The organism is Paenibacillus sp. 2TAF8 (genome assembly GCF_052114825.1).
Taxonomy (GTDB): domain Bacteria; phylum Bacillota; class Bacilli; order Paenibacillales; family Paenibacillaceae; genus Paenibacillus.
Genome location: NZ_JBFRFN010000011.1, coordinates 115,343 through 173,013, shown reverse-complemented (window position 1 = coordinate 173,013; position 57,671 = coordinate 115,343). Strand labels below are relative to the sequence as shown.

At 46.0% G+C, this 57,671-nt stretch carries 53 protein-coding genes, 3 tRNA genes and 1 other annotated feature (2 of these 57 running past the window's edge); of the genes, 51 read left to right on the top strand and 5 right to left on the bottom strand.

All coding sequences use genetic code 11. The annotated features are described in order from the left end of the window. The 18 genes from murG to AB4Z30_RS17890 form a co-directional block, all read left to right on the top strand. Nucleotides 1-1,072, top strand: partial view of an undecaprenyldiphospho-muramoylpentapeptide beta-N-acetylglucosaminyltransferase gene (murG, locus tag AB4Z30_RS17975; RefSeq protein WP_441928775.1) — the 3' portion only. It extends 38 nt beyond the left edge of the window; the window shows 1,072 of its 1,110 coding nt (coding positions 39-1,110); its start codon lies off the left edge, out of view; its stop codon occupies nt 1,070-1,072. A gap of 165 nt (nt 1,073-1,237) precedes the next feature. Beyond that, complete coding sequence (locus tag AB4Z30_RS17970; RefSeq protein ID WP_441928773.1) at nt 1,238-1,423, top strand: hypothetical protein; 186 nt, start codon at nt 1,238-1,240, stop codon at nt 1,421-1,423. A 62-nt stretch (nt 1,424-1,485) separates the two neighbouring features. Further along, on the top strand, nt 1,486-2,769 hold the full coding sequence (gene murA / locus AB4Z30_RS17965; protein ID WP_441928771.1) for a UDP-N-acetylglucosamine 1-carboxyvinyltransferase: 1,284 nt from the start codon (nt 1,486-1,488) through the stop codon (nt 2,767-2,769). A 59-nt stretch (nt 2,770-2,828) separates the two neighbouring features. Beyond that, the gene (locus tag AB4Z30_RS17960; protein WP_441928769.1) at nt 2,829-3,596 is read left to right on the top strand and encodes a cell division protein FtsQ/DivIB; all 768 of its coding nucleotides are present in this window, start codon (nt 2,829-2,831) and stop codon (nt 3,594-3,596) included. A gap of 295 nt (nt 3,597-3,891) precedes the next feature. After that, nucleotides 3,892-5,163 (top strand): cell division protein FtsA, encoded by a 1,272-nt coding sequence (gene ftsA, locus AB4Z30_RS17955; protein WP_441928767.1) that lies wholly within the window; start codon nt 3,892-3,894, stop codon nt 5,161-5,163. A 150-nt stretch (nt 5,164-5,313) separates the two neighbouring features. After that, nucleotides 5,314-6,423, top strand: a complete 1,110-nt coding sequence (ftsZ, locus tag AB4Z30_RS17950) for a cell division protein FtsZ (RefSeq protein WP_434750146.1) — start codon at nt 5,314-5,316, stop codon at nt 6,421-6,423. Nucleotides 6,424-6,797: 374 nt separating this feature from the next. Next, complete coding sequence (spoIIGA, locus tag AB4Z30_RS17945) at nt 6,798-7,778, top strand: sigma-E processing peptidase SpoIIGA (protein WP_441928851.1); 981 nt, start codon at nt 6,798-6,800, stop codon at nt 7,776-7,778. An 11-nt stretch (nt 7,779-7,789) separates the two neighbouring features. Next, entirely contained in the window at nt 7,790-8,512 is a 723-nt protein-coding gene (sigE, locus tag AB4Z30_RS17940) for an RNA polymerase sporulation sigma factor SigE (RefSeq protein WP_090923750.1), read from the top strand. Nucleotides 8,513-8,623: 111 nt separating this feature from the next. After that, nucleotides 8,624-9,406, top strand: coding sequence for an RNA polymerase sporulation sigma factor SigG (sigG, locus tag AB4Z30_RS17935; RefSeq protein WP_110898501.1), 783 nt, complete (start codon nt 8,624-8,626; stop codon nt 9,404-9,406). 218 nt (nt 9,407-9,624) lie between these two features. Beyond that, nucleotides 9,625-10,017: a YlmC/YmxH family sporulation protein gene (locus tag AB4Z30_RS17930; protein WP_441928764.1), complete on the top strand. Its 393-nt coding sequence runs from the start codon at nt 9,625-9,627 to the stop codon at nt 10,015-10,017. A gap of 54 nt (nt 10,018-10,071) precedes the next feature. After that, nucleotides 10,072-10,971 carry a peptidoglycan editing factor PgeF gene (gene pgeF, locus AB4Z30_RS17925; protein WP_441928762.1) on the top strand — a complete coding sequence of 300 codons (900 nt, stop codon included), beginning with the start codon at nt 10,072-10,074 and terminating at the stop codon, nt 10,969-10,971. Nucleotides 10,972-10,977: 6 nt separating this feature from the next. Continuing rightward, nucleotides 10,978-11,679, top strand: coding sequence for a YggS family pyridoxal phosphate-dependent enzyme (locus tag AB4Z30_RS17920; RefSeq protein WP_441928760.1), 702 nt, complete (start codon nt 10,978-10,980; stop codon nt 11,677-11,679). After that, nucleotides 11,670-12,137, top strand: coding sequence for a cell division protein SepF (locus tag AB4Z30_RS17915; protein ID WP_441928758.1), 468 nt, complete (start codon nt 11,670-11,672; stop codon nt 12,135-12,137). Before AB4Z30_RS17920 ends, AB4Z30_RS17915 begins: the two co-directional genes overlap by 10 nt. Before the next feature lie 16 nt (nt 12,138-12,153). Next, a complete protein-coding gene (locus AB4Z30_RS17910; protein WP_090923796.1) occupies nt 12,154-12,417 on the top strand; it encodes a YggT family protein in 264 nt (87 codons plus the stop codon). Between the two features lie 15 nt (nt 12,418-12,432). After that, nucleotides 12,433-13,215: an RNA-binding protein gene (locus tag AB4Z30_RS17905; protein ID WP_441928756.1), complete on the top strand. Its 783-nt coding sequence runs from the start codon at nt 12,433-12,435 to the stop codon at nt 13,213-13,215. A 246-nt stretch (nt 13,216-13,461) separates the two neighbouring features. Beyond that, nucleotides 13,462-13,992, top strand: coding sequence for a DivIVA domain-containing protein (locus AB4Z30_RS17900; protein WP_441928754.1), 531 nt, complete (start codon nt 13,462-13,464; stop codon nt 13,990-13,992). 57 nt (nt 13,993-14,049) lie between these two features. Continuing rightward, nucleotides 14,050-14,340 (top strand) — a binding site (T-box leader). Between the two features lie 104 nt (nt 14,341-14,444). After that, on the top strand, nt 14,445-17,543 hold the full coding sequence (gene ileS, locus AB4Z30_RS17895; RefSeq protein WP_441928752.1) for an isoleucine--tRNA ligase: 3,099 nt from the start codon (nt 14,445-14,447) through the stop codon (nt 17,541-17,543). Nucleotides 17,544-17,761: 218 nt separating this feature from the next. Beyond that, nucleotides 17,762-18,124, top strand: coding sequence for a DUF5665 domain-containing protein (locus AB4Z30_RS17890; RefSeq protein ID WP_441928750.1), 363 nt, complete (start codon nt 17,762-17,764; stop codon nt 18,122-18,124). A 40-nt stretch (nt 18,125-18,164) separates the two neighbouring features. On the opposite strand, the gene AB4Z30_RS17885 is transcribed toward AB4Z30_RS17890, so the two are convergent. After that, a complete protein-coding gene (locus tag AB4Z30_RS17885; RefSeq protein WP_441928747.1) occupies nt 18,165-18,902 on the bottom strand; it encodes a TraR/DksA C4-type zinc finger protein in 738 nt (245 codons plus the stop codon). Between the two features lie 235 nt (nt 18,903-19,137). Here AB4Z30_RS17885 and lspA point away from each other — a divergent pair, with 235 nt between their 5' ends. From lspA to AB4Z30_RS17845, 8 genes are all read left to right on the top strand, one after another. Beyond that, nucleotides 19,138-19,635 carry a signal peptidase II gene (gene lspA / locus AB4Z30_RS17880; protein ID WP_441928745.1) on the top strand — a complete coding sequence of 166 codons (498 nt, stop codon included), beginning with the start codon at nt 19,138-19,140 and terminating at the stop codon, nt 19,633-19,635. Further along, nucleotides 19,628-20,590 (top strand): RluA family pseudouridine synthase, encoded by a 963-nt coding sequence (locus tag AB4Z30_RS17875; RefSeq protein WP_441928743.1) that lies wholly within the window; start codon nt 19,628-19,630, stop codon nt 20,588-20,590. The genes lspA and AB4Z30_RS17875 overlap by 8 nt, the downstream gene beginning before the upstream one ends. 109 nt (nt 20,591-20,699) lie before the next feature. Next, on the top strand, nt 20,700-21,953 hold the full coding sequence (locus AB4Z30_RS17870; protein ID WP_441928741.1) for an LL-diaminopimelate aminotransferase: 1,254 nt from the start codon (nt 20,700-20,702) through the stop codon (nt 21,951-21,953). Between the two features lie 181 nt (nt 21,954-22,134). Continuing rightward, on the top strand, nt 22,135-23,046 hold the full coding sequence (locus tag AB4Z30_RS17865) for a decaprenyl-phosphate phosphoribosyltransferase (protein ID WP_441928739.1): 912 nt from the start codon (nt 22,135-22,137) through the stop codon (nt 23,044-23,046). A gap of 39 nt (nt 23,047-23,085) precedes the next feature. Continuing rightward, entirely contained in the window at nt 23,086-23,718 is a 633-nt protein-coding gene (locus AB4Z30_RS17860) for an HAD family hydrolase (protein WP_441928737.1), read from the top strand. 29 nt (nt 23,719-23,747) lie between these two features. After that, nucleotides 23,748-24,038 carry an EamA family transporter gene (locus AB4Z30_RS17855; RefSeq protein WP_441928848.1) on the top strand — a complete coding sequence of 97 codons (291 nt, stop codon included), beginning with the start codon at nt 23,748-23,750 and terminating at the stop codon, nt 24,036-24,038. After that, a complete protein-coding gene (locus tag AB4Z30_RS17850) occupies nt 24,025-24,345 on the top strand; it encodes a permease (protein WP_441928735.1) in 321 nt (106 codons plus the stop codon). The genes AB4Z30_RS17855 and AB4Z30_RS17850 overlap by 14 nt, the downstream gene beginning before the upstream one ends. Nucleotides 24,346-24,381: 36 nt before the next feature. Further along, entirely contained in the window at nt 24,382-25,686 is a 1,305-nt protein-coding gene (locus AB4Z30_RS17845) for a DUF6080 domain-containing protein (RefSeq protein WP_441928733.1), read from the top strand. Between the two features lie 146 nt (nt 25,687-25,832). On the opposite strand, the gene AB4Z30_RS17840 is transcribed toward AB4Z30_RS17845, so the two are convergent. Then, complete coding sequence (locus AB4Z30_RS17840; protein WP_441928731.1) at nt 25,833-28,508, bottom strand: YhgE/Pip family protein; 2,676 nt, start codon at nt 28,506-28,508, stop codon at nt 25,833-25,835. 681 nt (nt 28,509-29,189) lie between these two features. Between AB4Z30_RS17840 and pyrR the strand changes: the two genes are divergently transcribed. From pyrR to AB4Z30_RS17740, 20 genes are all read left to right on the top strand, one after another. Then, nucleotides 29,190-29,753, top strand: a complete 564-nt coding sequence (gene pyrR, locus AB4Z30_RS17835) for a bifunctional pyr operon transcriptional regulator/uracil phosphoribosyltransferase PyrR (protein ID WP_441928729.1) — start codon at nt 29,190-29,192, stop codon at nt 29,751-29,753. After that, nucleotides 29,750-30,664 carry an aspartate carbamoyltransferase catalytic subunit gene (locus tag AB4Z30_RS17830; protein WP_441928727.1) on the top strand — a complete coding sequence of 305 codons (915 nt, stop codon included), beginning with the start codon at nt 29,750-29,752 and terminating at the stop codon, nt 30,662-30,664. Before pyrR ends, AB4Z30_RS17830 begins: the two co-directional genes overlap by 4 nt. A gap of 125 nt (nt 30,665-30,789) precedes the next feature. Continuing rightward, complete coding sequence (locus AB4Z30_RS17825) at nt 30,790-32,094, top strand: dihydroorotase (protein WP_441928725.1); 1,305 nt, start codon at nt 30,790-30,792, stop codon at nt 32,092-32,094. A gap of 393 nt (nt 32,095-32,487) precedes the next feature. Then, nucleotides 32,488-33,630: a glutamine-hydrolyzing carbamoyl-phosphate synthase small subunit gene (gene carA, locus AB4Z30_RS17820; RefSeq protein ID WP_342552028.1), complete on the top strand. Its 1,143-nt coding sequence runs from the start codon at nt 32,488-32,490 to the stop codon at nt 33,628-33,630. Nucleotide 33,631: 1 nt separating this feature from the next. Then, the gene (gene carB / locus AB4Z30_RS17815; RefSeq protein ID WP_441928722.1) at nt 33,632-36,847 is read left to right on the top strand and encodes a carbamoyl-phosphate synthase large subunit; all 3,216 of its coding nucleotides are present in this window, start codon (nt 33,632-33,634) and stop codon (nt 36,845-36,847) included. Nucleotides 36,848-36,953: 106 nt separating this feature from the next. After that, nucleotides 36,954-37,694 carry an orotidine-5'-phosphate decarboxylase gene (gene pyrF / locus AB4Z30_RS17810; protein WP_441928720.1) on the top strand — a complete coding sequence of 247 codons (741 nt, stop codon included), beginning with the start codon at nt 36,954-36,956 and terminating at the stop codon, nt 37,692-37,694. Next, nucleotides 37,691-38,332 carry an orotate phosphoribosyltransferase gene (gene pyrE / locus AB4Z30_RS17805; protein WP_441928718.1) on the top strand — a complete coding sequence of 214 codons (642 nt, stop codon included), beginning with the start codon at nt 37,691-37,693 and terminating at the stop codon, nt 38,330-38,332. The genes pyrF and pyrE overlap by 4 nt, the downstream gene beginning before the upstream one ends. 291 nt (nt 38,333-38,623) lie before the next feature. Beyond that, nucleotides 38,624-39,553, top strand: coding sequence for an ABC transporter ATP-binding protein (locus tag AB4Z30_RS17800; RefSeq protein WP_441928716.1), 930 nt, complete (start codon nt 38,624-38,626; stop codon nt 39,551-39,553). Further along, entirely contained in the window at nt 39,516-40,631 is a 1,116-nt protein-coding gene (locus AB4Z30_RS17795; RefSeq protein ID WP_441928714.1) for an efflux RND transporter periplasmic adaptor subunit, read from the top strand. Before AB4Z30_RS17800 ends, AB4Z30_RS17795 begins: the two co-directional genes overlap by 38 nt. Next, the gene (locus tag AB4Z30_RS17790) at nt 40,631-43,543 is read left to right on the top strand and encodes an ABC transporter permease (RefSeq protein WP_441928712.1); all 2,913 of its coding nucleotides are present in this window, start codon (nt 40,631-40,633) and stop codon (nt 43,541-43,543) included. The genes AB4Z30_RS17795 and AB4Z30_RS17790 overlap by 1 nt, the downstream gene beginning before the upstream one ends. A 2-nt stretch (nt 43,544-43,545) precedes the next feature. Then, entirely contained in the window at nt 43,546-44,409 is an 864-nt protein-coding gene (locus tag AB4Z30_RS17785) for an ABC transporter ATP-binding protein (RefSeq protein ID WP_441928710.1), read from the top strand. A 21-nt stretch (nt 44,410-44,430) separates the two neighbouring features. Beyond that, nucleotides 44,431-45,882, top strand: a complete 1,452-nt coding sequence (locus tag AB4Z30_RS17780; RefSeq protein ID WP_441928708.1) for an ABC transporter substrate-binding protein — start codon at nt 44,431-44,433, stop codon at nt 45,880-45,882. 186 nt (nt 45,883-46,068) lie between these two features. Next, on the top strand, nt 46,069-46,233 hold the full coding sequence (locus tag AB4Z30_RS17775; protein ID WP_441928706.1) for a hypothetical protein: 165 nt from the start codon (nt 46,069-46,071) through the stop codon (nt 46,231-46,233). A 69-nt stretch (nt 46,234-46,302) separates the two neighbouring features. Then, nucleotides 46,303-46,376, top strand: a tRNA-Met gene (locus AB4Z30_RS17770). Nucleotides 46,377-46,434: 58 nt separating this feature from the next. Continuing rightward, a tRNA-Ile gene (locus AB4Z30_RS17765) sits at nt 46,435-46,508 on the top strand. Nucleotides 46,509-46,775: 267 nt separating this feature from the next. Beyond that, entirely contained in the window at nt 46,776-47,201 is a 426-nt protein-coding gene (locus tag AB4Z30_RS17760; RefSeq protein WP_441928704.1) for a hypothetical protein, read from the top strand. Between the two features lie 276 nt (nt 47,202-47,477). Then, on the top strand, nt 47,478-49,028 hold the full coding sequence (locus AB4Z30_RS17755) for a tetratricopeptide repeat protein (protein WP_441928846.1): 1,551 nt from the start codon (nt 47,478-47,480) through the stop codon (nt 49,026-49,028). Nucleotides 49,029-49,154: 126 nt separating this feature from the next. After that, nucleotides 49,155-49,334, top strand: coding sequence for a hypothetical protein (locus AB4Z30_RS17750; RefSeq protein WP_441928702.1), 180 nt, complete (start codon nt 49,155-49,157; stop codon nt 49,332-49,334). 221 nt (nt 49,335-49,555) lie between these two features. Next, nucleotides 49,556-49,678, top strand: a complete 123-nt coding sequence (locus tag AB4Z30_RS17745; RefSeq protein WP_090923721.1) for a sporulation protein YjcZ — start codon at nt 49,556-49,558, stop codon at nt 49,676-49,678. 158 nt (nt 49,679-49,836) lie between these two features. Continuing rightward, on the top strand, nt 49,837-50,166 hold the full coding sequence (locus AB4Z30_RS17740; RefSeq protein ID WP_441928700.1) for a DUF1904 family protein: 330 nt from the start codon (nt 49,837-49,839) through the stop codon (nt 50,164-50,166). A gap of 167 nt (nt 50,167-50,333) precedes the next feature. Here the strand turns inward: AB4Z30_RS17740 and AB4Z30_RS17735 are convergent, their stop codons facing one another. Together AB4Z30_RS17735 and AB4Z30_RS17730 are read right to left on the bottom strand one after the other, a co-directional pair. Then, nucleotides 50,334-50,948 (bottom strand): hypothetical protein, encoded by a 615-nt coding sequence (locus tag AB4Z30_RS17735; protein ID WP_441928698.1) that lies wholly within the window; start codon nt 50,946-50,948, stop codon nt 50,334-50,336. A 157-nt stretch (nt 50,949-51,105) separates the two neighbouring features. After that, a complete protein-coding gene (locus AB4Z30_RS17730; protein WP_441928696.1) occupies nt 51,106-51,294 on the bottom strand; it encodes a DUF6199 family natural product biosynthesis protein in 189 nt (62 codons plus the stop codon). A 278-nt stretch (nt 51,295-51,572) separates the two neighbouring features. Here AB4Z30_RS17730 and AB4Z30_RS17725 point away from each other — a divergent pair, with 278 nt between their 5' ends. Continuing rightward, nucleotides 51,573-52,721 (top strand): ATP-binding protein, encoded by a 1,149-nt coding sequence (locus tag AB4Z30_RS17725; RefSeq protein WP_441928694.1) that lies wholly within the window; start codon nt 51,573-51,575, stop codon nt 52,719-52,721. Nucleotides 52,722-52,843: 122 nt separating this feature from the next. Then, nucleotides 52,844-53,326: a NucA/NucB deoxyribonuclease domain-containing protein gene (locus tag AB4Z30_RS17720; protein ID WP_441928692.1), complete on the top strand. Its 483-nt coding sequence runs from the start codon at nt 52,844-52,846 to the stop codon at nt 53,324-53,326. Nucleotides 53,327-53,566: 240 nt separating this feature from the next. On the opposite strand, the gene AB4Z30_RS17715 is transcribed toward AB4Z30_RS17720, so the two are convergent. Then, a complete protein-coding gene (locus AB4Z30_RS17715; RefSeq protein WP_441928690.1) occupies nt 53,567-53,791 on the bottom strand; it encodes a hypothetical protein in 225 nt (74 codons plus the stop codon). 214 nt (nt 53,792-54,005) lie between these two features. Between AB4Z30_RS17715 and AB4Z30_RS17710 the strand changes: the two genes are divergently transcribed. The 3 genes from AB4Z30_RS17710 to AB4Z30_RS17700 form a co-directional block, all read left to right on the top strand. Then, nucleotides 54,006-54,461, top strand: a complete 456-nt coding sequence (locus tag AB4Z30_RS17710; protein WP_441928688.1) for a hypothetical protein — start codon at nt 54,006-54,008, stop codon at nt 54,459-54,461. Between the two features lie 221 nt (nt 54,462-54,682). Next, a tRNA-Leu gene (locus AB4Z30_RS17705) sits at nt 54,683-54,768 on the top strand. Nucleotides 54,769-55,123: 355 nt separating this feature from the next. After that, nucleotides 55,124-57,671 carry the 5' portion of an insulinase family protein gene (locus tag AB4Z30_RS17700; RefSeq protein ID WP_441928686.1) on the top strand. It continues 374 nt past the right edge of the window, so the window shows 2,548 of its 2,922 coding nt (coding positions 1-2,548); it begins with the start codon at nt 55,124-55,126; its stop codon lies off the right edge, out of view.

Sequence of the window (57,671 nt, the reverse complement as noted above, 5' to 3'; positions counted from 1 at the left end):
TATTTATCCGGCCGTTGCCATAGCAAGACAATGCGAGGCGGAGAATCCCGACTCGACGTTTTTATACATTGGTGGAACCCGAGGACTGGAAAGTAAACTCGTTCCTCAGGAAGATATCCCTTTTAAATCGATTGACATTACAGGTTTCAGGCGTAAGTTGTCTTTTGAAAATGTAAAGACCATCATGCGCTTCGTTCAGGGCGTACGCAAGTCCAAAAAAATGCTGAAGGAATTCAAGCCTGATGTTGTCATCGGTACAGGAGGTTATGTCTGCGGACCTGTGGTATATGCAGCAGCGAAGCTGGGAATTCCAAGTGTGATTCACGAACAGAATGCGATCCCAGGTCTGACGAACAAGTTTCTCATGCGTTACGTAGATACGGTTGCTGTAAGTTTCGAAGGCTCTGAAAAATCATTTTCTGGTGCTAAAAAGGTCATTTATACTGGCAACCCGCGAGCAACAACGGTAGCTCAAGCTAGTCGGAATCGTGGATTTGCCACATTAGGTGTTCCGATGGATAGCCGTGTGGTGCTTGTCGTTGGCGGAAGCCGGGGAGCCAAAGCAATCAATCAGGCGATGATCGAGATGGCTCCGATGTTGGAGCAACTGGATGATGTACATGTGGTTTACGTTACTGGTGAGACCTATTTCGATGAAACCCGTGAATCGATCCGCAGTTCTTTAGGAACGATGCCCAATCATCTACATGTACTTCCTTATGTACATAACATGCCTGAAGTGCTCGCTTGCACCTCTCTGATTGTCAATCGCGCCGGAGCTTCGTTCCTGGCGGAGATTACATCGCTGGGGATTCCGTCGATTCTGATTCCGTCACCAAACGTAACCAACAATCATCAGGAAGCCAACGCGCGTACCCTTGAAAAGGGAGGAGCTTCACTCACAGTGCTGGAGAGAAATCTTACAGGCAAAGGTCTGTATGAAGCGATTGCGGGCATTATGAATGACGAATCGGGACGTAAACGGATGGCAGAGGCTTCTCGGCGATTAGGGAAACCGGATGCAGCAGAAGTGCTCGTAAACGAAATCAAGCGTCTTGTTGCGGGACGTTAGTTAGAGTTAAGTCATGTTTATGGGCGATTGTCACACACCAGACGGGACTGACATAAGATACCGTATAAATCGTGACAATCGTTCCATGATACCGCAGCACAGCATCATATCGGAGTAGATTCACCAGGGGTAAGATCGGAAGCCTGCCTGGCGGCCTCTCTAGTCATGAGCGGTAAAACCGAGGGATGGATTGCAGGTTCTCATGGATCGGATGTGTCACGGATATTTCAATTCGCTGAGATTGTACTGGGACAGTGGATGTACTACTTTTCATTGTTCACACAGGCCAAGCGACAGCAGAGGACGTCTTCACCCTTACACAGTCTAATCGTAGCATATGTCATCTCATGACGGTATTAACCTGATACCGTATGTCTTCGCAGTGGGTGAGCGTAAACCCCGGAGGTGATACATTGGACAAATTGGTGATTGAAGGTGGGCGACCCCTATCAGGATCCATACGCATCCATGGAGCAAAAAATGCCGCTTTACCGATCATGGCCGCAAGTTTGCTCGCAGACGGAGAAATTACGCTGCACAACGTTCCACACTTGCTGGACATCGAAGTAATGCTGTATATCCTGGAACGGCTTGGATGCACGTGTAGGCATGAGCAGGGAACAGTGACGATCAATACGTCTTTGGTCCGGTCACATGATGTGCCAGAAGACCTAATGAAGCAAATGCGCTCTTCCATTTTTCTGATGGGGCCGTTGCTCGCAAGGTTTGGGAAAGTATCCGTATATCAGCCAGGAGGCTGTGCAATCGGAGAACGCAAGATCGATCTTCATCTCCGGGGGCTCGAAGCACTTGGGGCAGTGATTGAAGAGCAGGATCAGCAAATTATATGCCATGGAGCCAATCTGACTGGAGCTGATATTCATCTGGACTTTCCTAGTGTCGGAGCAACCGAAAACATTATGATGGCTGCTGTGCTGGCAGAGGGCACAACTACAATCTTCAATGCAGCGAGGGAGCCGGAGATTCAGGATTTGCAGCATTTTCTGAATGCGATGGGGGCACGAATTATGGGGGCTGGCACCAATACAATCACGATAAATGGTGTTGAGAAGTTGCAACCCTGCACCTATGAAATCATACCGGATCGGATTGTCGCTGGAACCGTCATGATTGCTGCTGCTGCAACCCGAGGCAATGTTACGCTTACACACTGCAATCCGGCACATCTTACTTCGCTTATACATGTGTTAAAGCGCACTGGTGTTCAAATCACAGTCTGCAATGATATAATGACTGTGAGTTGTATGACCCGCCCCAAATCAGTAGACCGTATCGTGACTTCTCCGTATCCTTCGTTTCCAACGGATCTGCAATCACAATTCATGGTGCTGCTCAGTTTGGCAGATGGATTCAGTGTGATGAAAGAGACTGTTTTTGAAGGCCGGTTTAAACATGTGGATGAACTGAATGTTATGGGAGCAGATATTTCTGTTGATCTGAACGCAGCTTTTATCCGTGGTGTTCCAAGATTATATGGTGCTACTGTGGAGGCGACAGATCTTCGTGCAGGTGCAGCTTTGGTTATTGCAGGTCTGGCGGCTCAAGGTAAAACTGTTGTGGAGCAAGTGCACCACATTGACAGGGGATATGATCAGATCGAAAAGTTATTCCAGAGTCTTGGAGCCTCGGTGGAGAGACAGTCGACTGTTTCGAAACAGTTGGATTTTGCCAATTAACGTCCTTGGCGTCCCCTTCTTGGTAGAGGAGGGGACCTGAGGCTTTGTGGAGCGTTATTATGCCTAAAAGTCAAATTCCGGTTCTCAAGGAGAATCGCCCAAAAGGAAACACAAGCCGTAAAATTGTAATTATCCTATTATTATTATTTATTGTATTGCTGGCTGTATTATTCTTTCGATCTTCTGTAAGCCGTATATCGGAGATCGAAATTACGGGTAATGTGTACACAGCGACTGCGGAGTTGCTGGAAAAGAGTGGCCTGAAGGAAGGCGACCAGTTTTTTGGAACAAGTGCATCCGAAATTATAGAACGTCTTACAATGATTAAAGCTGTCTCAACCGTTACGGTGGACAAGCAATTTCCGGGTACGATCCATATCAAGGTGCATGAGTTCCCGACAGTCGCTTATGAGTTGGATGCAACCGGGGCACTTAAAGCCATATTATCCAACGGGACGAGCCTTAATGTTCCGCCAACGATTGGGGTTGCTGTTGAGAAGCCGATTCTGACGCAATGGAAGCCGAATGATCCGCTCAAAGCTAAACTGAGCGAGGCATTGGCTCAAATTCCGAATGAATTAACGACCGACATTTCCGAAATCATACCCAATCCAACACCTTCTTTTCCGGATCAGATCCGTATGTATACCAAATCACAGTTTGAAGTGATTACAACGATATCGCTGTTAACGGATAAAGTGGAGTATTTAAATCAGGTGATCGAGACGGAACGGCCTGGCAAAATTACAATGCTTGAGGCAGATACGTATGTGCCGTTTATACCGGATAATCCAGAGGATAATGCTGAGCCGGGGGTAGGGCAATGATGCATGCCGCTGATTGGCGGCACATTGCGCAAAAGTGTAGGCAGGGTCGGGTTTTAGCACCGGTTGATGTATGAAACTTGTTCTTTCTGAGATGAAGAAAAAATGGTACACTTAAACTTACGGCACATGAGTTGCCTCCTTCTTTTTTCTTCAAGGTTTTATGTTACACATCCAGAACTTGGCACCCAAAAAAATTGTAGAAAAAAGAGGGAAAGCCTAAGCTGTGTTGAATATGTTTTAATGAGTGTTTGAACCCGAACGTATTTTACTATTGGAGTCAGGAGGTGCCACAGACTTGAGCAACAATGACATCATTGTTAGTTTGGACATCGGTACATCCAAAATTCGCGCTATTATTGGGGAAATTAATAATGGAACCTTTAATATTATTGGAGTTGGATCTGCCGACTCGGAAGGAATTCGCAAAGGTGTAATCGTAGATATCGATCAGACGGTGCAGTCGATTCGCAATGCAGTCGATCATGCAGAACGTATGGTAGGTATTCAAATATCCGAAGTATATGTTGGAATCTCGGGCAATCACATTGGACTTATGAGCAGTCACGGTGTGGTGGCAGTATCGAACGAGGATCGTGAGATCGGAGAAGAAGACATGGAGCGGGTGTTGAAAGCAGCCGAAGTTATTGCGGTTCCGCCCGAACGGGAAATTATTGATGTTGTCGCCAAGCAATATGTTGTAGATGGCTTGGAAGGCATACAAGACCCGCGTGGTATGATTGGTGTTCGTTTGGAAGTTGAAGCAACCATCATTACGGGGGCTAAAACCGCGATACATAATCTGTTGCGCTGCGTGGAAAAAGCGGGATTAAAAGTGAGTGACCTAGTCCTCATGTCATTGGGAGCAGGTCAACTCGCCCTGTCCAAGGATGAGAAAACAATGGGCTCTGTGCTCGTGGATATCGGGGCAGGAGCTACAACGATCGCCATCTTTGAAGAGGATAGTTTGGTTGCCACTTCAACACTGCCAATCGGTGGGGAATTTGTAACCAATGATATTGCTTATGGTTTGCGTACTTTGACGGATCAGGCAGAGAAAGTTAAGCTGAAGTATGGTTGTGCCTGGCTTGATGACGCTGCCTCAGATGTGATGTTCAAAGTTACGCGCATTGGCAGCAACGTGGACAAGGAGTTTTCCCAAGAGGATCTTGCAGCCATTATTGAACCTAGGGTTCAGGAAATATTTCAGATGATCGGGCAAGAAGTCAAACGCCTTGGTTACAACGAGCTTCCTGGAGGTTATATACTAACGGGAGGTACGGTCTCTATGCCTGGTGTTCTGCAAGTCGCACAGCATGAGCTTGCTGCTTCGGTGCGTGTTGCCGTTCCAGATTACATTGGTGTTCGGGATCCTGGATATACCAGTGGCGTTGGTATTTTACACAATGTTATTCGCAGTTTGCGCATCAGGCCCTCGAGCAGCAATGGCGGTAACAACAATAATAGCAAGAAACCGAYGAACCGTCCGAAGCCAAATACGGCACAGGAATCGGAGCAAAAACCCGGTCTGTTCGAACGACTGAAGAATATGTTCAGTGAATTTATATAACAGGTTGGATCCATTTCATACATTCTTGAAGCCGTCTGAATGCGCTGGTACTAAAATAAACGCTTTCGTTCGTCGATATATGAAATTGATTCGGTTCAAATCAAAAATTGGACGGGCCATCCATGCACATTGAGGGGGAGATGGAATTATATGTTGGAATTTGATTTTGAGATGGAGAGCTTGGCTCAGATTAAAGTCATCGGTGTAGGCGGCGGAGGTAGCAACGCAGTTAACCGAATGATTGAAAATGGTGTACAAGGTGTTGAGTTCATTACAGTGAACACGGATGCTCAGGCGTTACACCTGGCAAAATCCGAGCATAAACTGCAAATCGGTGATAAATTAACTCGTGGTCTTGGTGCGGGCGCTAACCCGGATGTAGGTAAAAAAGCAGCCGAAGAGTCCCGTGACTTGATCATGAACACATTGAAAGGTGCGGACATGGTATTTGTTACAGCCGGTATGGGCGGTGGTACAGGTACTGGTGCAGCTCCAGTGATCGCTGAAATCGCCAAAGAGTGTGGTGCACTCACTGTAGGTGTGGTAACACGCCCTTTCACTTTTGAAGGCCGTAAGCGTTCCAGCCATGCAGAACAAGGTATTGAGGCGCTTAAGGAAAAAGTAGATACACTGATCGTTATTCCGAATGACCGTTTGCTTGAGATCGTAGATAAAAAGACGCCGATGCTGGAGGCATTCCGCCAAGCAGATAACGTATTGCGTCAAGCGGTACAGGGTATTTCCGATTTGATCGCAGTACCGGGCTTGATCAACCTTGACTTTGCAGATGTCAAAACGATCATGCACGAGCGTGGATCTGCATTGATGGGTATCGGTGAAGCAACGGGTGAGAACCGCGCTGCAGAAGCTGCACGCAAAGCGATCATGAGCCCTTTGCTTGAAACCTCCATTGAAGGCGCACGTGGCGTAATTATGAATATTACAGGTGGCGTTAATCTGTCCCTGTATGAAGTGAATGAAGCAGCAGAGATCGTTACTTCGGCTTCCGATCCGGAAGTGAATATGATCTTTGGTGCGATCATTGATGAAGATCTGAAAGAGGAGATCAAGGTTACGGTAATCGCGACTGGGTTTGAAGATAAGCCTTCTGCTCCGCCAGTGCGCAAACCTGCTGCAGCAACAGAGACAGCAGAGACGCGTTCACCGAATCTTCGTCCATTTGGAAACCAGCCAAGCAATGATCAGCTGGACATTCCGACATTTTTACGCAATCGTTCCCGCAACAACAATAACGAATAATACGCTAATTCTACCTCTTGTAAACCCGGCGCTGCTTCTGCAGCAGCCGGGTTTTTGCTGTTTTTTATACAGTCTAACATACAGGAATGAACAAATTCTGAACAACTCGCCTGCGTATTCCGACAAAAAAAGTTGGAAACAAGCTCCCACATTTAGACAGACTTTGAACAGGAGGCTCCGTATACTTGGGAATATGCTCATGAATATCGAAATGATGAGGCAATTGAGTCGATTCAGTCCGAGGCAATTGAGTCGATCCAATCCGAAGCGATTGAGACAATTCAATCTGGGGCATTTGGGTGGATTCGATCCGAAGCATGCGAGATCGCTACAGTCATTTATTTCGATAGGTTGGATGCAGGCAGGTGAAGAGCGTGGTTGTTTATGTCGATCTCATCTTTTTGACAAATCTTTGTATTGATGGAGCGCTCATTGGATTGACGGCTTGGATGCGCCAAACGAAGCTGGCCTGGTGGAGATGGCTATTATCGGCCATCGTTGGCGCGTTATATGTTGTGATGATGTTTGTACCGGAATTTGATTTTCTGTTCACGTTTTTAATCAAGTTTGGCTTCTCACTTGTTATGTTGAGTATCGCTTTTGGATATAAGGGATTGCAGTCTTTTCTGAGGACGCTGGGTACATTTTATATTATTAATTTTGTGGCAGCTGGAGGCATCCTGGGTGTGCACTATATGCTTCAGAGTTCGGGAGATCTGTTCAATGGCATCTGGTTTACAGCATCTGGTGGTATGTCATTTGATCTCAAGGTTGCGTTCTGGTTCACATTTATTGTATTCTTCGCGGTTCTCTTATTATTCAAAATTGTGCAAGGTGCCAAACGTAAAGCAGATCGAATGACCACGTACCTTGGTCAAGTAGAGGTCAGCATTGATGAAGTTGTTGTGTCTTGTACAGGCCTTCTGGATACAGGCAATCAGCTTACAGATCCACTGTCACGTATGCCAGTGATGGTCATGGAAGTTTCATTGTGGCAGAATATGCTGCCTAATTCATGGAAGAGCAGACTGAAGCATGAAGCGCCGGACAACCTCATTATGGAGCTGGATCATCAACATTTTCAGTGGCAGGATCGACTGCGATTGGTTCCCTATCGAGGGATTAACAAAGGAACGGCGTTTATGCTGGCGATCAAGCCAGATCAGGTCAAAGTGACGATGGAGGGAACGGAATATGTGACGACAAAGGTTCTGATTGGACTGGATGGTGGCGTGTTGTCGTCAGACGGGAAATATCAGGCCGTAATTCATCCTGAGTTGGTGCAAGGAGATGCTTCTGCGCAGTCTAAGACTCCATCCGCGGAAGTAACAGAAAAGCCGCTGAATGTGGTATAGGAGGAACCTACATGCTTGTGAAATGGAAACTGGTTGCCCAGCTGCAATATTATCGTTTGTTGTTCCTGTTTGGGCTGAAAAGTGAAGAGATTTATTACATCGGGGGAAGTGAGGCACTTCCACCTCCATTGACACGGGAAGAAGAGGAGTACTTGCTACAGAAGTTATCGTCAGGAGATTCTGCTATACGTGCCATGTTAATTGAGCGTAATCTGCGTCTGGTCGTGTATATTGCTCGCAAGTTCGAGAACACAGGCATCAATATCGAAGATCTGGTATCCATTGGTGCGATCGGGTTGATTAAGGCCGTAAATACCTTCGATCCGGAAAAGAAAATCAAGCTCGCTACTTACGCTTCGCGGTGTATCGAAAATGAAATATTGATGTATTTGCGGCGTAACAGTAAAATCCGTACTGAGGTTTCTTTTGACGAACCGCTTAATATTGATTGGGATGGAAACGAACTTTTATTATCTGATGTGTTAGGCACCGAGAACGATACAATCTATCGAAATATTGAAGAACAGGTAGATCGTAAGCTGTTGCACAAAGCACTGGAGAAACTGACGGATCGCGAGCGGATGATTATGGAGCTTCGTTTTGGCTTGACGGATGGCGAAGAAAAGACGCAAAAAGATGTGGCGGATCTGCTTGGAATCTCCCAATCCTATATCTCCAGGCTTGAAAAAAGAATAATTAAGAGGCTTCGAAAAGAGTTCAACAAAATGGTCTGATCCAGTGAAAATAGAAGAATGGGTATTACTGGCAAGGGTGCCAACGACGAATAAAAAAGCCTGCCCCGGAGATAATGTACATTAATGTTTCTCCTTGGGAGGTAAATCACGATGACCCGAAACAAAGTCGAGATTTGTGGCGTGGACACCGCAAAGTTGCCTGTTCTCACCAATATTGAAATGCGGGAATTATTCCATTCCCTTCAGCAGCACCATGATCGCTCAGCAAGAGAGAAATTAGTGAATGGCAACCTGCGTCTGGTACTCAGTGTCATTCAGCGTTTTAACAATCGGGGGGAGTTTGTCGATGATCTGTTCCAGGTTGGATGTATCGGCCTGATGAAAGCCATTGATAATTTTGATTTATCCCAGAATGTCAAATTTTCAACTTATGCGGTGCCGATGATTATCGGTGAAATTCGCAGATATCTGCGTGACAATAACCCGATTCGAGTATCCCGGTCACTACGGGATATCGCCTACAAGGCACTTCAGGTTCGTGACAGCCTGACGAATAAAAATTCACGCGAGCCGACGATATTTGAGATTTCAGAGGCACTTAATGTGCCGAAGGAAGATGTTGTTTTTGCATTAGATGCCATTCAAGACCCGGTATCTCTGTTTGAACCGATTTATCATGATGGGGGAGACCCGATATATGTGATGGATCAGATCAGTGATGACAAAAACAAGGATGTGTCCTGGATTGAGGAAATTGCATTGCGGGAAGCCATGCATCGTCTCGGTCAACGGGAAAAGATGATTTTGTCGATGCGCTTTTTTGAAGGGAAAACCCAGATGGAAGTAGCGGACGAAATCGGGATATCACAAGCTCAGGTTTCACGTCTCGAAAAATCGGCTATTCAGCAGATGCAGAAACATGTGAAGTCGTAGAATCACATAAAACAAAAGGGACGATCGGTCGGATAACCATTCGATTGATCGTCTTTTTTGTGCATAGGAGGAGGGAGGAGGATTATGGAAGAACGCTTTTAATCGGGTGCACTTTTGGAATGTGCGATTGAAAAAAAGGACATTTTTCGCCTACAGGACATATATTGGTATAGAAGGATGCAGAACGGGCAGATGAGCGTTAACGGGGGGCGGAAGGGATGAGACTGAATACAAGTGACTCAACATCACGCGGTATTAAAATTTCCGATTTTCAAACGAAGGATGTCATTAATATTACGGATGGCAAACGTCTTGGCCAGATCAGTGATCTGGAACTGGATCTCAAACAAGGGCGAATTGAAGCCATCGTTGTGCCAGGATATAGCCGTTTTATGGGGTTGTTTGGCGGAGGAACGGATCTGATCATTCCTTGGAGAAATATTGTGAAGATTGGCTCAGATGTCATTCTGGTCAAAATGGATGAGGTGAAGGAACAGGTTTATGACGAACGTGAACGTGAAGCACGTTTGTATGATGAGCAGCAGCAGGGCCGCTCAGAACGCACAGAGCGACAGGAACGATTGGATCGGAGTCAGCGAAGAACGATATAAAGGAGACAGAATGCATCTGCATTTGGTAAACTGGAAGTTGTGAGGTGATCAGGAATGGAACCATTTGTATTGGATAAAGATATCGTTAAGGATATAAAAGGGCAAACGTATCATAGTGAACAAGATCCGCTGTTATTATATATTGAACCTTGGAAACATTCGTTTGAACGGTTAACGGTTGGTTTTACAACCAGACACGGGGGTGCTGGTCAGGAACCTTATGCTACCCTTAATTGCGCGTATCACGTTGGGGATGAAGCGGAAGCAGTGCTTGGTAATCGCCGCCTTGTCACGGAGAAGCTTGCTTTTTCGCTGGATGCATGGACTTGTGGCGAACAGGTGCATGGTAAAGAGGTAGCTGTCATTACAGCTAAAGACCGGGGCAGAGGCCTGCTGGATCGTCAATCGGCATTGCAGAATACGGATGGTCTGGTGACTAACATACCTGGTATTCTGCTGACTTCATTTTACGCTGACTGCGTTCCGCTGTATTTCTATGATCCGGTGAAACAGGCTGTAGGGCTCGCTCATGCCGGATGGAAAGGCACAGTTGCAGGTATTGCTGTCTCTATGGTGGAAACGATGGAACGAGAGTATGGAAGCCGGAGAGAGGATATAAGAGCGGCTATTGGGCCATCCATCGGGGATTGTTGTTATGAAGTGGATGAGGCTGTCATGAAGCATGTGCGGGTTTGGCTTGATGAACCTCAGGGTAATGATGAATACAATGATTCTGCTTCAAAACGCATTTATACACCTGCTGCGAACGGAAAAACGATGTTAAACTTGAAAGAATGCAATCGACACATTATGATGAAAGCAGGAATATTGCCGGATCATATCGAATGTACAACATGGTGTACAAGTTGTCATCCCGAACTTTTTTTTTCCTATCGTAAGGAAAATGGGGTAACGGGAAGAATGGCAAGCTGGATTGGGCTGGAAGAGAGGTGACCCTCTGTGTCATTGGAGGAGCGTATACAACAAGTTAATCAGAAGATTGAAGATGCGTGTAAGCGCAGCAACCGCACTTTTGAGGATGTGAATGTGATTGCGGTCACGAAATATGTTTCACTGCAAACGACGGGTGCTGTGCTTGAGCATGGTCTTGAGAATATTGGAGAAAATCGCTGGCAGGATGCACAGGCAAAATGGGAAGCCTTTGGCCAGAAGGGGACATGGCACTTTATCGGTCATTTGCAGACAAACAAGGTGAAAGACGTCATTGGTAAGTTTGCATACATACATTCACTGGATCGTTTGTCACTTGCAAAAGAACTGGATAAAAAAGCCGGCTCACTGGGAATTAAGGTGAACACATTTATGCAGGTGAACATTTCAGGCGAAGAGAGCAAATATGGTTTGCAGCCTGAACAAACAAGTTCTTTTCTGAAGGATATTCAATCGTTCAAAAACCTTAAGGTCATCGGTCTGATGACGATGGCGCCTCATGAGGAAGATCCAGAGTTGACGCGCCCTGTATTTCGAGGGTTACGTGAACTGAGAGAGGATTTGAATGGACAAGCATTGACAACTGAACCGATTACCGAGTTGTCCATGGGCATGTCCAACGATTTCGAAGTGGCCATTGAAGAAGGGGCAACTTGGGTGCGACTTGGATCAATTCTCGTAGGAAAAGAGGAGGGAACACGATGGGCGTAATGAACAAATTTATGAATTTCCTGGGACTTCAGGAAGAGGAAGAGATTGTAGAGCGGGAGCGTCTTGCTGCACAGGAAGAACAAGATTCTGAACATCAGGAAAATGAAACCTCTGCACTCGATAAACGTAGAAACCAAAGGGGTAATAATGTGGTTAGCATTCATTCCCAGAAAAATGTAAAGGTTGTCCTTTATGAGCCTCGTTCTTATGACGAAGCGCAGGAGATTGCCGACCATCTACGGTCGCATCGTACCGTTGTTGTGAATCTGCAGCGAATCCGTCAGGATCAGGCTTTACGTGTGATTGATTTTCTGAGCGGCACGGTATATGCATTAGGCGGCGGTATATCTAAAATTGGCGGCAACATTTTTCTCTGTACGCCAGATACGGTTGAAATTCAGGGAACCATTACGGAGATACTGGCTGACAGCGAGCAAGATTATAACAGAATGAGGTGAGCCTTTTTTGTATCAGATGATTGAAGGAATATTGGGAACGCTATACCAGATTTATTTTTACATGGTTATTGTCTACATATTGATGTCATGGCTTCCCAACGCACGGGAAAGCTTCATCGGTGAATTGTTAGGCAAATTTGTTGAACCCTACTTAAGTCCTTTCCGCCGGTTTATCCCGCCTTTGTTCGGTGTGCTGGATATTTCCCCGATTGTGGCGCTGCTTGTCCTTCGACTGGCGCTTGTTGGGTTACTCTCTATCGTTCAGTATTTGACATTTTAGGTTAGGGTGACATAGATGAGTGGTGATATTTACGAACATTTTAGCCATGATGAGCGTGACTTTGTAGATAAAGCTTCCGATTGGGTTGAACGGGCGAGCAAGGTTCATGATGTGAAGCTCACCGATTTCCTTGATCCAAGACAGGTGTTTATTCTTCAAACTCTGGTCAACCGTACCGATGACGTTCAGATTCGTCTGGACGGCGGTTACGAAGCGGCTGAACGCAAACGTGCATTGATTGCACCCGATTATCGATATCTGGATGATGAAGATATGGGGATGCAGGTGCTTAGCATTACGTCTGACGATCAGAAAATCTCTGAACTCGAGCATGGGGACTATATGGGTTCCCTGCTCGGACTCGGGATGAAACGAGGCAAGATTGGAGATATTCAAGTGCTGGAGGATGGTTGCCATACTGTAGTGGCAGCGGAGACCGGCGCTTTTTTATCGCTTCAATTGAATCAGGTGCACAGGCTACATGTATTTACAGAGCTACTGCCATTGAATCAGATGAAATGGTCTGAGACGAAATTGGACACCATAGATATTACCGTCGCATCATTACGACTGGATGGCATCTGTGCAGATGTGTATCGACTGAGCAGAAGCAAAGTATTGGTTCCGATCAAGGCAGGGCGCTGTAAAGTGAACTGGAAAGTGGTGGAAGACCCTTCGAAGCCGCTAAAGGCGGGGGATGTGGTATCCATTCAAGGATTTGGCCGTTTCAAGGTGTTGGAACAGGATGGAATGACCAAAAAGGGACGTTGCCGAGTGAAAATCGGGAAATTTGCTTGAGGTTGTTGCAGGATAATCCGAATTCTTGTCGAAATATTAAACGTAAAGGTAAAAAAATATTCGGCGATTCCGATATACATTAAAGTGCAAGATATTTGGATATCTGATCATGTCATGTCAGGACAGAACTTGTATTCCGTACAAGTTGCCAGATTCGGTATCTTGTATAGGGCCCCCTTGGGTGGAACCCATGTGCTGCAAACCTTCTCTAATCGTGAGAAGGAATTTTTACAGGAGGTGGACAGCATGCCATTAACGCCGCTGGACATACATAACAAGGAATTCTCCCGACGCTTGCGTGGGTATGACGAGGATGAAGTCAATGAATTTCTGGATCAAGTCATCAAAGATTACGAAGGCGTCATCCGCGAGAACAAAGAGCTGAGCAATCAGCTGCTGTCCGTTCAGGAGAAGCTGGATCATTTTGCTACCATCGAGGAGACTCTTAGCAAAACGATCATCATTGCACAGGAAGCTGCTGACGATGTGAAGAGTAACGCGAAGAAGGAAGCTCAGTTAATCGTGAAGGAAGCAGAGAAAAATGCAGACCGAATCGTTAACGAAGCCCTTGGTAAATCACGTAAGATTGCTTTGGAAGTGGAAGAGCTGAAGAAGCAGGCATCCATCTATCGTGCGCGTTTCCGCACGCTTGTTGAAGCTCAGCTGGAACTGCTGACACAGGATGGCTGGGAAGCACTGGAGAGCCGTGAGCAGGCACTGGAGAGCCGTGAGCAGGAAGTGCGTGATCGTGAGCGGGAGATGAAAGAAATTTATTAGTCTGCCGCCCGGTTGACTTTTGCGGGTAAAGAAGCTATAACTATATTCATATTGAATAGTGATTCCATGACGGGCTCAGTACGTTATGATCTCATCCCTCAGAGAGTTGGTGTCTGGTGCAAACCAACGGATGAGTTATAGCCGAATATCTCCCCGGAGAAGTGACGCTGAAGCGGTAATGCAATGCCGTGTGTAAGCTGAACCGTAAACCGTACGTTATAACGGTACCCTGCATCAGTTTAGCGGGGCTTAAGCGCTGTTGATGACAGAGCATACTCAGGGTAACCTGAATGTGGTTTGTGATGAACAGAATTAGGGTGGTAACGCGAGCAGAGCCTCGTCCCTTTCCAGGGACGAGGTTTTTTTGTGTCCCAAAACGGTGAGCGGAATGAGCAGCACTAGTGGTTTTTTACAATCGATTCATCTTAACAACAGAAAGGAAGTTGATCAACATGCAACGAGTGGATGTCAAAGAGAAAGCACGCGCACGAGAATTACGCGTGTTAGATAAATGGAAAACGGAGAATACGTTTAAACGCTCTATTGAGAATCGAGAGGGTAAGCCAAACTTTGTATTTTATGAAGGTCCCCCTACAGCGAACGGTAAACCACATATCGGTCACGTTCTCGGCCGTGTAATCAAAGACTTTGTGGGTCGGTACAACACGATGAAGGGTTACCGCGTTGTACGTAAAGCGGGATGGGATACACATGGTTTACCTGTAGAGCTTGGTGTACAGAAGAAGTTGGGCATCTCCCACAAGTGGGAAATCGAAGATTATGGCGTAGAGAAATTTATCAACGAGTGTAAAGCGAGCGTATTTGAATACGAGCAGCAGTGGCGCGACTTGACGGAAGGCATCGGATACTGGACGGATATGAATAATCCGTACATCACACTCGACAACAACTACATCGAGAGTGTGTGGAACATCCTTGCGACGATCCATGAGAAAGGTTTGTTGTACCGCGGTCACCGCGTAAGTCCATACTGCCCTTCTTGCCAGACAACACTGARTTCGCATGAAGTTGCACAAGGGTACAAGGACGTTAAAGATCTGAGTGCAACAGCGAAATTCAAGCTGCAAAACAGCGGCGAATTCGTATTGGCTTGGACGACGACACCATGGACACTTCCTTCTCATGTTGCTCTTGCTGTTAACCCGGAAATGGATTACTCCCGTGTACGTCAAAACGATGAAGTGTACATCATGGCGACGAATCTGGTGGAAAAAGTAATGAAAGACAGCAAAGGCGAGTATGAGATCATCGGTTCACTGAAAGGTGCAGACCTGGTCGGTAAAACGTACAGCCCGCCATTTAACTACGTACAGGCTGAGAAAACGAATATCGTGCTTGGTGCAGGATTTGTAACAGATGCAAGTGGTACAGGTATCGTTCATTTGGCTCCTGCACATGGTGAAGATGACTACCGTGTATGTCGCGAGAATGGCATCAGTTTTGTAAACATGGTTGATCTGGAAGGTAAGTTTGTGGCAGAAGTGACTGAGTTCGCAGGTCGTTTTGTCAAAGATTGCGACATTGACATCGTAAGATACTTGTCCGAGAATGGCCGTCTGTTCAGCAAAGAGAAATACGAGCATAGCTACCCGTTCTGCTGGCGTTGTGATACTCCACTTCTGTACTACGCAATGGACAGCTGGTTTATCCAGACAACAGCGATCAAAGACCAGTTGATTGCCAACAACAGTGAAGTGGAATGGTATCCGGGTCATGTGCGTGAAGGCCGTTTTGGGAAGTTCCTCGAAGATCTCGTGGACTGGAACATCAGCCGTGACCGTTACTGGGGAACACCGCTAAACATCTGGGTGTGTGAAGAGACAGGCGAACAGTTTGCTCCTCATAGCATCGCTGAGTTACGTGCGCGTGCCGTGGGGGATGTGCCTGAAAATCTGGAGTTGCATAAACCGTATGTGGATGAAGTAAAAGTGCTCAGCTCTTGTGGCAAATACGAAATGAAGCGTACGCCTGAAGTGATTGATGTCTGGTTCGACAGCGGCTCCATGCCGTTTGCACAGCAGCATTATCCTTTTGAAAATAAAGAAGTGTTTGAACAGCAATATCCTGCGGATATGATCTGTGAAGGGATTGACCAGACGCGCGGCTGGTTCTACAGCTTGCTTGCGGTATCTACACTTTTGACAGGCAAAGCGCCTTATAAAGCCGTTATGGCAACAGGACATGTACTGGACGAAAATGGCCAAAAAATGTCTAAATCTAAAGGCAATGTTATCGATCCATGGGAAGTCATCGAGGAGTACGGTACGGATGCATTCCGCTGGGCGTTGTTGTCTGATAGTGCACCGTGGAACAGCAAACGTTTCTCCAAGGGTATCGTAGGGGAAGCAAAATCCAAAATGGTGGATACGCTGGTGAATACTCATGCATTCTTGACTCTGTATGCGACCATCGATGGATTCGATCCACAGGAACATCCATTCCAAGTGTCTGCTCACAAACTGGATCGCTGGATTCTGTCCAGATTGAACAGCTTGATTCTTGTGGTAGAGAAAGCATTGTCTGTGAACGACTATCTGAACTCTTCCAAAGCGATCGAAGCCTTTGTAGATGAGCTCAGTAACTGGTATATCCGCCGTTCCCGTGATCGCTTCTGGGGAAGTGGTTTGACAGAGGATAAACTGGATGCGTATCGTACCCTTACCGAAGTGCTCGTGACTACAGCGAAGCTGGTTGCGCCATTCACTCCAATGCTTGCTGAGGACATCTACCTCAACCTGACAACTGGCGAAAGTGTGCATATGGATGACTATCCTGTAGCGAATGAAACATTAATCGATGCGGATCTGGAGCAAGATATGGAAACAGCTCGCCGCGTCGTTGAGCTTGCGCGTAACGTTCGTAACGAGACAGGTATCAAAACCCGTCAGCCACTGTCCGAGTTGATCGTTTCTCTCGATAAAGGTTTCGATCTAGCAAGCTATGAAGAGATCATCAAGGAAGAGATCAACGTGAAAGGAATCCGTACAGAGCATAACGATGCGAAGTTTGTTGACTTTACACTGAAGCTGAATCTCAAAGTTGCAGGCAAAAAATACGGTAAAAACGTAGGGTTCTTGCAAAACCTATTTAAAGGCATGACGGCTGATGAGACTCGTAAAGTGGTATCAGAAGGTGCGTTTAACGTGGTTTCTCCGGAAGGCGAGGAACTGCAGGTGACAGATGAGGAACTGCTTGTTGAGAAACAGGCCAAATCCGGGTTTGCTTCGGCATCCGGTTACGGATTGACTGTTGCGCTGAATACGGAGATTACAACGGCGCTCGAGCAGGAAGGCTGGGTTCGTGAAGTGGTTCGAGCGGTACAGGATACACGCAAACGACTGGATCTGCCAATTGAAAAAAGAGTGCGTCTGACGTTGGATGTAGATGCAGATCTTCAAGCAGCAATTGAAGCTTTCGACGATGTCTTGCGCGAAAATGTACTCGTCACAGACGTGACATTTGGTAAGAAGGATGCAATGGAGCGTGTAGAAGCCGGAGGCAAAGCCATCGGAATCTATATTGAAGCCTAGGGGATAGGGACGTTTTCTGTTCTTGCGGATAACTTGATCAATTGGATCAGGACATGTGATTAAATATAGGATATAAATAAATGAGCCACAGCTTAGGAAGCAATTCCATAAGCTGGGCTCGTTTGTTTTTTCGAGGATAAGGCAATGATTGAAATGTGAAGTTTATTCTAAACAATTCGTTAGTTTGATCTATACTCATGTAAGGAATGGAGCAAAAAATGAGCAAACAAGAACAGTCAGTCGAACCCATGAAAGAAACCTCTGCAACGGATTCCGTGAATACATCCCAGGACAAAATCGAAGAGTTACATACATTAACGAACCGGCTTGCCAATGAACTTGAGCGTTCACGAATTGCACAATATACAGAATTGCTGAACAGACCATGGAAACTCATCGGGTTAAATCTGTTGTCTGGTGCAGCGAGAGGTGTAGGAATCGCGATTGGCTTCACCTTTTTTGCCGCAACCATTATCTATGTGTTACAAGTTCTTGGAGCATTAAACTTGCCCATCGTGGGGGATTATATTGCCGATATTGTGCGCATTGTACAGCGGCAGCTTGATATGAACACGTATTAAAAACATAAATTGCCTTTCATGTAGTTAACTTCGACTAAGCTCAATACGTTTCATCGTCCTCGGCATCGGGTTCAAGCAGCCCTAAGCCCTCGCCATTCTCCAGATACTGTCGATACTGGCGATTACGGACAATGGAGACATCATGACCATAAATATCTGTTGCGACAAAGCTTTCGTAAGCCTCGACAAAGCCGTCTAGCTCTTCCGTAGCTTCAATAGCCATCACATCGTAACTGTCGATATCACCGTTTTCCGCCATTGCAGGTGAGTTCGAATTACCCCAGCTCTCTACGATCTGCCAGGCATCCTCACCATCAAAACCGTTCTGATCCTCCCGTTCATCCAGACTGGTACGCCCGAATGATGGAGCAAGGAATTCCTCCTCGACAGGACGATTCTCGGAAACGACCGTCTCAGGCTGGTGTTTTTTGCAGTATTTTGTGTATGGGACAGCCTCCATACGCTCATAAGGGATCGGTTGTTGGCAGACAGCGCATGTACCGTAATGACCTTCTTCGATTGAATGCAGGGCTGAATCAATACGTTCGAGTTGAAACTCATCATGCTCTAACAGAGAGATATCTTTCTCTCGCTCATATACCTCGGTGGCAAGGTCACCAGGGTGGTTATCGATCGGTGACAGTTCACCGGTCTGCAATTTTAAAGAGTCTCCCAAGCCGTAGTGTTCATTTTCTGATAACCGGTGTTCGATATCTCGTTTGTCGGATAAAAGCTGGGAACGTAGAGATTGCATTTGCTCGGCTGTAAAATGTGACATGGCTTTCCCCTTTCTGTTCCATCTGGAATCCGGTTGATGTCTCCATCCTAGGATGTACCTTTTGGAGCGGGATTAGAGAAGGCAAATGTTATCGTTTTTTCCAAGCCGTCTGAGCCTGCTTCTGCCTTGCACGTTTGCCATGTCATGGACGATCTTTGAATAGCTGTGCTACAATAAATAAGTCTGGCGAATGCTTGGTATCGCTGGAAAAGACAAGAACGGAGTGACAACAAACGTGGTGTATTATATCCTTGCTTTTATCGTATTTTTAGTGGATCAGGGAACGAAGTTCCTGATTGCTACCCGGATGGAACTTAGAGAAGAAATTCCGGTCATTGGCAATTTTTTTGTCATCACTTCCCATCGTAATTCTGGTGCGGCGTTTGGCATTTTGCAGGACCAACGCTGGTTCTTTATTGTGGTGACCATCATTGTGGTTGTCGCCTTGATTTGGTATTTGCAAAAGGTAAAAGATACTCCGCACAAATTGCTTCCGGTAGCGCTTAGCCTGGTGCTTGGAGGGGCGATTGGCAACTTCCTTGACCGTGCTTTGACAGGGGAAGTTGTAGATTTTGTGCAGCTTAATTTTGGTAGTTACACATTTCCGATTTTCAATATTGCTGACTCGGCGATCTGTATCGGAGTAGCGTTGATTGTTGTAGAAACATTGCTTGAAGGACGCCGTGAAAAAGCGGCTGCAAAGATTGAAGGGAATGAGCAGCATCATGAGTAATTTTAATGAGGAACAACATAATAATGAAGAACAATTTAACGGTGAGGAACGTTTGGAATGGATCGTTGCCTCTGAACATAAGAAGGAACGTGTGGATAAATACATTACAGACGCTGTAGATAACGTGTCTCGCTCGCAAGTTCAGCTATGGATCGCAGACGGGGCAGTTACGGTTAATGGTTCTGTAGTGAAAGCCAATGCGAAACTATCGGAGGGGGATCAGATCGTATTACAGATTCCTGAGCCTGCTGTGGTGGAGATCGTTGCGGAGGACATTCCGCTTGAAGTGGTCTACGAAGACAGTGACCTGATTGTCATTAACAAACAACGTGGACTTGTCGTACACCCGGCACCTGGGCATACGTCCGGTACACTTGTGAACGCTTTGATGTATCATTGCAAGGATCTCTCCGGCATTAATGGTGAGCTGCGTCCGGGGATTGTACATCGGATTGACAAGGATACGTCAGGTTTGATTATGTCTGCCAAAAACGACCGTGCTCATGCTTCGCTGGCGGCCCAGTTAAAGGAGCATAGTGTCAACAGACGTTATATTGCGTTGGTACACGGCCATCTCAGCCATGATCAAGGTACGATAGATGCACCGATCGGGCGTGACACGAATGATCGTAAAATGTACACGGTCACGGAGCGCAATAGCAAACATGCGGTGACTCATTTTACAGTGACAGAGCGTATTAATGACTACACCTTACTTGAGCTGAAGCTCGAAACAGGACGTACTCATCAGATCCGGGTGCATATGAAATTTATCGGTCATCCCCTTGTTGGTGATCCGACCTACGGACGAAATAAGGGGATTAGAATGAATGGACAGGCCCTTCATGCAGCAACACTCGGTTTTGTGCATCCTACTTCAGGAGAATACATGGAATTTAACGCGCCGATCCCGCAGGATATGGAGGATGTACTGGCTTCGCTGAGAAGCCGTTGACGCTTGAAGAAAGTACAAATGTTCGGATATTTTGTCCATGGTGTTGAATGCTCAAATACTTCATATTAAAACATGAGAAATTTGCGTCAAATGAGGAGATGAACGACATATGAGTATCGAACAATATCAGGAAACATATATCCAAACTAATTTTGCCGACCGTATCGGTGGCTCCAACTATGGTAAAGACACCAACATCTATAAATTTGAGAAAATCAAACGTGCGAAAGCTTCGGCAAAAAAAGACTTTCCCGATGTCGAGCTGATTGACCTTGGAGTAGGTGAACCGGACGAGATGGCAGATGCAGGCATCGTAGCTGCACTTGCTGAAGAAGCGGGCAAACCGGAGAATCGTGGTTATGCCGATAACGGGATTCCTGAATTCAAGGCTGCAGCAGCAGCATATCTGAAAAACGTATTTAACGTGGAAGGTATTGATGCAGATACTGAGATCGTACACTCCATTGGTTCCAAACCGGCTTTGGCAATGATGCCTTCTTGTTTCATTAACCCTGGTGACGTAACCATTATGACGGTTCCTGGTTATCCGGTTATGGGCACACACACCAAATATCTGGGTGGAGAAGTGTTCAACGTGCAATTGACGAAAGAGAATAACTTCTTGCCTGACTTGAAGGCGATTCCGGAAGACATTGCTAAACGTGCGAAATTGCTCTATCTGAACTATCCGAACAACCCGACTGGCGCAAGTGCTACGGTAGAGTTTTTCACTGAGGTTGTTGAATGGGCGAAAAAATACAATGTGGTTGTTGTCCATGATGCACCTTATGCAGCACTGACATATGATGGGAAGAAACCATTCAGCTTCCTATCCGTACCTGGTGCCAAGGATGTAGGTGTGGAACTGCACTCTCTCTCCAAATCGTACAATATGACTGGCTGGAGAATCGGATTTGTAGCGGGTAACCCACTTGTAGTTAAAGCATTCAGTGATGTGAAAGACAACAATGACTCCGGTCAATTCATCGCGATCCAGAAGGCAGCTGCTTACGGATTGAATCATCCGGAAATCACAGAGAAAATTGCAGAGAAGTATTCCCGTCGTCACGATATGTTGGTTACAGCATTGAATGAACTGGGCTTCCAGGCTGAGAAACCGAAGGGCTCTTTCTTCCTCTATGTTGAAGCGCCAAAAGGTGTTGTAGGTGGACGTCGCTTCGAGTCGGGTGAAGATTTCTCTCAATTCCTGATCCGTGAGAAACTGATCTCATCCGTACCTTGGGATGATGCAGGTAACTTTGTTCGTTTCTCCGTTACATTTATCGCAAATGGCGAAGAGGAAGAGAAACGGGTTATTGCTGAAATCAAACGTCGTCTGAGTGATGTAGAGTTTGAATTTTAATTCAAACATGGGATAATATAGACTTATGATTGGTATAAAGAGACCGGAAACGGTCTCTTTTTTATGTCAAAATATATACTCTATACTCTTTACAAAAATAACCAAGCAACTTATGATTAAGTCTTTACGTTATTTGTATAGACATCAAAGTCAGAATTGTTGTTGAAGGGAGCTATTACCATTGTTTTCATCAAGGCAAAATACGATATCATCGGCTGAGGGCAGCGCTGGAACGATATCCGGCTTATTCAAATTGTTAAGGCCTAAACAGTGGACTAAAAATTTATTGTTGTTTGCAGCACTGTTGTTTTCATTTGAGGAAATTCAAACAGAAACGATTGTTGCAACAGGGGTTGGTTTTCTGTTGTTTAGTCTGGTTGCAGGCTGTGTTTATATATTAAACGACTATGTAGACCGGGAACGGGACAGACAGCATCCGACCAAGCAGTTCCGCCCCATTGCTTCCGGTCAGGTTAATCCTGCACATGCGTTATTATTCGGAATTGCACTGCTGGTAATCTCTTTGGTAGCCGCCTTTATGATGAACCCGTTATTCGGTGTGTTGTGCGTGGTATACTTTTTGCTGAACGTATCCTATTCATTTGTGCTTAAACATCTCGTTATTCTGGATATGATGACCATTGCAGCTGGATTTGTTCTACGTGCCATTGCTGGGGGTGTCTTGATTCATGTTCCGTTCACACCTTGGTTCCTAATTTGTACAATGCTGTTATCACTCTTCCTGGCGATTGGTAAACGGAGAAATGAACTTACATTGCTCGAAGGCAACACGGGATCACATCGTAAGGTGCTGGATAATTACTCGATAACGTTACTGGATCAGTTCAACACGATCGTGACGACAGCAACCATCATCAGTTATTCACTGTTCACCTTTACGTCGGATCGCACCATTCATCTGATGTGGACCATTCCGCTGGTGATCTATGGCATGTTCCGGTATCTGTATCTCATCCATATGAAAAATCAGGGTGGATCACCGGACCGGGTTTTGTTTGAGGACAAGCCTATCCTGATTACTGTTATTTTGTATGTAGTGAGTGTGATTACGATTTTTGCCATCTTCGAGTAGATGTAGAGAGAAGAGAATATAAGATAGAGGGGGATCAGGGTGAGACGTACGAAGGTTGCGATCTTTGATATCGATAAAACGATTATACGCAGTGACTCCATGTTCCAGTTTGTATATTACGGGATGCGACGTTATCCGTGGCAGGTATGGAGATTACCTGTCATTGCTCTTCACACGATATTATTCAAAGCGGGCTTTATGACGGTTGAACGTGTTAAACGTTCCTATTTTCAAGAAATCAGGCGCATGTCTGAAAAGGATCTGGAACATTTTTTTGATACCCACCTGCGCACATCCATATTTACCGAGGCCAGTGTAGAGATGCAACATCGGAAGGAAGCCGGTTATCATGTGCTACTCGTGACAGCTTCCCCGCATGCGTATATGAAGTACTTCAAAAACTTCCCTTGGGTCGATCATGTCATCGGAACCGAGCTTGTCCGGCATGAGAATGGATATACCTGCATCATTGAAGGTGCCAACTGTAAAGGGGAAGAAAAGGTACGCCGGATTCAGGCTTATTTGGCTGAAAAAAAGTTGGAAATTGATTATGAGCAATCCTGCTCCTATTCGGACTCGTTATCCGACCTTCCCGTCATGCAACTTGTGAGCCAGCGGTATTTTATTAACAAACGTGTTCCGGAGATGGAGGCATTAACGTGGGGGAAATAAGTTCGGCACGTCATACCGGCAAATGGTTGATGCTGGCCTCTGCGTTTCTGACAGCAACCGGGCAGTTGTTCTGGAAATGGGGATTGACGGAGTGGACCTACATGGGCGTCGGTTTTCTATGTTACGGATTGGGTGCAATTTTAATGATTAAGGCATTCGCTCGGGAGAAGCTATCGGTAGCTTATCCGTTAATGTGTGCCAGTTATGTTTTTGCTTTAATCTATGGATACTTCTTGCTTGGTGAAGAAATTACGGTACAAAAGCTTGCAGCAGTTGTGCTCCTGGGAATCGGGGTGACGTTAACCAGTGTGGATCGATAGCTGGATGATTGCTGTATTAGTTGTGATGACGTTATGCGGAGCGATGGGCGGGGCGGGATTGAAATATTATGCAACCAGTCGCAAGCGACTTCATGTGCTCATAGGCCTTGGTTTTTATGGAACAGGTGCATTGCTGAATATCTTATTGCTAAAATTCCTGCCGTTAACCGTTGTACTGCCTGCCAACGCATTAACCTATGTCTGGACGCTTATCATCGCGAAATGGGCATTCAAAGAGACTGTGGGGCCGATGCGCTGGATGGGTGTGGCCTGTATAATGGGTGGATTATGCCTACTCGTACTATAGTGTTTAAAATTTATCTCAAATATTGGATGTGAACGCATGAAATTTTTAGATTACATATTTTATGATCGTAGAGTGACCCGTATTTCTTTTGTTTTGTTTGCGGGCTTTGCCCTTTTTTATGGTTTAATAAATGGATCTTATATTTTGTATATTAGTCAACACGCAGAGATGCTGGGAAAATATACACCGTTTAATACGGCCTTGTTCCCCCTAAATCTGTTTAATTTCGATCCTTCGATGTATTACGGGGATAACAGTTCCTCTGTGATTCATCCTTTAATTTCTTATCTGGCAGTGACATTGGCGGCTATTTCCAAACTGCTGGGAGGAAACTGGTTCTTCTTGATTTTGCAATCGCTTGTGAATGCAGGCTCGGTTGTGCTGGCTTTTGTTTTTCTAAGCCAAAATGAAGAGAAACCTTCCTATACACCGCTGTTGTTCGCTTTATTGTTTGGTTTCAGTTCGTATCTTATGTTTACCGCCTTTATCCCGGACTCGTATCCGTATGTGCAATTTGTGATTCTTCTGTCCGTTGTTTACTTGCAGTACACACGTGCACAGAGGGACATCCGTTATGTCCCGAATGCGCTGCTAGCCACAATTAACTTCGGATTAACTTCCACCAATATTATACCGTTTGCCGGGGCTGTCTTCTTTAATATGCAGGCATGGCGTAACAAGGCGGGATGGAAAAAATATATTGGCATCATGGCACTGGCCGTGCTGATGATCGTGGTGTTAACTGCTATTCAGTATGTTGCCTTTGGCGGACGAAGTTGGGTCAGCAACTGGCTGTTAGGGATTCAAAATGGAGGTACCAGTTATGCGACACCTTTCCAGTGGGCTGCACATTTTAAAGCATTAGTATTACTTACGATTAATCCGATGTTATCTCCCAAAGTGCATTTGCTTGATCCGGGTATGGTCGCATTTGTTACCGATCTTTCCCGCTCTAATCCGCTTTATGTTCAGATTACTGGAGGATTTTTATTGCTTCTTGCACTAGCAGGCTTCATTCGTGGTATTCGAGAGCGAAGTGTGTGGACGTTGATGCCTTACATTTTATTTGCTTTCCTGCTTCATATCGTTGTTGGATTCGGGCTGGCTGTATACCAATATGATATGTACCTGTATGCAGGACATTATTTATTTGCTTTTTATCTGCTCGGTGGTATGTTTATCAGTGGTCTGCGTTCCGGGTTTGGTAAAAAAGTACTGATTGGACTGCTCTTGGCATCGCTGCTCGTTACGGCAGGGAACAATATCTATCGTCATTTCGAAACGTTAACGACGGTTAAACAATCTTATGAACAGCTGGAGCAGCAGCGTTCAGTCCAATAATAATTATTCAGAAGAAGATTACATGTAAATATCAGCATGCGTAAAGTTCTGTTTCGTAATAAAAAAGCTTCTTGAACGGTGACGTTCAGGAAGCTTTTTCTTTTTGTTGGCTAAGCATAGATAACGTTATACATTGAACGGACGAATCAAGCGATGATCTTCGTCTTTTTCGCATTTTCGGCAGAACGTCTCGTCAAGCTGCTTAATGGGCGTTTCAACAAAAGAGCAACAATCAGACTAAGCACAATAAACAGACATAACCACAAAATATCTTTTAAGGCTGTTGACCATAAAATACCACCGACCGCTTCACGTAGCAGACTGATGGCATAAGTGAACGGCATGAATGGATTTAACGCCTGGAAAAAGGGTGAAGTCATGCTGATCGGGAAAGTACCACCCGAACTGGAGAACTGAAACACCATGAAGACAATAGCGATACCTTTGCCAATATTACCGAATACAGATAAAAGCGTATATGTGATCGTGACAAACACTGCACTCACCAGCATGGCGAAGACAATAAACAACCATTTATCAGCGACATACGTTCCCAGAATCCAGATGTCTCCCGCGGTAACACATATCGCCTGCAATAAACCAACGGTTAAGAAAGTAGCTAGGCGACCGAGATACAGTTCATATCCGCGGTATGTGCCCTCCGGGTTTTCTGCTTCCGCACGTAGCAGGGAAATTAACAATGTTGAACCTACCCATAGTGATAATACGGCATAGAACGGTGACATGGCTGAACCGTAATTCGGAATGGGGTACAGGTGTTGCTCCTTAATCTGTACTGGACTCGCGAGGAATGCACTTTCCTCTTCGATATCCCCCCGCAACAATTTGGCGAGCTCGGCAAATTGATTGTTGCCCTCGACTTCTCGTAATTTCTCGGCAGCCTTGCGGATTGCACGTTCCAGCTCTGGCAAGTCCTTACGAACAAGAGTAGCTACGCGATGTACTCCTTGTTGCACATCGGGCAGTTGATGCTGCACAAAGCTGGACGCTTTGCCAATTTGCTTCTCAGCTTGAGGCAGATCATTGCGAACAAAATCGGCAGCTGCATTTAATTTATCCTCCAGCTTGGGCAGATCACGTTGAATAAGGGAAGACACCGCACTCAAAGTACGAATAAAGGATTCACTCTTGGTGCCAAGGGTTTGTGAAATCTCATGTACCTTGGCCTGAATATCGGGTAGATCATCCTGAATTTTTTCCAGCTCCGTTTGACCAAATTGAATGCCCTCCTTCGCTGTAGCGAGAATTGCTGCAATGTCAGGAAGACGCTCCTTTGCTGCTTGCAGTGTATTTGCTGAAGTAGATAGAACAGACTTTAGTTGATCGGCTGCAGCCGTAAGTGCAGGAATAATCTGGCTATCAAAGGTGTTTAGGAAGCGATCAATCCCGGTGTTAATGTTGCTATTCACTTCATTTAATCGATCAACAATATCTGCTGGAGGAATCGAGTTTTCCCGTAAGGCCGTACTGATGATCCCGGCCAGTTTTATCTGTTGCTGAAGTTGTTCGGATATCGTTTGCAAATGCTGTATCCTTGCTGCCAGTGGATGAGAGGGCAGTATAGCATCGATTTTGCCGAACAGGCCCGACATACTGTCCACGATTTTTACTGCAGTGCCAAGACGAGAAGTAAGACGGTTGAAGTCATCAGCGCTCGGTAACTTATTCCAATCGATTCCTTTTAATTGTTCGAACACATCGCCAGCTGCGTTTGTTATTTGCTGCACGAACAGCAGATTTTGCTGAATGGTTGGTGTAATTGATCTGAAGGCTTCCTGACTGGCATCTGCAAATTGATTCAATCCATTAGCAAACTGCACTGCGTTATCAGAAATTTCGGACACTTTATCGAGATCCTCTTCAGCAGCAGATACGATAGCAAGAGCGCGATTTGTCTTGTCCAGGGCAGTTTGAATCACTCCAGAAACTTGTCCGAAGTTGGCATCAACCTCTTGAATGCGAGCGACGGCTTGCTCTATTTCTGGTATTCGATCTTGCAAGGCTACCACCTCTGAAGCAGCCGCTTTAATCTGAGGCCAATACTGTTGTACTTTCAATACATATCCAGCAGCTTCATTAATTTCAGGCAGTCGTTTCTCTAATTCAACAATTTTTTGTGCCTGTTTTACAATCTCCGGCATCGCTTGGTCGACTTCGAGCACTTTCTGACCTGCTGTCTGGATTTCAGGCAGATTTTTCTCCAGCATAAAGATGCCACTTTCCATTTTGCGTAGCGTTGGCAACTGAGCATTAATCTCTACGCCAGCTTCCTTCAGCTTGGTAAGCACAGCTTCACTGACGGCTTCAGTGAAATTCTCATTAATCTGCGTTGTAATGGCGGATACGCCTGAACCGGTTATTTTGGGAGCGATGGCATTGACCTTTTCATTGACTGTGTATATGACTTCCGGCCGATCCAGTTTTCCATCCACAATGCCCGTGATCCGTGATGAAAAATCAGCAGGAATGAGCAAGCTGGCATAATACTCACCGATCTGAACACCGCGGCTAGCTTCGGCCTGATTTACAAATGTCCATCCCAACTTGTGGTTGTGACTTAAACTATTCATTAACTCATCGCCAATATTAATGGCAGTACCCGTAACCGTGGCACCCTTGTCTTCACTAGTTACGGCGATTTTGATGCCTTGCGTATTACTGTACGGATCCCAAACGGATTTGACATTCACCCAGTCGTATACTCCTGGTAGTAATATGATGGCGATGATCAGAAATATCCCTGTGGGTACTTTAAAAATATGTAGCCAGTCTGACTTGTAAATATGCCATATATGACGCATGATATCCTCCTTCTAATCACTGTAGGGAGCTTAACACGGTGGATGAGGTGCACTCCCCACAGGCTCCATTCCCAAACCTTATGTATATCGGAGAAAATGCAGCCTTAATAAATGAAAGTGTGTATAAAACTTCCCCATTAAATAGAGGTATGATTCATAATCTGCATAGATTGAGGAGAAACATTTGAAAAGGTGACAGGTGGAATTTTTTGGATTAGAAACAGGTTGTAATTGCTTATGGATAAATATGCAGTATTGTTGTATAATTATAAATGACGAATGACATGTGATGTGACATGGATGTTTTTTCGCCTAAATGCTGATTCTAATAAGACGAAGCAGAGGATTTGCACCTGCGATGGTGAGGTGTTGACAGAGGGTTGTCTTTCTGTCATAATTCATGAAGACAAACGGGCATATTGAGACAGAACTCTGTGAGGTTCCTCATATGCACGACATGAATAGCACCTTTAAATCAGTCCCGTGAGACTGGCAAGGTAACGTGAATGATACATCGTTGATTTGCTGCGGCAGACAAGACGATGGATCCCGAGAGTAAACTTTCTTCAGCGACGCCTGAAGTTCGGAGACTCCTTGCCAATAAACACGGCAAGGAGTCTTTTTTGTTCTCCTCGTCACGGGGCCATGGTTTCGAAGGAAAATCCTGAGGAGGCTGAACGCATGAGCACAGAAACACATGTCATTATGGATGAAACGGCGATCCGCCGCGCATTGACAAGGATTGCCCACGAAATATTGGAGAAGAACAAAGGAATCGACGATTGTGTGCTGGTCGGAATTCGTACACGAGGAGTGTACCTGGCTGAACGAATCGCCGCGAAGATTGAAGAGATTGAAGGCGCCAAAGTTCCCTGGGGAGAACTGGATGTAACCCCTTATCGTGATGATCGTCTGGATGACAACCAGATGAATCGCAAGGAACTGTTGATTATGACACCTGAATCACTTTCCATTCATAACAAAAAAGTGATTTTGTTCGATGATGTGCTATATACCGGGCGCACGATACGGGCCGCGATGGATGCGCTGATGGACTGCGGAAGACCACAGAACATACAGCTCGCTGTTCTCGCAGATCGTGGACACCGGGAACTTCCGATCCGACCTGATTTTATCGGCAAAAACGTGCCGACTTCCAAATCAGAGGAGATCGAGGTTGCACTCATGGAAACGGACGGACAGGATGAAGTCAAAATTACACAGAACCGAGGGGAGCAGGCATGATGATTACACAGTCAGCGTTGAGAGACCGGAGCTTGCTTGGATTGAAAGACCTTAGCCGTGACGAGATCGAGTCGATTCTAAACCGCGCAGCTCACTGGGAAGGACAGAAGGAAAAGTTGGTTCCGATTCTGGAATCACACTTTGTAGCCAACATGTTCTTCGAGAACAGTACTCGTACCCGGTTCTCATTTGAAATGGCGGAGAAACGTCTGGGAGCTCAGGTGTTGAACTTCACGGCAGCCGCATCAAGTGTAGAAAAGGGCGAATCGATCTACGATACGGTTCGAACACTTGAATCTATGGGGATCGATGCAGGGGTTATTCGCTTGAAACCGGCGGGTGTCTTGCAGCAGCTGGCTCAGAAAGTGAGTGTGCCACTTGTCAATGCGGGAGATGGCAATAATGAGCATCCGACGCAGGCGCTACTTGATCTTTATACGATGCGGAAGGCATTTGGTGAACTGAAAGGTTTACGTGTCTCGATCATCGGAGATATTTTACACAGCCGGGTAGCACGCTCAAACTTGTGGGCACTGCAAAAGTTTGGTGCAGATGTACGTTTCTGCGCACCGCAAACGATGCAGGCACCTGAGCTTGCACAGCACGCACCTTATGTAGGTCTTGAAGAAGCGCTGGATGCTGACGTAGTCATGATGCTCCGGGTTCAACTGGAACGTCATCAACACGGCCTGATCACTTCAGCTGAGGATTATCGCGAACACTACGGATTGACGGAAGAACGGGCGTCACGCCTGAAGCCAAGTACGATTATTATGCACCCTGCTCCTGTAAACCGTAACGTTGAAGTCGATGATGCGGTTGTAGAGAGTGAAGCATCACGAATTTTCCCACAGATGGCAAACGGAGTTCCGATCCGCATGGCGGTTATGGAACGTGCGATGAAGCTGTAACAGGGCCTAGCATAGAGTCATAGGCTGGCGAGACGATGTTCTTGCAGACCAATATACAGAGTAGACGATAAACAGATCATCTAGCGGATATAACCTGCTGGACAGAACCGAAGCGGAGGGCAATTATGGTACAGGTGATAAAAAACGCAAACGTCTTGAATCAACAAGGGGAACTTGAACGGAAAACCATTCTTATAGAAGAAGGTAAAATCAAAATGATCGCTGGCCCGGAGGATGAAATTGTACGGAACGCCGAGAAGTCAGCTGAGCAGGTAACGGATGCATCAGGCAACCTGGTCATCCCTGGATTAATCGATATGCACGTGCATCTAAGAGAGCCTGGATTCGAACATAAAGAGACGATCGAAACAGGAGCTCGCTCCGCTGTGCAAGGTGGTTTTACAACGATCGCCTGCATGCCAAATACAAGACCAGTAACCGATACACCTGAGGTTGTAGAACGGGTACTGAACAAAGCAAAAGAAGCAGATTTGGTTAAAGTTTTGCCATATGCGGCTATTACCAAAAACGAACTAGGCCGTGAATTGACCGACTTTTCCGCATTAAAAGCTGCGGGTGCGATTGGTTTCACGGACGACGGAGTGGGTGTGCAGAACGCGCAGATGATGAAGGATGCTATGAGCCTCGCAGCCAGCATGGATATGCCCGTAATTGCACATTGTGAGGATGACTCGCTGGTTGTTGGCGGATATGTCACCGAAGGTGAATTCTCCAAACGCCATGGTATCAAAGGTATCCCGAACGAGTCCGAAGCGATTCACGTAGGCCGCGACATCCTGCTTGCAGAGGCAACGGGGGTACACTACCATGTATGCCACGTCAGCACAGAACAATCGGTTCGTCTGATTCGCCTGGCGAAATCGATTGGTATCAAAGTTACCGCTGAAGTTTGTCCGCACCACCTGGTGTTGTCAGATGAAGACATTCCGGGTATGGATGCAAATTGGAAAATGAACCCGCCACTGCGCTCACCGCGCGATGTGCAAGCTTGTATCGAAGGATTGCAGGATGGAACACTCGACATGATCGTAACCGACCATGCACCGCATAGTGAAGAAGAGAAAGCAAAGGGCATGGAGCTTGCACCATTCGGTATCGTTGGATTCGAAACGGCCTTCCCGCTGCTCTACACGAAGTTTGTTGAAACAGGATTATGGACTTTAGACTTCTTGGTAAAACGCATGACGGCTGATCCGGCTCGCGTATTCAGACTGGATACTGGCAAGCTGGAAGCAGGAGCGCCTGCCGACCTCACGATGATTGATCTGAATCAGGAGAAGGCGGTTGACCCGGCAACGTTCGCAACAAAAGGCAGAAACACACCGTTCACAGGCTGGAAGCTGAAAGGCTGGCCGGTACAAACATGGGTGGATGGCAAAAGTGTATGGAATAACACGTTAGAGCAATAAAACAGCGCTATGCTGACGTAATACATTGTTAACGACGTATATCAGTACTTATAACATAAAATTTTCATTGAAATACCGGAGTAATCAGTAATTTCTTTTTTTAAACAAACTCAAGGCAAAATGATGCCGAGAGCCCAACATACAAAACAAACATAGTTAAATGTACTTTTTGAACTTTGAGCACCACCTTAGCTGCGAAGTGGACAGAAAAGACCCGGAGAAGTGAAGCGCTCGCCTTTATCCCTGGATTACCCCATTTGAAAAATGGAACCAAAGTAATCTGGGGATAACAGCGATCGAAGGGGGTTCTGTTCACGGAGTCCCACGCTAACGTAACTCCACGTTCAACCCAAGAGCATTTAACTTTGATAAACACAGAGGGAGTGAAATGGGATGCAGGGACAGGCAAGATTATTGTTGGAAGACGGCACGCTGTTCACCGGAAAAGCATTTGGAGCGGAAGGTGAAACGACAGGAGAGGTCGTTTTTAATACGGGAATTACAGGCTATCAAGAGGTACTTTCAGATCCTTCATACTGTGGCCAGATCGTAACGATGACGTATCCATTGATCGGTAACTACGGGATTACCCGGGATGACTTTGAGTCGATTCGTCCGTACGTGCACGGTTTCGTAGTACGACGCCATGAGCCAACGCCAAGCAACTGGCGTGCAGAGTACAGCGTGGATAATCTGCTGAAAGAATACGGTATCGTAGGGATCAGCGAGATTGATACACGGATGTTGACTCGCCGGATTCGTCACCACGGTACAATGAAGGGAATTCTCACAACAGGATCAAAACCTGTCGAAGAACTGCTGGAGATGATGGGGGACACTACGATTGAGCAATTGCGTAACCAGGTGCCTATGACGTCCACAGAGCATGTGTACAACAGCCCAGGAACAGCGGAACGAATCGTATTGGTCGACTACGGTGCAAAAACAGGGATTTTGCGTGAACTGAGCAAACGTAACTGTGACGTTGTTGTCGTGCCTCATGACGTAACGGCTGACGAGATTCGCCGGCTGAACCCGGATGGCATTCAGTTGTCCAACGGCCCTGGGGACCCGAAAGACGTACCTCATGCCGTAAACATGATCAGCGAGTTGCTCGGTGAATATCCGATCTTCGGAATCTGCCTGGGTCACCAGTTGTTCGCTCTGGCAGCAGGCGCAGACACGGAAAAACTTAAGTTTGGACACCGCGGAGGAAATCACCCGGTCAAAGAACTGGAGAGTGGACGCTGCTTCATCACATCCCAGAACCACGGTTACACGGTAAACGAAGAATCTGTGAAAAGCACGGATCTCGAAGTTACACATATCAACAACAATGACAAGACCATCGAAGGTCTGAAGCATAAAACATACCCTGCCTTCTCCGTACAGTATCACCCGGAAGCAGCACCAGGACCTTATGATAACAGCTACCTGTTTGACCGTTTCATCGAAATGATTCGCGAGCATAAGATCACTAACCCGCAAAAGCCGCGTCAAGCCGTATTGGCAGCCGCAGTGAAAGGAGCGCAATAACATGCCGATTAACAAAGATCTCAAAAAAATCCTGGTGATTGGTTCCGGTCCAATCGTCATCGGTCAGGCGGCCGAGTTCGACTATGCCGGTACGCAAGCTTGTCAGGCACTGAAAGAAGAAGGCGTGGAAGTTGTACTTATTAACAGCAACCCTGCGACAATCATGACGGACACCAATATGGCTGATAAAGTCTACATTGAGCCAATTACGCTTGATTTTGTAACACAAATCATTCGTCAGGAACGTCCGGACGGCTTGCTGCCAACGCTGGGCGGCCAGACAGGTCTGAATATGGCTGTAGAACTCGCACGTGCGGGAGTACTGGAGCGCGAAAACGTAAAATTACTTGGAACACAACTGACTTCCATCGAAAAAGCGGAAGACCGCGATCTGTTCCGTGATCTGATGCGTGAGCTGGAACAGCCTGTACCGGAAAGTGTTATCGTCACAACACTGGAAGAATCTCTGCAATTCGCTGGTGAGATCGGCTATCCAATCATTGTGCGTCCGGCCTATACGCTGGGCGGAACAGGTGGCGGAATATGTGCAAACGAAGAAGAGTTGCGTGAAACCGTCGCTGCCGGAATTCGTTATAGCCCGATTGGTCAATGTCTGGTGGAGAAGAGCATCGCCGGCATGAAAGAAGTCGAGTACGAAGTTATGCGTGACAAGAACGATAACTGTATCGTGGTCTGCAACATGGAAAACTTTGACCCGGTAGGCGTTCATACAGGTGACAGTATCGTTGTGGCACCGAGCCAAACACTGTCTGACCGTGAATACCAAATGCTGCGTTCCGCTTCCCTGAAAATCATCCGTGCCCTGAACATTGAGGGAGGATGTAACGTACAGTTCGCACTTGATCCACATAGCTTCCAATATTATGTCATCGAGGTTAACCCTCGTGTAAGCCGTTCATCGGCACTAGCTTCCAAAGCAACAGGTTATCCGATTGCAAAAATGGCTGCCAAAATCGCGATGGGTTACACACTGGATGAGATCGTTAACCCGGTTACAGGCCAAACATACGCTTGCTTTGAGCCAACACTTGATTATATCGTAAGTAAAATTCCACGCTGGCCGTTCGACAAGTTCACATCGGCGAATCGGAAGCTGGGTACACAGATGAAAGCAACAGGCGAAGTGATGGCGATTGGACGTACATTTGAAGAGTCCATTCACAAAGCGGTTCGTTCCCTGGAGATCGGCGTACACCGTCTGTACCTGAAAAGTGCAGAAACACTGGATGAAACGACGCTGAACGAACGTCTGATGAAAGCAGACGATGAGCGTATGTTCCTGATCGCGGAAGCTTTCCGCAGAGGTTATACGCTGCAACAACTGCAGGATCTGACCAAGATCGACTGGTGGTTCCTGGATAAAATTGAAGGACTCATTAAGTTCGAAGATCGCGTTCGCGCTGAATCCGAATTGACTTCCGAAACGCTTTATCAAGCGAAACGCCTCGGTTTTACGGACCGTGCTATCGCTGAGCTACGTGCCGAAGGTCAGCCTGGTGGTACGTTGACTACCGAAGCTGAAGTCAGAGCACGTCGTGAAGAGGAAAACCTGCGCCCAGTCTACAAAATGGTAGATACTTGCGCAGCCGAGTTTGAAGCAACAACGCCATACTACTACTCGACATATGAAACAGAGAATGAAGTGATTCCTTCGGATAAGAAAAAAGTCGTGGTGCTGGGTTCCGGCCCGATCCGGATCGGTCAAGGTATTGAGTTCGACTACTCCACAGTACATGCGGTATGGGCTCTACAGAAAGCCGGATACGAGGCGGTTATTATTAACAACAACCCGGAGACTGTATCCACAGACTTTAACACATCTGACCGCTTGTACTTCGAACCGCTGTTCTTCGAAGATGTGATGAACGTCATTGAGCAGGAGCAACCCGTAGGAGTCATCGTACAGTTCGGTGGTCAAACAGCGATCAATCTGGCAGCACCGCTACGTAATGCAGGAGTAACCATCCTCGGAACGGATCTAGAAAGCATTGATGAAGCAGAAGATCGCAAAAAGTTCGAGCGTTTGCTCTCTCGTCTGGAGATTGCACAGCCAAAAGGTAAAACCGTTATTTCTGTAGACGATGCAGTTGAAACGGCACAAGGTCTGGGTTACCCGGTTCTGGTTCGTCCATCGTACGTCCTGGGCGGTCGGGCGATGGAGATTGTATACTCCGATGCGGAACTCTTGACTTACATGGAGCAAGCGGTAAAAATCAATCCGGAGCATCCGGTTCTGATCGACCGTTACATGTTAGGTAAAGAAGTAGAAGTGGATGCCATCTGTGACGGTGAAACGGTACTGGTTCCGGGCATCATGGAGCATATCGAACGCGCAGGGGTTCACTCTGGTGACTCGATCGCGGTATATCCTCCGCAGCATCTGTCAGCAGATCTAAAAGAGAAAATTGTCGAGATTACGATCAAAATCGCCAAGGAACTGAAAACGATTGGACTGGTGAACATCCAGTTTGTTATCCACGACGGTCAGGTTTATGTCATTGAGGTTAACCCGCGTTCTTCCCGGACGGTTCCTTTCCTGAGCAAAGTAACAAGCATTCCAATGGCGAACCTGGCAACACAAGCCATTCTGGGCGTGAAACTGAAAGACTTGGGTTATGTCGATGGCCTGTGGCCTGAAACGGATCATGTATCGGTGAAAGTTCCTGTGTTCTCCTTCGCGAAGTTGCGCCGTGTTGAACCAACTCTCGGACCTGAGATGAAATCGACAGGTGAGGTTATGGGACGTGACCCGAACTATGCGAAAGCTCTGTTCAAAGGTCTGATCGGTGCGGGAATGAAAATTCCAGCTACTGGAGCCATTGTGGTTACAGTCGCTGACAAAGACAAGGACGAAGCAGTACCATTGCTTGAAGGTTTCTACAGACTTGGCTACAAAATCATGGCAACTGGCGGAACCGCAGCTGCACTTCAAGCGGCTAACATTCCGGTAACCGTTGTGAACAAATTGAGCGAAGGCTCACCTAACATTCTCGATATGATCCGCAGCGGTGAAGCGAACTTTGTGTTCAATACCTTGACTAAAGGTAAAACACCACAGCGTGATGGGTTCCGTATCCGCCGTGAAGCGGTAGAGAATGGTGTGGTATGTATGACTTCCCTGGATACCATTCGTGCGCTGCTGATCATGCTGCAAACGATCAACTTCTCCTCGGAGGCTATGCCAGCCTTTGTATAATGAATAGTCACTTGATGAAGGACATCAGTCAGCCCACGGGCTGGCGGGATGTCCTTTATATCGGGCAAAAACGGAAAAAATAAGCACGCGGAAGGGGCGCTGGGATATGAAAAAACCGAATTTCAATGAAATGGCTGGACGGCTGATGGTTGCACTCGATTATCCGGGAGCGGATGAGGCTCAGAAACTGGTACAAGCTCTTGAGGGAATTCCCTGTTATCTCAAGGTAGGTATGCAGCTTTTCTATGCAGCGGGTCCGGACTTCATTCGGGAATTAAAAGCGAGAGGTTACTCTGTGTTTCTTGACGTGAAAATGCATGACATTCCGAACACCGTGCGCGGCGGCGCCGAGAGCATCACACGTCTCGGAGTGGATATGTTTAATGTGCATGCGGCAGGCGGCTTTAGCATGATGCATGCAGCACGTGAAGGCGCGGAAGCGGCACTTGTTGCTGATCCTTCGCTAACAAGACCTGAGATTATCGCTGTGACGCAATTGACCAGCACAAGTCTAGAGACGATGAATAACGAGATTGGTATCCCAGGGAGTGTAGAGCAAGCGGTCGTTCGTTATGCCGGACTGGCGCAGGAAGCCGGGCTGGATGGTGTGGTGGCTTCTCCGCTCGAAGTGCCAGCGATTCGGGCAGCATGTGGCAGTGATTTTCGCACAGTAACCCCCGGCATTCGTCCAGCAGGCAGTGGTCTGGGTGACCAGACACGTGTCCTGACACCAGGTGAGGCTATTAGCAGAGGTAGTCATTACATCGTTGTGGGCAGACCCATTACCGGTGCACCAAACCCGCGTGAAGCGGCAGAGACCATTTTGAAGGAGATGTTGAACGTATGATCGAACTTAGCCAAATTCCAAACCATATTGCATCCCAGTTGTTAAAAATCAAAGCGGTGGCACTGCGTCCACAGCAGCCATTCACATGGACATCCGGCATCAAATCGCCAATTTATTGTGATAATCGGCTGACCATGTCTTATCCTGAGATCCGTAACGATATTGCCGAAGCATTTGCTGCGATCATTCGTGACCAGTATCCAGATGCAGAAGTGATCGCAGGTACAGCAACGGCAGGCATTCCACACGCTGCATGGGTAGCTCAGAAGCTAAATCTGCCGATGGCTTATATCCGGGATAAAGCGAAGGGGCATGGCAAGGAAAATCTGATTGAAGGTTTGATCAGCGAAGGCCAAAAAGTAGTCGTAATTGAAGATCTGATTTCAACCGGCGGTAGTTCGATTAAAGCGGCAGAAGCTGTACGTGCAGCAGGAGCTACCCCACTTGCGGTTCTCGCTATTTTCAGCTATCAGCTGGATAAAGGTGTGAAAGCGTTCGAAGAGGCTGGCATCTCCCTACAAACTCTGTCAAATTATACAGCGTTGATGGATGTGGCTTTGGCTGAGGGAACGATTCAGGAGAGTGACTTTGCACTGTTGCAATCATGGCGTGAAGATCCTTCTTCATTTGGTAAATAATATCATTCGGTGGATGACAAACCGCTGCTTAGCAAACGGTATCAAAATTGTAATGATTGCCGTAATGACGGCAAAACAATCGAATAATCAAGAGGCATCCCGTATGTTGGGGTGCTTTTTTGTTATGTTCATCAAAATATTAACTTTTTCACGCTAACGTTGTAAAAAGCTTGTAACTTTTAGTGGAGAACAGTCGTTTATAATTCAGTGTAGCATGGAACAGATTTCTAGTTTTAGGGAGCATGAAGGAAATGTGTGGCATAACAAGAGAGGATGAGCGTGATTGCTGGCATGAAAAAATTATTTTCAAAGAAAAGACCTGCCAAGAGCCAATCGGGCGATGAACATGAGCAGGACCAACTTGGGCTGGAGGAAAGGGTTGCATCAAGAGAATCTTCATACATAACACAGCCCGAATATCCAGATCCCGAAGGCGTCATGTCTGATGAGTCATCTGTCTTGGAAGAGACTGCAGTTGCTATAGCTCCAGAGCAAACACCTCAGAAGGCCAAAACGAAGCCAAAGAAGGAATTGTTACCTCCATATGATGGACCTGTATTGGAGGTGCGTAACGTTCACCGCAGCTTTCAGACAGGCAGTCGTATCATTCATGTGCTCAAAGGTATTGATATGGAAGTAAAGCCGCAGCAGCTTGTTATGTTGAAAGGGCGATCAGGATCAGGTAAAACAACACTGTTGAACATGCTTGGCGGACTTGATCAACCTTCCAGCGGAGAGATTTTATTCTCCGGACAGCCGCTTCAGGATTGGGGAGATCAGAGGCGAACAGCTTTGCGGCGTAAGGAAATTGGTTTTATTTTTCAAGCGTATGCACTTATGCCTTTATTATCTGCATGGGAAAATGTAGAGCTTTCGCTCCGCATGGCGGATGTACCGCGATCGGAATGGAAGGAAAGAGTGGGTCATTGTCTGGATTTAGTTGGACTGACCAAACGCGTGAAGCACCGGCCTTTTGAAATGTCCGGAGGGGAGCAGCAGCGCGTGGCTATTGCTAAAGCGATTGCACATAGGCCTCGCCTGCTGCTTGCGGACGAACCAACGGCGGAGCTGGATTCCAAAATGGGTGCACAGGTTATGGCTGTGTTCCGCAATATTATTGAAGTAGAACAAGTAACGATATGTATGACTACACACGATCCTACAATTTTGGAGGTTGCGGACCATGTTTATGAAATGGCGGACGGCAGATTTCTCACGTAAAGGTGCCGTTTCGAAGAGGGGGAAACGCACAGCTCTTATTGTACTTGGTGCAATACTTGCTGCAACGATGTCAGGCTGTTCATTGCTGCCATCCGAATCGGAGGAAGAAGTGCTTCCACCAATAACACCGCCAACGATCTCCAAAAAACCGGAATATGAAGTCCGTACGGAGACGTTGGAGAAGAAGGTGAGCGGTACCGGCAAGATGATGAGTCAGCGTGAAGAAAAGACATATTTCACGTTGGATGGCATGCACATTAAAGAGTTGAATGTAAAAACGGGGGATAAAGTGAAGAAAGGACAGGTTCTCGCTGTCCTCGACGTAGCAAGTGTGGAGAAGGAGATTCGCGGCAAGCGGCTTCAGATTCGCAAATCGGAAGTACAGATGAAGGAAACACTGCGTAAGAAAGATGAGATGGACCCGGTGGAGTTTGAAGAAGCGACTATCGCTTTTGAAGAACTTCGTCAGGAGCTTGCTGATCTGGAAGAAAAGCTGGGACAATCCACGTTGACGGCTCCATTTGCAGGTACCATTATTGCGGTTCAAGTGGAGAAGGGTGCAGCCGTCAAAGCGTATGATCCTATTGCGACCATTGCGGATACGTCCAACCTGGTTGTGGCGGCTACATTTGCCAAGGAGGATCTGGAGAAGTTTACGTCTGGCATGAAGGCTGAGGTCGACATCAACGGTGCTGGCAAAGTGGCTGGTAAGATCAAAGCAATGCCTACGGCTAATGCTTCTAGTAACAATAGTGGCAATGGATCAGGTCAGGGCGAAGGTGGCTCACCTCCGCCGAAGGAAACGCTGGATCAATATGTTCTGGTTACCTTGGCGAAGATGCCTAAAAATGTAGAACGCGGTACGCCTTTAACGGTTTCGATTGTAACCCAGCGCACCGAGAACGCAATTGTCATTCCTGTATCTGCTCTGCGCTCCATCGGTTCCAGAACCTATGTACAGGTGATTGAGAATGATGGCAGCAAGCGTGAAGTGGACGTTCAGGTTGGACAGCAGACATCAACCGATGTTGAGATTCTGAAAGGTCTGACGGTTGGTCAGAAAGTTGTGGGACGCTAATGGGGCTGCCATTACTTCGGCTTCTGTTCCGCAAAATGTGGAACACGCGCTGGATGACCTTCAGCACATTAATCGGCTTGATTGTGGCGGTAGCGTTCACCGTCAGTATTCCAATGTATGCCGATGGTGCACTGAAACGGGTTGTCGCGCAGACGCTACAGGATAACAGTGAAGGTTTGCCAGCTGGATCACTGTTGATGAGTTACCAGGCACCTGGGGGTGCAAAGACTGATACAAGAGGATTAGATGAGGTGGATCGCTACATTCGTGAGGATGTTCCCCGCGACATTGGGTTTCCATTCCATACGTATGTGAACACGAGATCGATCCGCAGTACAGAAGTTAGTCCGGAGGACCCTACCAAAGTCGATGCAAGCCGTGTACGAAGCATGACACTGGGTACGATGAGTGGGCTAGATGCTCAGGTCAATTACTCGGCGGGTGTCAAACCCGGTAATCAGGTCAAAGGTGACATCATTGAAGCCGTGATGCTGGAAGAAGGAATGTACCGGAATGATCTGCATGTAGGTGATATTTTGGAATATCCGATCTACAGTGGTCTGGATATCACATTGCGTGTGAAAATTACGGGTTCTTTCAAGGCAGACAATCCGAATAGTCCTTATTGGGTTCAAGGCTTCGATGGCATGATGAATGGACTTTATGTGAATGAGTCGGTTTTTAATGACGTATTGCTCAAAGAAAAGGGCATTCCGCTCCAGAACTCACGCTGGTACTATGCTTTTGATCTGAAAGAGGTTCAGACCAGTCAGTTGTCTGGCCTCAGCTCTGTGCTGGAACGGCTGGATATTGATCTGTATCAGCGGCTGAAAGATACCAAAGTTGATATTACCTTCGGTGATCTGCTCAAGCAGTTCCGTAGTCAGAGTCTGCAGCTGCAGACTATGCTATTCACGCTCGCTGCACCGATGATTGCGATGGTCTTTTATTTTATTGCGATGAATGCCAGACAATCGCTACAAAAACAGGAAAGTGACATTGCAGTGCTACGTAGCCGCGGAGCCTCAGCTCGTCAGATCTTCTCGCTGTATCTACTTGAAGGGATTTTCCTGGGTGCGATTGCATTGGTGATTGGACCACTTTTGGGATGGTTCATGGCCAAAAGTATCGGCTCGGCAAGTGGATTTCTCTCATTTGTTGATCGAAAATCCATACCGATTGGAGTTTCGAAAGAAGCGATCCTGCTTGGCGTAGCAGCAGTACTGGTCGCTATTATTGCATCGCTTATTCCGGCTATTACGTATGCACGGGCAACTATTGTATCCGCTAAAAGACGTCAGGCACGTACTGATCGTGCGCCGCTGTGGCAACGCTGGTTCCTCGATGTCGGACTGCTAGGCCTGGCTGGTTATGGATACTATCTGTTTTATGAACGTCAGATGCTGACGTTCCAGACGGGAATGACAACGGATCAGTTACAAGTGCAGCCATTTCTGTTCTTTGTACCTGCGTTAGCGATCTTTGCGCTGGGTCTGTTTTTCCTGCGTTTGTTCCCTTGGATTTTGAAACTGATACAGTTGATCGGACGCAAGCTACTGCCGGTTCCGTTGTATCTGACRCTGACTCAGTTGTCACGTTCGTCATCATCCTATTATCCTCTCATGATTCTATTGGTGCTGACGCTCGGCCTTGGGGTATATAATTCGGCTGCAGCCCGAACCATTGATTTGAATTCAACGGAACGTACGCTATACCGTTATGGCTCAGATGTTATTATGCAAACGGTGTGGGAAGGAACCCCCGAGGTGAAGCCAGGAGGTTCTGGACAGGGTGGCGGATCAGGCGGAGGACAGCAAGGTGGTGGCGGCGGTACCGGTGGTGGCGCTGGTGGAGGAAATGGCGGCGGAGGAGCTCCTGGCGGAGGAGGTGGCGGTTCATCGCAGCCAACCAAAATCATTTACTCCGAGCCACCATTTGAAGTGTTCCGCCAATTAAACGGTGTGGAGCATGCTGCACGTGTACTTCAAACAAAGGGCAATATTATTGTCTCGGGTAAATCTGGCGGACAAGGGATGCTGGTCGGCATTGACAATGTGGACTTTGCCAAAGTGGCCTGGTTCCGTAACGATTTATTCCCTGCGCATCCTTATAAATATCTTGATTTGCTTGGCAAATATGAAGGGGCTGTTCTGATCTCCTCGAAATTTGCTGATAAGTTCAAGCTCAAAACGGGAGACATTGTCTCCATGGGGATACAAGGCCAAGCGATCGAATTTGTTGTTTTTGGCATTATTCCATATTGGCCTTCACAATATCCGGATCAAATGCCGTTCTTTGTGGCTAATCTGGATTATATCTACGATCAGGTTCCGCTAATGCCCTATGAGGTATGGTTGAAAATGAAACCGGATGCCAAGGTAGCTCCATTAATGGAGAAACTTGCGGCAGAGGGGATCGAGCTATCCTCAGTTCGTGATGTACGAACTGAACTGGTCACTCAGGGGAAACATCCATCCAGAGGCGGAGTATTCGGCATTTTGAGTTTGGGTTTCCTTGTATCGGTGATCATCTCGTTAATCGGTTACGTGCTTTACTGGTTCTTTAACCTTTCGGGTCGTGTGGTACAGTTCGGTGTCCTTCGAGCCATGGGTCTATCCAGAGCACAACTTAGTGGTATGTTATTGCTGGAGCAGGTTTTTACGGCTGGGCTTTCGATACTGCTGGGGATTAGTATTGGTCAGGTTTCAAGCAGGCTCTTCCTGCCCTTCCTGCAAACGACCGATAATGTGTCTGCACAGGTTCCGCCATTCCGCATCGTCTTTGAACAGCAGGATATGCTGCAGTTGTATGGTGTTACCGTAGTGATGTTAATTATTGGAGCATCGATGTTGCTCTGGCAGATTCGCAGACTTCGGGTTCATCAGGCGGTCAAAATGGGAGAGGAGAGGTAAACGTGATCCAATGCGAAGGACTTGTCAAAATTTTTAAATCCAGCGATGTGGAAGTCGTTGCCCTTCAAGGTCTCAATCTGACCGTTAATCAAGGGGAAATGATGGCGATTATCGGTAACAGCGGCAGCGGAAAATCAACACTGCTCAATATTCTGGGCGGTCTGGATCGCCCTACCGCAGGTACAGCGGTTGTCGGAGACTGGGATTTGCTCAAAATGACGGATGCTCAACTGGTGGAATACAAACGCCACACCGTCGGGTTCATCTGGCAAAATAACGGACGAAACCTGTTGCCGTATCTTACTGCGCTAGAGAATGTGGAGACACCGATGATTCTGGGAGGCAAACGCGATCGTGCGTATGCCATGCAACTGCTGGAATGGGTCGGTCTGAAGGATCGGATGCATAACAAATTGCATCAACTGTCGGGCGGTGAGCAGCAGCGCGTAGCAATTGCGATCTCCTTATCCAATCGGCCAAAGATCCTATTGGCGGACGAACCAACCGGTTCCGTCGATTCAGAGACATGTGATACGATTATGAACATTTTTCGCAAAATGAATAAGGAACTCGGCGTTACCATTGTCATTGTTACCCATGATTTGACGCTTGCTGGCAAGGTTGATCGGATCGTTGCGATTCGAGATGGTTTGACGAGTACTGAATTTGTGAAGCGCAATCCAAATCTGGACGATGATCAGGGGCTATCTGAAGCAGGTGCTCCTGATATTCATGAAGCTTTCGTCATTATTGATCGTGCTGGACGGCTTCAGGTGCCGAAAGAATATCTGGAAGCCTTATCGATTGATAGCCGCGCTACATTGGAATTTGACGGTGAACGTATTGTTATTACACCGCCAAGATAATTTACGAGGGGGAAATGGGAGATGAAAAACAGGTTTTGGGGAAAACGTGTGCTGGCCATTATGGCAACAGCAACACTGGCAATGCCGCTCATTGCAGGATGTACAGCGAGTGAGAATACAGATAATGAACAGCGCGTGCTGCGCGTAGCGACACTCTGGGGAGGTCAGGATGACAGCTACTTCCGTCAGCAATTTACGGATGCTTTTGAGCTTACGCACAAAAATGTCACGGTTGAAATCGTGCCTGCGGTTGATCAAGGTAGCATGTACGGTTATGGAAATCAGGAGGAACAAAAAGAAGCACCAGATACAATGGAGAGCTTAAAGAAAATTATGACGGGAGATAATCCCGTAGATGTCATTGTAGCGGATACCTCTACAATTAAGTCGTTAATTCAGGAGAACATGGTTAAACAACTTGATCCATTGATGCAGGAAGACAAATTTGACACCAGCGACATCGTGCCAAGTGTGCTTGAGGGAATTAAGGATCTGGGCGACCAGAACATTTATGCGCTGACGCCAACTTTCTCCTCCTCTGCTTTGTTCTATAACAAGGGAATGTTTGAAAAAGCGGGTGTTGAACCGCCAACGGATAACATGACGTGGGACGATATCTTTAATCTGGCGACTCGCCTTACTAAAGGCGAAGGTAAAGACCATGTCTTTGGAATGGCATTCACTACCTATAACGGCGGCTCCCCGTATTACTCCATGCAGCAGTATTATAATTCACTGCAGCTGAAAGTTTTTGACGATAAGGCAGAGAAAATGACAGTGGATTCTCCGCAGTGGGAGAAAGTGTGGAGTACGGTTAGCAAACTGGCGATTGATAAGGTCATTCCGAAAGGTGACGAGCCGCAGGATCAGCAAACGGAGGGGCGCTACAATCCTCTTCAGGGCGACTTGTTCCTGAGTGGCAAAACAGCTATGGCGATTGGAGATTACAATTACATCAATCAATTAATTGATGCCAATAAAAATGCTGATAAAATGAAAGATTTTACGAAAGTAGAGTGGGATGTGGTTACCCCTCCCGTTCATCCTGAAGCTCCTGAGATCGGAGGCAACATCTATCTGAGCAGCTTGATGGCAATCAATAGCTCAGCCCAGAATCCGGATGATGCGTGGGAACTGATCAAGTATATGAATAGCGAGGATTGGGCGAAGATCAAGGCGCGTAGCAGCTATGAATTGGTATCCCGGAAGAGCTTCATTAAGCCAAAAGACGGTTTAGATTATAATATTCAGGCGTTCTATACATTGAAGCCAGTGCCACCAACCAACACGAATCTTGATAAAATGTATCAGAAGATGCCTGGACTGTGGCAAGTAAGCGACAAAGGGATGGAATACTTTAATCAAGTGTTAGAGAATAAAAAGACACCGAAAGAAGCGCTGGGCGAATGGGCAGCCAAAGGAAATGAGATGCTTGCGAAGTTGAAAAAAGACCCTAAAGCAACATTCCAATAAGTTCTGCTTTCCACTTATCAGACATATCAACACATCAGTCAAAATTATTAACATACAATGAATTACATCATCATTATGTTAAAAAGGGTCGCTGGAGATTTTATGATCTCTGGCGGCTATTTTTACGAAATTTGGGTATTCTACAATTAGAAGCAACATATGAACCCTTTGGAAAGGACGAGCACCATGAGATGGATATATTTCGGCAAGCTGTATGCAACGAAATTTCAGGCAGGCTGCCTGGCAAAAAGATTGGAGCAGGATGGCTGGATTTACGGGCATAACGAGCCTGAAGAAGTTGAAGTATATCGTTCACGGAAAGGTCGTTATGGTGTGCGATTTATTCCCTGAGATTCTCTCTTGACTTATAGTAGGAAAATGGTGTATATTAATTAAGTCGCTGTTTATTAATTTTAACGACGCGGGGTGGAGCAGCCCGGTAGCTCGTCGGGCTCATAACCCGAAGGCCGCAGGTTCAAATCCTGCCCCCGCAATATAGCTTTACTGGATGGTTTACAGCGATCATCTGCACTGTTATATATTATTTGTCTAGGGCCCTTAGCTCAGTTGGTTAGAGCGGTCGGCTCATAACCGATTGGTCACAGGTTCGAGTCCTGTAGGGCCCATATTTTAGAACCCTTGCGATGCAAGGGTTTTTTTCTGTTTTCATAGATCATAATCTATAGTTTATATCGCGGTAGAGACAGAATATCTTTATCTTTTCCCTGTCGATCATAGCGAAAACCTTAAAGTTCACATAGCGAGTAAAGGGAGGCAGATGCTCCGTTTCTCTTTTATGGTGTATAACTTTTTCAAGTAAGGGTATGGATGTCCATGCCAGATGATCATTCTCGCATATACTATCTCATTCCCACCTATAGGAGGTAGATTTCATGACTCAATTAATTGATGCAAGAACCTCGCAAAATGCGAGTTTGGCTAACTCCATCGCCATACCGATTCTCGTTATCAACACTCCCCAGCTGTTTGGACAGATTGGTTTGGTAACAACAGCGACGATCGGTGCTAATCCTCGGGTTCAATTCAAAGGCACCGTAACTGTGCAGCTTCCTTTGGCACTTGCCGGTATAACCATTACGATAGTTCGGGGAACTGTCTCAACTGATCCGGTCATTTACTCTGCAACATCCACATTTAACTTGAGTGTTCTGGCACCACAAGTTATTACGTTCTCTGCCGATGATTTTAATCCACCAATTACACCGCAATTAACCTACACTGCATTTGTCAGCAGTAACTTGCTGGGTACTGTTCGTGTAGGTCCAGAGAACTTTGACGGTGTCTTGTACTCTGACTAATGGTTACTCGCTTGTTAGAAACATAAATGCGAGTCCAATCTGTTTTTGATTTGCTACGAAGTTTATAGTTTTTAATTTTATTTGGCGTTGTGCCTGTTTCGATGCGGAGCAGGCTTTTTTTGTAGAGAGGGTAGAAATGAATGACGCTCTGTATTCGGGGAAGAATGAACAGAGTATAGAAAGTAGAATCAGAAGGATATGATATAATTGTTTTTTTTCATAGAATCAGATGACTTGGTTCTAATAAATAGATAGAAAGCGAGTTTGATATAAGTGATGATGAAGAACGAAGGCCAGTATGTCCGGTTTAGTGAAGCGCCGGTTTGGGAATGGCAGAGAGCTTATTATGAACAGATGGGACTGGAAGCTTGGGAGAATCACCAGGTTCCACAATATATTACGAGCAATCCACTCATTGCGACAGCCTATGCTGAAATGATTTTTAGTTTTTTACAGGATATGGCGATCCAAGGTGAACAGCATGAGATGGTTACCATCGTTGAACTTGGTGCAGGAGCAGGAAGGTTGGCTCATCAGGTGTTGAACAAGCTATGTGCATTGAGGGAAATTGCGGGTATGGCGCTACCGCCTTTTCGTTATGTAATGACGGACCTGGCTATGGAGAATATAACAGGGTGGAGAGAGCATCCGTCGATGCAGACATACATAGAGCAGGGGATAGTAGATTTTGCACGTTTTGATGCGATGCAGGATACAGAATTAAGTCTGGTTATGTCAGAAACGAAGATAAGGCAAGGGGATTTGCAGCAGCCTCTGCTCATCATTGCCAATTATTTCTTTGACAGTATTCCGCAGGATTTGATTTACATTGGGGAAGGGCAGGTATTTGAATGTGATCTGCTTGTTGAACTTCCGAACCCTGTAGCAAAGCAGAAACCTGCCGAGATTCTAGAAAGTATGACACTGCAATATAAATATCGCCCTGCACCCGAGTACAGTGAAGAGACCTACCCTTACTCCGCATTGATGGCTTTGTACAAGGTCGAGCTGGAGGATTCGCATATTCTGCTTCCGTCGGCAGGCCTGGAGTGTCTTGAACGATTGAATAAGCTGTCCCGGTCAGGATACGTACTGATTACTGCGGATAAAGGAGATCATCGGCTGGATTACTGGAAATATGCAGAGCCACCTGAATTTACGTTACACGGCAGTTTCTCGTTGTCTGCGAATTATCATGCGTTAAAATATGTGCTGGAACAGCAAGGTGCCGCTACATATTTTACTTCACACCACTATAAGGATCTGAACGTTGGAATGATTTTAATGTTGGAAGCACCCATGAGTTATGTCAATACAAGGCTGGCCTATCACCGCTTTGTGGAGCGGTTTGGTCCAGACGATTTCTTTACCCTGAAAGAATGGATAGACCCTAAAGTGGATCAGATGGAGCTGAAACAACTACTGGCTTTCTGGCGATTGGGAGGATACGATGCCGAGTTTCTGATTCTTGCGTCCTCCAGGTTTAATGATCTTCTATCCGATGCAAGCGATGAAGAGATGTTCGACCTTCAATCCGGGATCAGGTTGATGTGGTCTTCCTATTATGCTATGGAACATCGGAATCAGGTGGCTTTTGTTTCAGGGCAACTCCTACTGGAGATGTTTATGTATGAAGATGCTAAGTTTTTCCTGGAAAAATCACTGACTGCCGACCTGGATACACATCAGACCATAGTATTATATGATTTGGCTGTATGCTGTTATGAACTGGAACAAGAACAGGAAGCCCTTGCCTATGCTCGCCGTGTACTCGAAATAGATCCGGATCATGAAGAGGCTGCGGCCCTTCTGGACGGCATAGAGTGAGTCCTTGTTTACAACAGCTGTATTAGTTGAATTCCATTAAAATGAAACCCTTATCCCATTTTTTACGTATTACTAAAAGGAATTAATTCCAATTTTAAGTAATGATTAGAGGGAGGAGGGGGAGTAATGAAAAAAGGCCTATCTATTTTGTTATTTCCGTTGTTATGGCTTGTAGGGGCTCTTAGCATTCTTAGTGGAAATAGCAACAGTATGAGCGATCTGATCTCACTTAAAACAGATATGGATCGGGATTCTATTAATGATGGACAAGCCATTTTTGATCAGATCGAAGGGATTAAAGGCTAGTTACATAAGAAGATAAGGACCATAAGTCAAGTCATACCTGAACCAATGAGGGATTCGGCTTTTGTCCTAGAGTCAACGCACGGGCCCAACAAAAAAGCCGTTATCACTGACAATGATGCACTCTCAAGGATTGGGCCATGAGACTTGGATATTCGCCCGGTCACTTGAGGGAAATACGCATATGTTATGGCATACCTTGAAATTCAAAGGAGGCCAATTAAATGAGTCATGTTGGATACGGTTGTGGCAATGTTGGTGGATTTGGCGGAGCGTGGACTTCGACTAGCGCAATCCTCGTTCTCTTCATTTTGCTCGTCATCATCACAAAATCTTTCTGGCTGTAAGATAACGGTCAGGCGCTCATGCATCAGCTCCACCAAGACTTTGGTGGGGCTTTGCTCATGTTTTACAGCCCAATATGACATGAATGACATTTGACAACTGAAAACAATGTGCTTAAAATCACATAAGGAGACTACTAACATAGATTGAAGGGATTGCAATGCCGTTTATACGATTCAAAGGATTCACGGGTTCTAAGCTGGAGGAAGTTGTGCCTCAAATTACCGAACAAATGGCCTTAATTACTCATATTCCGCAGGAACGAATGAAAGCAGAGCGTCATGATGTACAAGCCTTAACACCGTCCCCGGCGTCCATAGAGATTTTGATGTTTCAGCGTGAACAGGAGATACATGATCGAATTGCATCGTCCATGCAGTCTATTTTAGAGAAGGCTGAACTGCCGGATGTGCACATTTTTTTCAATATATTATCCCCTAATCTGTATTATAAGAAAGGCAAGCCGCTTACAGATTACCGATTGGATTAGAATGTTCAGATGTAAGAGGTTCTAGGATGTGTCTGAGAACGCGGTTAAATATGTACTTCAGTGGATTTCAAGACACACCCTAGATACATTTGGAAAAACGAAAAACGAAAAAGCTGCCTCCAGAGAAGCAGCCTGAGACGTGCAGTTGGACCATGCGTGTCTTTTTTTTATTTATGCAAGGGCCGTCTGGTATCCATACTTATTGAAGCACAGGAGGTGCTGTAAGTTAGGTGACGAATGGTCACAATCAGAGCCAGTACAGCCAATGAAAGGGCTGCTGCTGCCCAAAGTGCCTGGGTTGGTCCTAAATATAGAATTGTGATTACCGTCATGATCAATCCAATACCTGTTATCGTATAATTCGAAAACGAGAGCAAGTTATCGGTTTTAGCTATATCTTCGCCTCCCACCAATCGTGGCTGCAGTCTTTCCAGAACCATTGCTTCCCAGCGGATGACTACCAAAAGAAATAAGGCACCTAGACACATAAGCACAATATGTAACTTTAGAAGGGGAAGAGAGAATGAGATCCCAATGAGCAGCAGTGCTTTGGTTAAAGGAATACTGATCATAAGTCTCGATAATGTATTGCGTTTCATCAGCAAATGGAGCGTGATTCCTGCTGTTGCCTGAACTAGCAGATAGACGAACAGAAACAGTAGTGCATATCCAATCCATTGAGTCTGTCTGTATATAATATAGGTCAAAGTTGTAATTGAGATCACTTGTATAAGTGAGAGCAGCGTTCTGGCAGCCCAGAATGGATAAAATGCGATGTTCATACCAAGTAGTCCTTTCTGCAACGATACTTCTATATCATTTATCTTACGGTGCACGCTGCAGTAAAACCACAAACAAAGTTATCATATTCCCGTCAGAAAATACGAAAGACCAGTTGCGCAGGTGGCATCTGGTCTTACATTAAACTTTGTTGTTGTGTTATGCCATGGCAAGCGTAAAGGCAATCAGAAGCATAAGTAGACTGGACATACGCACCAGAGTCATATAAGATTTGCTGGGGTCGTTCTCACCTCGTACGAGCCAGCCATAGCGAAGATACCAGCCAAACCTGGGGAAACACAGATTAATCATACATAAAACCATAAATATAAAAAAGAGAGTTTTCATCGTCGATCTTCCTTCCTCGTCAACCATTAACGGGCCTGCCTTTATGGTCTGCGCCTGGAAAAAATGTAGACAATCAGTATACTGACGATGATCAATAAACTTTATCTGTGTATTTCTGAAAGATAGGCAGGTTATTGTGAATGGATAAAGATTGATATGATTAAGAACTATTACCCAAGAACTACATTGTTTGAATAACTGTGGTACAATAAAATAGATTGTTTAATATCAACACATACCATCTGGAGTTAAGGATGTGAGATGGAGGACACACAGACATGAGTCTATATAATCAACTCCCGATGCAATGGGAATTTATTATTTCGAAATTAAAATCCTCCGTTACGGTAGTTGACGCTACCTCGCCTGAGCTTCCGCTCATGTATGTAAACGAACATTTTACCCGGTTGACCGGATATACGCACGATGAGTCGATTGGACGGAATTGCCGGTTCCTGCAGGGAACAGATACAGATCCCGAAACCGTTTCACGTATTCGGGAAGCGATAGCCACACAACAATCGATCAAGGTCGAGATTTTAAACTATACCAAGAGTGGTCAGAAGTTCTGGAATGAACTGAATATTGATCCCATCTTCAATGAATCAGGGGATTGTCTTTACTTTGTTGGCATTCAATATGACATTTCTGAACGGAAATTTGCGGAACAGCAACTGAAACTCGCCGCATCGATAGCTGAGAAAACGAGCAGAGGACAGCTGGAATTCATCGGCAAGTTGAATCATGAGCTTCGTACACCGTTAAACGGAATTATGGGCATGATCGAACTTGCGGGAATGGGTGATATGACCGAAGAGCAAAAAGAGTATCTGGATCTGGCACGTCAATCGGGAGAAGCGCTCCTGAACATTGTAAACAACAGTCTGGATATGGCAAAGCTCGGCAGAGGCAAAATGGGAGTGGAACATATCGAGTTTCAGCCGCTAAAGCTGATTCAGCAAATTGTGAAGACACATGAACTGGTAGCCATGAATAAAAAAGTTCGTTTATTTTGTCATGCTGATTTGGGTATTCCTGATGTGCTGTGGGGCGATCCATTAAGACTACGGCAGGTGCTTGATAATTTGCTGAGTAATGCCATCAAGTTTACGGAGCAAGGAGAAGTGCAGCTTCTAGTGGATGTCAAGCAGCAATCGCATGAGATGACCATGTTGACTTTCTCTGTAAGGGACACAGGTATCGGCATTCCGTCTCATCAGATGGACCAACTGTTTGATGCCTTTACGCAATCTGATATTTCACATGCTAGACGGTTTGGAGGCAGTGGCCTTGGATTAACGATTTGCAAAGAGCTGTTGGAATTAATGAACGGTACCATTACTGTAGATAGTGCTGAAGGAAAAGGGACAGAGTTTCAGGTGACCGTGCCTTTTCTAAGCGGGCAAAGTATTTTTAACGCAGGATAAGAGAGTGCAAAGTAAGCAGCCGGAATAGATCTGGCTGTTTTTTGTTGTGGAATGGATTGTTTTACGAACTGGCGTTCTGTTATAATGCTAGGGATGTTAGTGTTACATGGGGGAGGCACATCATGAGTAGGAGACGTGGCAGAAAAGGAAGTCGAGGGAAACAGCGATTCAAAGGAAAACTGCTAACCTTAGTGGGCATGATATTGATTGCTCTTTATGCATGGGCCGGGGGAGAGTGGCCGCTGGACATTCCATCTCCGTTCAAACCAAGCGACAAGAGTGTAGATCATACAATTACTTTTCCTGCAGATCGATATCCTGAAACAGCAAACCATATTCGGAAGGCAATTCAAGCCGGGCATGCTGATGTCTGTACGATTGACCGAAAAGGCGCCGAAGGGAACAGGGAGTTGTCGCTGAAAGGTGTTCCGGTCAAAAAAGGGAAGGATCGGGATGAGTGGCCTATGGCGATGTGTGCAGAAGGGGGAAAAGGTGCGGATATCCAGTACATTACGCCTAAAGATAATCGCGGTGCAGGCTCATGGGTGGGTAATCAACTAAGTACATATCCGGATGGTACGCGCGTTAAATTTGTTGTGAAATAAAACAGCACCTGTTGCGGCAATGGAAAGGTTCGGAGACGAAGTGTTTTTTGCTTAGGGAAAATATAAAAAAAGTCATTATCAGTCACATAAAAAAAACCAGACGTTAGTGGCGTCTGGTTTTTGAGTATAAGTTCGCTGTATTTGAAAGACAAGGTCTCCGGTATACAGCTTATATATCTAATAGCATATGTCTACGTTCTCTGTAACTAGGAGCAGTTGAATATGCACAATGACAAGTACCTACACGAGCTGCATAGTGCCTAGATGGTGAGAGCGAAGGGTTAAAAGGCGAGTGACCTGTTCGACTTCATCAAACGGAATCCACACATTTCCCTGGACCGTCCGTAAAGAGAGAATGGAGCTGTCGGCAGATCGCTCCGGGAAGCCAGTTACTGTCTGTCCGCTTGTATTCCGAACCAAAATTTGTTGATTGCGCCGAATGGCAATTTCTACCTCTTTTTTCATAAGTCATTGCTCCTGATTTATAAGATGTTCATCCGTATGTCTAAGTTATCAATGGTTAATTTGTCTTCATTATCTAGTCTATCAGAACTAGGTATAGATTTCCAGTAGAGAAATAATCAAACTGTTCTAGGTGTATTGACTTAGCGAGTGGAAAGGCGTTACTGAACATAAGCTACAGGGTTATATAAGGTATGAGGAAGAGGAGGGGAACAGCATGACGAAACTGTTCGTTGGGCTTGCTCGTTCGGAGCACGATGCAGTTATCTTATTGAATGCGTTAAAAAAGGAAGGTATCAAAGATCAATATCTGGGGGCTGTAGCCAAGGAGCAGTTAGATCTGGAGATGATTAGTGAGAAGACGGGACTACCCAAACCGCTAAAAGGTGCCGGAACAGATGGAGCGTTTGGAGCGCTGAAGGGCATATTAGCCGGGCTCGGAAAACGAATGGATCAGACCGCATCCATCGGGAAAGCGGTTCGGAGATTAGCAGGCAATGAGATTGGAAGTGAGACAGATGATCTAGTCTTAACGCTGACAGAAGCAGGCATTCCTGAAGAGGATGCACATCATTACGAGGACTGGTTACTGCAAGGTCACATTCTGGTTTTTGTAGAGTGCAGTGAGGAGCAAGCGGAGCGTGTGAAGTCCATTTTGTTTTTTTTAGTTTAATTTAAGGCTGATTTTAGGTTCCTTTAATGTTGGGGGGGTATTCTTATCTCACACCTCCCTTAATATAGATGGTTTACCGGAAGTCCGGGACCGCAACTCGGACTTTCTAGGCACTGTGAGCTGACGCTTGCAGTGCCTGTTTCATTTTTTTAGGAAAAAGTGTTGCATTATTAATTTGTTCATGGTAAGATATTTCTTGTCGCCAAGAAAATAATACATACGCCGGGGTGGCGGAATTGGCAGACGCACAGGACTTAAAATCCTGCGGTAGGTGACTACCGTACCGGTTCGATCCCGGTCCTCGGCATCTCTAAGAAAAGATCACATGAGCTCTTGTTAAACAAGAGTTCATGTGATTTTTTTATGCAATTTTTTGCTTCTAGAAATATGATTTCATCTCAAGCAGTTTCTTCATAACCCCGCAGTTCATAAACACAACACCCACATAATACATATCAGAAAGTGGATTCGGGCGTCTTTTTATGAAGTGAGGTGACAATGGTGTATACTATCTGTAGGCATATATTACCTTTCCCTTGCTGACGGATGAAGTTCCAATAAGATACATTACTCGAAAATCGGAGTGCAGTGTAACTTGCACATATGAACGAGTATCCAGTCATCAAACAACACAACAATCTATGGACGGAGGACTCAAGTTTATGTTGAAACAGCTTAAGCCATATAAGGTATTACAGGAGCGTAGAATCGAAGAACTGAAATCCGATGCGTACCTGCTGGAACATCTAAAATCGGGTGCTCATATCGTATTGTTGTCCAATAGCGATGATAACAAGGTGTTCAACATCGGTTTTCGTACACCTCCCGAAGATGATACAGGGGTAGCTCATATCCTGGAACACTCCGTGCTCTGCGGCTCGAAAAAGTTTCCGGCCAAAGATTCCTTTGTGGAGCTGCTCAAGGGTTCACTCAATACATTCCTTAACGCCATGACGTATCCTGACAAAACCGTCTACCCCGTTGCGAGTCGCAACGATCATGATTTCCATAACTTGATGGATGTGTATCTGGATGCGGTATTAAATACAAATATTTATGAGAATGAAAAAATATTTTTGCAGGAAGGTTGGAATTACAACCTGACTTCTGCAGATGACGAACTGACATACAACGGTGTGGTGTATAACGAGATGAAGGGTGCCTTTTCTTCGCCAGAACGGTTGGTTCGACGAGAGGTGCTGAACTCTCTTTTCCCGGATACGACATACTCCTGTGAGTCTGGGGGCTTCCCGGAGGCGATTCTGGATCTCACTTATGAGGGATTGCTTAATTTCCACAAACGGTACTATCATCCGTCCAACAGTTACATCTATCTGTACGGGGATATGGATATGGAAGAGAAACTGCAATGGCTCGATGAACATTACCTGAGCAACTATGATCGGATCGAGATTGACTCTGAGGTTAAATTGCAATCTGCCTTCCCGAAACGGGTGGACACGGTGAAGTCCTACTCTGCGGGAAGCACGGAATCCGAAGTAGACAACAGCTTTTTGACCTATAATGCGGTAATTGGCACAAGTCTGGATAAGGAATTGAACATTGCGTTTCAGATTTTGTTATACGCATTGCTCAATGCACCGGGAGCTGTTCTGAAGCAAGCCTTGCTAGATAAAGGCATCGCGAAGGATGTTTACGGCTCTTATGATGATAGCTTGTATCAGCCTGTGTTTACGGTGGGACTGAAGAAGAGCAACTTGTCCAGCAAGGACGAATTTCTCGGGACGATCAAGGAAGTGCTGGAGCGTGTTGTGAAAGAAGGATTTGACCCGAAAGCATTGCTTGCCGGCATCAATTCTTATGAGTTTAACCACCGGGAAGCGGACTTTGGCCGCATGCCGAAAGGACTGATCTACGGACTCTCCTCCCTCCAAAGCTGGCTGTATGATAAGGAAGCAGCTTTCACGTATTTTGAGGCGAATGATGTATTTGCAGAACTTCGGTCCAAAATGAAAGACGGTTATTTCGAACAACTGATTGAGAAGTATTTATTACAAAATACACATACATCATTTGTCGCGCTCACACCGGACAAAGGCTTGAACGCACGCAAGGAAGAGGCGCTGAAGGAGCGGTTGAAGTCAGTGCAGGCTGGACTTAGTCCAGAAGAGGTGCAGGGTATGATTAAGCGTACCGAAGCACTTGCCGAGTACCAGAACACTCCTTCCACCAAGGAACAGCAGCAGGTCATCCCGACGTTGTCTATTGAGGATATTGATACGAATGCGTCTAAACTGTACCAAACGTTGAACAACGTGGATGGCACAACGGTTTTGCATCATAACTTGTATACGAATGGCATCGGATATCTGAGGCTGTTGTTTGATATCAAGGAAGTACCACGGCGCTTATTGCCTTATGTGGGATTGCTCAAAAACGTACTTGGTTACGTAGACACACAAAATTACTTGTTTAACGAGTTATCGAATGAAATTCATATCCATTCTGGCGGAATCAACAGCGGGGTTGGTACGTATGCGAATGCGCATCAGCTTCATGATTTCAAAGCAACCTATGAGTTCAATGCAAAGGTGCTTTATGACAAATTGGGATTTGCTTTTGATATGATTAAGGAAATCGTGTTTACGTCACGTTTTGACAACTCCAAGCGACTTTTCGAGATCATTTCTCAGGTGAAAGGTAATTTGCAACGTAATCTGATCAACAGTGGTCATTCCGCAGGAATTGCCAGATCGTCCTCGAAACATTCAGCCGTTGCTGATTTCCGGGAGTCGGTTAGCGGGATTGCTTATTATCAGTGGCTTGAGGATCTACAGGCGAACTTTGATGCGAAAAAAGAAGAACTGTCCTCTAGTCTGCAAGAGCTGATGGGTTACATTTTCAGACCGGAGAACCTGCTTGTCAGCTATACGGCAGATGATAAAGGATACGAAGGTCTGGAAGAGCAGGTGTCCGCTCTGAAAGCAAAGCTGTTCACACATGAAGTGGCGAAGGAAGCTTTTGCGTTTACGCTTGCAACACATAACGAAGGTTTCCGTTCTCCATCCGAGGTTCAGTATGTGGTGCAAACCGGGAATTATATTGAAAAAGGATACGCTTATACAGGCTCACTGCGTGTATTGCAAGGTATCTTGTCACTGGACTATCTATGGAACAATATCCGTGCCAAAGGTGGCGCTTACGGCTGTATGTCCGGGTTCAGACGCAATGGAGACAGTTATCTGGCTT

What these genes read in the sequence shown, in the direction of transcription:
- AB4Z30_RS17905 (WP_441928756.1), top strand. Translation starts at nt 12,433, where the DNA reads ATGAGTGGTGATATTTACGAACATTTTAGCCATGATGAGCGTGACTTT.
- AB4Z30_RS17910 (WP_090923796.1), top strand. Translation starts at nt 12,154, where the DNA reads ATGATTGAAGGAATATTGGGAACGCTATACCAGATTTATTTTTACATG.
- AB4Z30_RS17855 (WP_441928848.1), top strand. Translation starts at nt 23,748, where the DNA reads ATGCTGGCCTCTGCGTTTCTGACAGCAACCGGGCAGTTGTTCTGGAAA.
- sigG (WP_110898501.1), top strand. Translation starts at nt 8,624, where the DNA reads ATGACCCGAAACAAAGTCGAGATTTGTGGCGTGGACACCGCAAAGTTG.
- sigE (WP_090923750.1), top strand. Translation starts at nt 7,790, where the DNA reads ATGCTTGTGAAATGGAAACTGGTTGCCCAGCTGCAATATTATCGTTTG.
- AB4Z30_RS17845 (WP_441928733.1), top strand. Translation starts at nt 24,382, where the DNA reads ATGAAATTTTTAGATTACATATTTTATGATCGTAGAGTGACCCGTATT.
- AB4Z30_RS17795 (WP_441928714.1), top strand. Translation starts at nt 39,516, where the DNA reads ATGTTTATGAAATGGCGGACGGCAGATTTCTCACGTAAAGGTGCCGTT.
- pyrF (WP_441928720.1), top strand. Translation starts at nt 36,954, where the DNA reads ATGAAAAAACCGAATTTCAATGAAATGGCTGGACGGCTGATGGTTGCA.
- AB4Z30_RS17930 (WP_441928764.1), top strand. Translation starts at nt 9,625, where the DNA reads ATGAGACTGAATACAAGTGACTCAACATCACGCGGTATTAAAATTTCC.
- AB4Z30_RS17885 (WP_441928747.1), bottom strand. Translation starts at nt 18,902, where the DNA reads ATGTCACATTTTACAGCCGAGCAAATGCAATCTCTACGTTCCCAGCTT.
- AB4Z30_RS17825 (WP_441928725.1), top strand. Translation starts at nt 30,790, where the DNA reads ATGGTACAGGTGATAAAAAACGCAAACGTCTTGAATCAACAAGGGGAA.
- AB4Z30_RS17775 (WP_441928706.1), top strand. Translation starts at nt 46,069, where the DNA reads ATGAGATGGATATATTTCGGCAAGCTGTATGCAACGAAATTTCAGGCA.
- AB4Z30_RS17710 (WP_441928688.1), top strand. Translation starts at nt 54,006, where the DNA reads ATGACGAAACTGTTCGTTGGGCTTGCTCGTTCGGAGCACGATGCAGTT.
- pyrR (WP_441928729.1), top strand. Translation starts at nt 29,190, where the DNA reads ATGAGCACAGAAACACATGTCATTATGGATGAAACGGCGATCCGCCGC.
- AB4Z30_RS17960 (WP_441928769.1), top strand. Translation starts at nt 2,829, where the DNA reads ATGCCTAAAAGTCAAATTCCGGTTCTCAAGGAGAATCGCCCAAAAGGA.
- AB4Z30_RS17760 (WP_441928704.1), top strand. Translation starts at nt 46,776, where the DNA reads ATGACTCAATTAATTGATGCAAGAACCTCGCAAAATGCGAGTTTGGCT.
- AB4Z30_RS17755 (WP_441928846.1), top strand. Translation starts at nt 47,478, where the DNA reads ATGATGAAGAACGAAGGCCAGTATGTCCGGTTTAGTGAAGCGCCGGTT.
- AB4Z30_RS17840 (WP_441928731.1), bottom strand. Translation starts at nt 28,508, where the DNA reads ATGCGTCATATATGGCATATTTACAAGTCAGACTGGCTACATATTTTT.
- AB4Z30_RS17890 (WP_441928750.1), top strand. Translation starts at nt 17,762, where the DNA reads ATGAGCAAACAAGAACAGTCAGTCGAACCCATGAAAGAAACCTCTGCA.
- pyrE (WP_441928718.1), top strand. Translation starts at nt 37,691, where the DNA reads ATGATCGAACTTAGCCAAATTCCAAACCATATTGCATCCCAGTTGTTA.
- pgeF (WP_441928762.1), top strand. Translation starts at nt 10,072, where the DNA reads ATGGAACCATTTGTATTGGATAAAGATATCGTTAAGGATATAAAAGGG.
- AB4Z30_RS17725 (WP_441928694.1), top strand. Translation starts at nt 51,573, where the DNA reads ATGAGTCTATATAATCAACTCCCGATGCAATGGGAATTTATTATTTCG.
- carB (WP_441928722.1), top strand. Translation starts at nt 33,632, where the DNA reads ATGCCGATTAACAAAGATCTCAAAAAAATCCTGGTGATTGGTTCCGGT.
- AB4Z30_RS17735 (WP_441928698.1), bottom strand. Translation starts at nt 50,948, where the DNA reads ATGAACATCGCATTTTATCCATTCTGGGCTGCCAGAACGCTGCTCTCA.
- AB4Z30_RS17875 (WP_441928743.1), top strand. Translation starts at nt 19,628, where the DNA reads ATGAGTAATTTTAATGAGGAACAACATAATAATGAAGAACAATTTAAC.
- AB4Z30_RS17720 (WP_441928692.1), top strand. Translation starts at nt 52,844, where the DNA reads ATGAGTAGGAGACGTGGCAGAAAAGGAAGTCGAGGGAAACAGCGATTC.
- AB4Z30_RS17800 (WP_441928716.1), top strand. Translation starts at nt 38,624, where the DNA reads ATGAAAAAATTATTTTCAAAGAAAAGACCTGCCAAGAGCCAATCGGGC.
- AB4Z30_RS17745 (WP_090923721.1), top strand. Translation starts at nt 49,556, where the DNA reads ATGAGTCATGTTGGATACGGTTGTGGCAATGTTGGTGGATTTGGCGGA.
- AB4Z30_RS17740 (WP_441928700.1), top strand. Translation starts at nt 49,837, where the DNA reads ATGCCGTTTATACGATTCAAAGGATTCACGGGTTCTAAGCTGGAGGAA.
- AB4Z30_RS17915 (WP_441928758.1), top strand. Translation starts at nt 11,670, where the DNA reads ATGGGCGTAATGAACAAATTTATGAATTTCCTGGGACTTCAGGAAGAG.
- AB4Z30_RS17750 (WP_441928702.1), top strand. Translation starts at nt 49,155, where the DNA reads ATGAAAAAAGGCCTATCTATTTTGTTATTTCCGTTGTTATGGCTTGTA.
- AB4Z30_RS17830 (WP_441928727.1), top strand. Translation starts at nt 29,750, where the DNA reads ATGATGATTACACAGTCAGCGTTGAGAGACCGGAGCTTGCTTGGATTG.
- AB4Z30_RS17715 (WP_441928690.1), bottom strand. Translation starts at nt 53,791, where the DNA reads ATGAAAAAAGAGGTAGAAATTGCCATTCGGCGCAATCAACAAATTTTG.
- AB4Z30_RS17900 (WP_441928754.1), top strand. Translation starts at nt 13,462, where the DNA reads ATGCCATTAACGCCGCTGGACATACATAACAAGGAATTCTCCCGACGC.
- AB4Z30_RS17780 (WP_441928708.1), top strand. Translation starts at nt 44,431, where the DNA reads ATGAAAAACAGGTTTTGGGGAAAACGTGTGCTGGCCATTATGGCAACA.
- ftsZ (WP_434750146.1), top strand. Translation starts at nt 5,314, where the DNA reads ATGTTGGAATTTGATTTTGAGATGGAGAGCTTGGCTCAGATTAAAGTC.
- AB4Z30_RS17730 (WP_441928696.1), bottom strand. Translation starts at nt 51,294, where the DNA reads ATGAAAACTCTCTTTTTTATATTTATGGTTTTATGTATGATTAATCTG.
- AB4Z30_RS17870 (WP_441928741.1), top strand. Translation starts at nt 20,700, where the DNA reads ATGAGTATCGAACAATATCAGGAAACATATATCCAAACTAATTTTGCC.
- AB4Z30_RS17970 (WP_441928773.1), top strand. Translation starts at nt 1,238, where the DNA reads ATGAGCGGTAAAACCGAGGGATGGATTGCAGGTTCTCATGGATCGGAT.
- carA (WP_342552028.1), top strand. Translation starts at nt 32,488, where the DNA reads ATGCAGGGACAGGCAAGATTATTGTTGGAAGACGGCACGCTGTTCACC.